Genomic DNA, 45,687 nt, shown 5'->3' with positions numbered 1-45,687 from the left:
GCGCTCGGCTTCACCGTCACCCTGACCCAGGCTGCCTGACCCACACCGCCCCCAGGCCACCCCACCGACGATCACCAGCCGGGGTTCGCTGCCGCCTGCCCGGCTGAGGTCCTTATTTTCCGGTCAGGTGCCGATGGTAGCCGGGCCGATGGCCCACGCCCTGGTACGTGGAACCGCACACCTAGATCCTTGGGGTCGGAGATCTGTCGGCGACTTCCCGTATCCTCGCGCCATGGATGTCCCTCGAATGACAAGGGTCATGGCCGAGCCCAGCGGCGCCGACCCCGTGTGGCAGACCGATGAGCAGCGTCGGTTACATAGCTTGCTGATGAGTTGTGCGGAGGCCTTCGCCGCTGGTTGCCGTGCCGAGCCCGATCGCAAATATCTCCATAGCGACCTTGTGCGTCGGCCTGCGTTGCTTTACGGCGTGGGCCTGGGACAGGACGAATCCCGCGCCTTCCTGCGCGCCCTGGACGCCGATCTGGTCGAGGTCGGACCGGATGGATGGTTCTTCGTCCCCGCCGCGCGGGCCTGCTCGCCGAATTTACACCTGATCGGCCGCAACGGCGATCATGTCAAGTTACACACTGAGGTCCTGATCCACGTCGGTGCCTATGCTGAACTCGTCCTGGACCACGGCTGGGCTCCCGAGAGACTCATCTTCGACCCATTCTTCAGCGGCGCTGCCCTGGACCTTTGGGGGTACGATGGGCCACCGGGCGCCGGTGATCCGCAGGCCGGGGACATCGTATTCGCCGCCGAGGCCAAGACCCGCCAGGACGGCGTCGACGGGCTGACCGCCTTGCTGCGTTCTCTGCAACTGCTCGCCGCTGATCCAACCCACCAGCCCTCGCATAAGGGTCATCTCCCCAAGTGGCGCGAACTGGTCCGGCTGACCGCACGCCACCCGATTGAGCTACTGCTCGTCGCTAACGAAGCCCGCTGGTGGTTCACCGCGCAGGCGGCCGGCGGCGCCGTCGAGCTGATTCCGCGGTAGATGCTGCGCGAGCTTGATATCGATGCCTCGATCTCCTGATCCGTAGCCAGTTCGAGATCGCCCACCGGTGCTTACTGAATACCGGATCTTGTCCTCGAACCGTCTCACGTGGTGGCCGCTCGGCACTGCCGAGGTTCTCGCCGCGGGGAACGTGCACGAGTCGCAGGGAGCGGCATCGTACACGATTCCGACCATCATCGGTATCCACCTGGGGGTGGGATGGCTCCGCCGGCGGTGGGGCATCGACGTGAAACGCAACGCGGACGCGACCGGACGAGTTAGCTGCGCGGCCCTGACGGTCTCCTTGAAGCCGACAAAGCAGAGAGCCACCCGCCTGCCGTGATGGTGGACGCGGGCGCTGTCGAAGGCATCTCGTCAGTCCCCGGCGTCATGCTCGACCACATGCAGGCAACCTGACGCAGCCCCGGCTCGATGGAGATCGAGAGCGAGCAGCCGCCGGAGGCGGCCATCACGGCTGCGCGTGACATCTTTACCGTACGCGAGATATCGAACGACTGATCTGCTTATGCTCCTCACCACGTTTGCACTGAGACCGGAGGAGCTCGCAGATGACATTTCCCACCACAGCGTTCGAAGAGGCTACCGAGTACGAGCGGTACATCCTCGACAGCCTCGCTACCGCATTACCCGAACCAAGCGGCGGGCACGTGCTCGATCTGCGCACCGGGAAGCTACGCCAGCACGCCCATGTCATGCTGGAGACGGTGGAAGTCAAGGCGTACGTGGGCGGGAAGCCCGCACCGGTGGACCTGACCCCGCTCGTGTTCGGCGCCGCGTGGAAGGTCATCGACGTGGTGATCGACCTTCAGCTCCTGGTGTACGAAGGCAAGAGCTTGAACAACATCAGCAAGAAGATCAAGGTGGCCAAGACGGGCAATGGTGTACGACTTGAGCCCCCGTTTCCGGAGGATATCTGGCGGCGCCTTCTCGGAACGTACGCGAACACCTACGACCTGCGGCATTCGCTGACGCACCGCGGTGTCATCTCGCACAAGAACGGCTCGCTCGAAGCGACCCCGGAGCCCGGCCAGACGACAACGACCATCATGACGCGGGACGAACTCCTGTACTTCTTCCGTGCCGTCCAGGCCATGCACACCGGCCTCATCACGCAAACGCTCAGCCGGCGGGACGCCGACAACCTGCGCTTCATCCTCAATCAGCTTCAGGCGCATCACCGTCTCGGGCCGATTTCCGGGCGGGAAGTCAAGGGGCACGTCGTAATTCAAGTGCAAGGCGAGGAAGGCCCGGACGGGCGGGTGACATTCGACCTGGCCCGCGTGGTGTCCGAGACAACCATCCGGCACCCGCAGGCGGGGCGGGACCTGGAGATACACCTCGACGACGGGCGTGTCATCTCCGGCCGCTTCGAGGACTGGCCCGACGGGCAGGACTTCGTCAACCTCGGCAAGCCGCCCGCCGGGTTCGTCGTCGAGTGAACGGCAGATCGAGCATGGGTTTTGCCTGCTTTGTGTATGGGGTTGAGGTTCGCCGACGGCACCCGCATTCGGGTCTTTCAGAACTGGCCGAAAATGCCATGCGAGTAACGATACGACGGCATAGTGTTAACGCCCATGGCGAAGGGCGGCATGCAGTTCCTTTGGGAACTTTTCGAAATTGCGGAATCCCTCACGGACCGCACCGGGCAGCAGATCGGCTTCGGGCTCGACGAAGTCGGACCGACCAGTTCGCTGGCGCAGGATGACGTCGGCATGGAGGGCTACAAGGTCTCCACCGTGGTGGCGAGCTCTATAGTGGCAGCAGTGGACCATGTGCTCACCCTGTGCTCCCTCGTGACAGGTGCCAGGGAGATCACCAACGCCGCTCCGTGGACGCTGCTGCGCGGGGTTATAGAGCCCAGCTCGCTGGCCGTGTGGATCCTCGACGAACCCAATCGGGCCCAGCGAAGGGAGCGGACGCTCAGGGTTTGGCGTAACGACATGAAAGAGCGCTCCAAATGGGAGAAGGACGCTGGCGTGGTTCCGCCCTCGCCCGGCAAGAAGGCAACCGAGCGGATGAAGGACATCGAGGAGATCGCCAAGAGGCTTGGTCTTCGTCCTCAGCAGGTGATCCAGGACCTCTACTACTCCACGACCGTCCGGGAAGCCGGCCAGGCAGCGGGCCTGTCGGGCACGGAGGCGCTAGTGCGCTGGCGGGAATGCTCTGGGTTCGCTCACGGGCGCACCTGGGCGTCCGTGAAGCTCAGCCAGCCTGTGAGCGCCACCCGCCTGCGTGGCCGCGATGGCGTGATGGTCGCGTTGACGCTGAGCGAGACAGACCTGGAGCGCGTGGCCAGCCTGGCGACCATCCTGCTCAACAAGGCGCTGAGCGACTACGCCGAGGCGGCCGACGGGTAGTGCACGCGCTCGCGACGGAAGCGCCACCGCCGTTGGCCGCCGAGGCGCACTGCCTGCTGTAGCGGCCCTTTTCTCTCAGCACCGCTCAAGATCCTAACTCGCAAAAAGTAGCGTCTGGGCGGGGAATATCCGAGTTGGGACGTCCCGTCGTGGATGGAGTCACAGCCGTGACATACGTCTATCGAAAGGTGTCCTAGTGACTCCGCAGCAGATCCTCTTCACTCTCACTATCGCCCTCAGGAACGCCGATTTCGTCGTGCACGAGAACGACGACCGTCTCACCCCGTCACCGTTCCCTGGTGACGCCATCGCGTACATCTACCGTGACCAGGTGGAGTTGTACCTCGTTGAGGGCACCCTCCGCGATGGGCTCCAGCCGGACATGGCCGCCGACCGCGCCGCTGCGGCGATCGACGCCGCTGGCCTGCACGCAGGGCCTGACGCGGCCGGCGCGCTGCTCACCGGCAGGATCATCGTGACGGCCTCCTGATCCAAGGCGGCAGAACGCCCCGTCCGGTTCCCTCGAGAGGGGGAGACGGGCGGGGCTGCGGTTCGACTGTCGAGGTGAGCGACGATGTCTGCCGTACCAATGTCACGCCAACTTGTCCGTGATCATCGCTACAGTACGGCTCGCATTCACATTCGCCCCCACCCACGCCTGGCTGGTCCAAGTTGATCAGGCGTGCCCGCGAACCGCGTGGCCTTACTCAGCTGCAGCTCGCTCAACAGCTCCAGATTTCAGCGCACCACGGTCGATGACATAGTTGAAGCACATGCGCCAGGCATCGTAGTCGTCTGAATAGGCGTTGGTACACACCTTGCGCGCCGTCTCGACCCAAACACTCATGCCTCCCAGATCGAGTCTGGTCGGGTCAGGCCGGTCGTGTGGGGAGACGCCGTCCTGGAGAGATGAGCGGGCTAGTCGAGGACGAGCGATGCCGCAATCACTTGCCCTCGCGGGTGCGGTAGCGCCCGAGCGCACCCAGTCTGGTGCGCATGATCAACAGCCAGCCGCCATCCCGTCGAGCACGGCTTGGCGCACATCGCACACACGCCGTGCTGAGCGGTTGCAAGGACTTCGTAGATCTCAGTGTGTCAGCGCATAATTTGCTCTTGGCCTGGGCTTCCCGGTGTGCTGAGGGCGTCCAACATCGTTGGCGCCATGATCGTTCGTCGCACGGCCCGAGAACTTCACAGATTCACCATATCCACGTCAGATTCGAACAGGCGGTCTTGCTTTAGGCCTACGCCTGCTGGTTAGCGTCGTAGAAGGAGCGACGGCGGACCATCTGACGCTGTTATCCGAGGCCTATGGCCTGGAGTTCCAATGGGTGATATCGATATAGTGAGTCAGCTCAGACGGTTGGCGCAGCTGCACTCCGACGGTTGCCTCACAGACGAAGAATTTGCTCTCGCCAAGGAGCGGCTTCTGTCGCAAGCCGCCGACTTTGCCGATTCGGCCAAGGCCGCCGAGAGTTTCGATACCCAGACCACCAGACCCCTATCGCATGGTGGCCACCCCCAAGAACCGAAGGCCAACACACTAAATTCGAGTACAGGCAAAGGCCTGGCTGCCGTCTCATTTCTCGTCGCAGGAATCCTGACGCTGCTCTTCTTCTTTACGCTACCCATGGGTACCCTGCCCATTCTAGGTTCGTTTACTGCCTCGGATTTGGCTAACATGCCCTCTGAGGAGGCCACACAGAAAGTTCTTTGGCTGGTTCCAGCAGCTGGCGTTGCTATAGCCGGTGCAGGGTTGCGGCTTTGTGGATCGAATGTAACCTCCCACACCCGCAATAATGCATCTACCGTCGTGCTAGCCCTCACGATTCTGGTCGTGCTTATCTATGTCATCGCCCTCGGCTACGCCCTGTACCTCCTCGACCAATCCGGAATATCGGCGCTGGGATACAGCGCTACGGATCTCATCGGAACCGGATTCTGGCTCGTTCTCGGTGCCATGGTCATTGCCGGAGGAGTCGCGGTGGCAGAGCTGATTCAGTCCGCTCTTGGGGCTCGGAAGGATGCCCTAGACTCTAAGGGGACGACCGACGCGAATACCGGACCAATAACAGCTCGCCAGGCGGGAGCGGAATTGCTTGCGCTGGTCCGCCGTCGCTTCCCGCCCATCAGGCCGCAAAACTTCATCCCGGCTGTACCGCACGACGACACCGACTCGGACGAGCGGTCCCCCGCAAAAAGGCAAACGCATGGATCACAGAGGCGGTTGTCGAATATCTTCGTCTTGAGCGCGACGCTCCTTATTCTATTCACGCTGACAGGCATCGTCGTCCTCGTAAATATTAATAGTGATGAACCCACGGACGAAGGTGGGACAGAAACGACTCAAGCTCCGATTGGCAGTCCCGACGCAACATCACAGGCGAATCTCTCATTCGAAGAAACGCGTCTAGTCCCGGCCAATCAGTACTGGATTGATTCGGGCATCAATGTTGAGAGCGGGCGGCTTGAGTTTGTCTCTGACGGAATGGTAAAAACGTCAGAGGCGCTCGATCCAAATATCGATATCTACTCTCCGCAAGGTCAATCTTCTACGATGGCGCCATACGGTCGGAACTTTCCTGGGCCAGGACTTCATCCTTACTCGCTCATTGGCAAGGTCGGCGATGGCGAGGTGTTCGAGGTAGGCCGCGAAGCTTCCGTTCAGATAGCCGAGCCCGGGCGCCTCTATCTAGGCATAAATGACGATTTCGTTGAGGATAATTCCGGGGAGTGGAGCGTGACGATCAAGTTCAACGGAACCACGGAGACTAAGGCCGCCGAGAGCCTGCTCTCCCTTGCCCGTCCCGCCACGTCGTCGTCGATCGAGAAGGCGGCGCTGGGGCCGGAAAAGGCGTTCGACGGCGACTTCACCACCCGATGGGGATCCCTGGAGTTCACGGACCCCCAGTGGCTCCAGATCGATCTCGGATCGCCCAAGAACATCTCCCGCGTGAGACTTTTCTGGGAGACGGCGTACGGGAAGACCTACCAGATCCAGGTATCGAACGACGCCGCCGTCTGGACGACCGTCTATGAAACCGCGGCCGGCGATGGCAACGAGGACGATCTGACTGGTCTTTCCGGCACGGGCAGATACGTTCGCATGTACGGGACGGAACGGGGCACCAGGTTCGGGTATTCGCTCTATGAGATGCAGGTCTACGGCACATGACCGGCCGTCGCCCTCGACGTGCGCCGTTCGGCTGGTTGATCATAATCCTGGCGCTGATCGTCGGCTTCGGTGTCGCAGGCACCGGCGGTGTTGTCACCGTCAGCTCCTCCGAATTGACCCGAGGCTGGTCACTCCGATCAGCGGAGGACGTCACCGACACCGGAGCCGCCATCTCCCAGGTGGGCTACGACACCGCTGGATGGCACCCGATCACGCTTCCCTCCACTGTCCTGGCAGGCCTGGTAGCAAACGGCGTCCACCAGAACATCTTCGTCGGGACGAACCTCCGGAAAGTCCCCGACCTAACCCAGCAAGAGTGGTGGTTCCGAGGCGAGTTCCCCGCTGTCCGCACCTCAGCGGGACAGGTGTACTGGCTCCGGTTCAAAGGGATCAGCTACCGCGCGCAGATCTGGCTGAATGGACGGCGACTCGATCCCGACGCCGTCGGCACCATGGTGAGCCGCGAGTACAACGTCACCCGGCTCATCCGTCCTGGCACAGCAAATGTGCTGGCCATCCGCGTCACCCCACCGGCGCGTGACTGCCAGGACCTCTCCTTCTGTACCGTCGACTGGAACCCTGAGGCCCCCGACATGAACGCCGGCATCTGGGGCAAGACGCTTCTCGACACCACCGGCCCTGTCGCGCTGAGGGATCCGTATGTCAAGACGACCCTCCCCCTGCCCGCGACGGACGCGGCCGACCTGACCGTGTACGTCGATGCGATCAACGCGACAGACACCCCGGTGACCGCGACCATCAGCGGATCCATCACCAAGACCGGCCGGCCCGCGATCTCCTTCAGCAAGGAGGTGACGCTCGACCCCGGCCAACGCAGGAATATCACCTTCGATACGAAGGCTCATCCACAGCTCCACGTCGCCAATCCCGCTCTGTGGTGGCCTCACCAGTTCGGCCAGCCGGAGCTCTACAGACTTTCCATGACCGCCGCGGTCTCGGGATCGACGTCCGACCGTAAGTCGATCGACTTCGGCGTCCGGCAGTTCACCGGCTACCGCACCACGGTCAACGGGACGTCCTTTGCGGGTTACAAGGTCAACGGCCGTCCCGTCCTGTTCCGGGGTGGGGGATACGTCTGGGACCTGCTCCAGCGCTGGGACACCAGAACCAACCAGGCCCACATCGACTACACCAAGAACATGGGCCTCAACACCATCCGTCTGGAGGGCACTCTCGGCAACGAGGAGCTCTACGACCTGGCCGACAGGACCGGGATCATGCTCATGTCCGGCTTCGTCTGCTGCAGCGCCTGGGAGAACGACAGGAGCTGGTCTCCCGAGCAAGAACGAGTGGCCTACGCCTCATTGGACAGCCAGATGAGAGGGCTGCGTCATCACGCCAGCAGCTTCCTGTGGACGTACGGGAGCGACCGGCCCCCCAGCGCGGCACGACTGGACGGTTACAAGCGCATCGCCCGCATGCTGCACTGGCAGAATCCCACCCTGGACAGCGTCGCCACCTGGGCAGATCCCAACGCCGGCATGAAGATGGACGGGCCCTACGTATGGGAGCCCCCCGTGCTGTGGTGGGACCCCAGCCGATCGGGCAGTGCATTCGGCACCACCGCCGAGCAAGGCACGCAAGCCCCTCCACCACTGGAAAGCCTGGAACGGTTCATCCCCCCGGACGACCGGTGGCCGATCGGCACAGTCTGGAACTACCACGCGGGCAAGCCGGGCACCCCCTTCGACCACATCACCCCGTTCACCGACGGGGTCAACAAGAGATACGGCAAAGCCGACGGCGCCGACGACTTTTCCCGCAAATCCGAGCTGCAGAACTACGAGACCACTCGATCGTTCTTCGAAGCCTGGAGCGCACGTCAGCACACCCAGACGTTCGGCACCATCTTCTGGATGCTGAACAACGCGTGGCCGTCGCTCCACTGGAACCTCTATGACTACTACTTCAAGCCAGGCGGCGGATATTTCGGCGCCAAGAAGGCCGCCGAGCCGATCCACATAAGCTATGACTACTTCACACGGAACGTGCACGTGGTCAACTCGACCCTCGCAGCTCGCACGGCACTGACCGCGACGGCAAGTGTCTATGACATCCCGTCTCTGACCCGGAAGTACACGGCCACCGCTCAGGTCTCCTCCCCGGCCAATGCCTCGGTGCGGGTGCTGAAAATTCCTCCCTTGACCGGCCTGTCGAGGACGTTCTTCCTGCGGCTTCAGCTCCGAGACGCCAACGGCTCGAGTGTCAGTGACAACCTCTACTGGTACTCCACGCGTCCTGACGCGCTCGGCAACGCAGATAACCACTACCAGACAAAGATCGACGGTTTCGCGGACCTGAGCAGCCTCAACAGGCTGGCTCCCAACCGGCACCTTGAGGCCGCGGCAACGCGTTCCCTGTCCGGCGGTCGAGAGACCGTCACCATCACGCTCACCAATGCCAGCCCAACCGATCTCGCCTTCTTCGTACGGCCCGAAATCACGGCGGGCGACAACGGCAGGGAAGTCCTGCCGGTCATTTACAGCGACAACTACCTCTCGCTCTGGCCCGGCGAATCCACCAGGATCACCGCGACCTACGAGACGGCCGCGCTGCACGGGCAGCTGCCTTACCTCAGGGTACGGGGCTACAACGTATCTAGCACGTCGACTCCGGTGCACCGCTAGGTGCTCACTACAGTGCCTTTCGCCTCGTGTTCCTTAGATGACGTCTCATTTGGTGAGTCGACGGTAGCAAATCACACCGCATAGAGGGCTACCGGCACGCACATCGAGTATTTGTACCAAAATTTACCGGACTAGGATTGACTCTTCAAAACACAAATGTTGCGCTGAAGAGAAAGGGTAATAGGCAAGAAAACAATGGTGGTTTTCTTATATTCCGTCGATTCTCTACTGCTTCTTATCTGGTCAGGCGTCACCTTCTTCAAGAAAGTTGCCACGAAGCGTGGAGATGGAAAGATTTTCAGAATCAATAGAGAGCGCTCAATGGACACTCAAGGAGAATGCACTCTGCGTGATTGAAGGTTTTCTTGTTTGGCTTGCTCTACTTCTTATGCTCATTAAGCTCCAGGTTCTCCTGTCGCCCTACGATATTTGATGGCCATAGAGTGGCTGGAGACAGAAACTGAGAGCTACGTTGGCTGTCGGGCGATACCGTTTACTCGGCTGCTTGGGGGGACGTCGTCCTCAAGAAATGAGTGGTGCTGAGACACGCGGCTGAGCAGACCGTTCGGCCGCTTGTCATTCGATCCCGTCGAGCTCGGGAGTTCCGAATGGATGACATGGACATTTCGCGCCAGCTCCGAGAGCTGGCCCAGTTGCGCTCCGACGGTTCTCTCACAGATGAGGAGTATGCCCTCGCCAAGCGGCGACTTCTTCCGCAACCCGAAGACCCCTCCTCCTCGGATAAGGCTGCCGAAAGTTCCGATGTACAGGCCACGGTCCCTCAATCGCACGGTGGCAACGTCCAAGAGTCGAGGGCCACCACAGCACGTTCGGATATAAGAACAGGCTTGACCGCCACCATATTCGTCGTCGGAGGAGCCACCGTTCTACTCATCTTCGTTATCCAGTCCATGACCTCCGCGCCTCTTGTGCTGTCCTCGGCTGGCTGGTGGATGCTTGGCATGGCTGCGAAAGAGGAACCCGCCCTCGGAGTAATGATCTTGCTGATTCCCATCGGGGCCGCTGAGATAGTTGCTCTGGGCGTGTGGCTACTCACACCGAACGTCGCACTGCGTTCCCGCCGCAATGCGTCCGTCATGGTCCTCATCTGCGCAGCCATGGTCGTGGTGATCTGTCTCGTCGTCCTGCTCATGATCCAGTCGGCCATAAACCAATCCGGGTCCTCGATCCTCGGGTTGAGCGCTCTGGATCTCACCGGAGGTGGCTTCTGGGTAATCCTCAGCGCTATGGGCATGGTCGGAGGGGCCGCGATAGCAGCGGCTGCCGCGGCCGGCGAGGGCGCTCAGAGGCTAGAGCCAGCCTCACCTCACGAGCCGAAACCTGCACATCCCCTGTCCATCGACCACCCCATGACGCAAGACACACCTGCGCACTTCCCTAGTCGCACAGAGGCCGAGGCTGCTATCACCGATCAGCCAAGCGCGGACCGCGATGCAGTTAAGGACTCCGGACGAAACAACGATGTGAGTAACAAAACCCGCGATGAGCCGCCAAGCCACGCCTGAGCTGGGCCATCGTCGCGCCAGATCGCCAACGGGCTCCAGCGGCGCGGTCACTCGGAGACGACGCGGGCCGACTCGTTGAAGGGAGATGAAGCCCCGCGCCTCGTCCCTACTCCGGGCTGGAATACGCCACAGTCGAATACGTCACAGCACACATGACCGCCTCCTTGCAAACGGGAGCCGGTCATGATGCAGAAGCTCGCCTCCCTGCCCAGGTGGTAGATACGGGCTGGTGGGATGTGGGGGCGCGAGGTGGCGTTGCTGTATCCGCTGCTGTACTCAGTCCTTTGGCCGGCAGCCCGCCTCGCCATCCGGTGGCAAGTGGACCCGTACCACAGGGCCGCCAGCCCCGAGGAACGGAAGCCACGCGGCGGCCAACAGCACCGCTCTTTAGGAGAGGGGAGTCCAAACTGCCTGTTGGAGCCGGTTGAGCTGGGCCAATAACCTATGAGACGCGTGCGCCGTCCAAGATCATCCCGAGCATGTCCCGACCTCAGTCGTGAGAGTAACACCGTCATCCGGCGGCCCACCCGGAGCGCAGACCTGACAGGTCCGAGCACCCGCCAGATCTGACGGAATGCTGTTGGATTGATCCAGTCGGAGTAGCTGGATCGAATACTCGGCCCAGTGGGTCAAGGCCGTGGATCTACGATGCGGACCATTTCGATGAAGCCCTCCACTCTCGTGAGGGTCTCCTCGTCCAACGGGTCGGGAGCGAAGTGCATCAGCTCGTTGCGTACCGCACGGATGAGTTCCAGTAGCTCGACGAAGAGCGCATGATCGAGCGGCCATTCCAGCCGGCTCCAGCGCGCGGGGGAGGCAAGTAGATGCTTGTAAGCCCCAAGCATCAGGTCGTTCGCCGAGCTTACCCGGGGGGCCAGATGCCTGGGCGCGGCCTCCCGAAGTTCGTCGACGGTGAAGACCTCGTCTGCTCGCCTTCTCAGTCGCCGCTCGGCCTCCTCCACCAGGACGAAGGGCCGCGCCAGATGACCGAACTGCTGTGTCAGATCGGCCGCAGTGATGATGCCAGTCACTTTCCTGTCGGAGTCGCAGACGAAGACGTAGCCCTTGTTGTAGATCTCGTTCACTTGGCTCAGCAGGTCTTCGTGATGATCGACCAAGCCGGCGGTTCGGTCCACTGCATCGGAGACGGTGCGGAGTTTCTGGCCTCGCATGGACGCCTTGCCGATGGACTCCCAACTCAGAGCACCGCGCAGGGTCCCGTTCTCGTCGATTACGGCCAGCTGTGAATACTTGCCGCTCAGCATCTTGGTATGGGCAATCTTGAGCTCGTCCTCTAGCCGCACGGAGGCCACACCCTTGTTCGCGGACTCCAAGACGCCGACCCGCAGGGTGATTGTCGGCAGGTCCGGGGCGTCCTCGACGTCGGGCTGCAACGACTGGCTGGGGATTTCCTTGGTGCTCTCCGGTTCTTCGCCGACGGGAAGGAGCTCGATGACGCTGTCGAACCAGCCCTCGGTGAAGGACGGCCGCGTCGTTATCCCCTTGGCGACGAGATCCGCCTCGATCCGGGCTACCGATGCCGAGGTTCGGCGAGTGACTCCCCAACGCTTGAGGAAATCACGGATGGTTAGCCGGATTGGCTCACCCATACTGTTGGCGATCACTCCGTTGAGAAGCTCGTGAGGGGTGGCGAAGCCCTCCAGCATGACCATTTCGTCCGGCGTGGGACCGGGGTCGACACCCTGCTCGGCGAGATTGGTGATGCGCCGGGGAGCTCCGAAGCGGCTGAGGGCGCAGACCGTTAGCAGGGAGCTCATGCTGTTGCGCAGGTCTTGCTCGATGTCGCTCTTGGTGATGTCGGTACGCAGCCATTCCACCGGCCGTACTTGGCGGAAACCAGGGTCGGCATCGCTCTCGTAGCGGTAGGGCCCGGTGACCCGGCCCACGGCAACGGTCGGCCGCGTCTTCAACGGGCACACGATGAGATCGCCGTCCCGGATCTCCCGGAGGAACCGCCATAACTGCCCTGTCCAGTTGGACAGCGTTGCCTTTCCCTCATGAGGGTAGTTCTCCGTGACCATTGCTGCGATGTCCGTACGGCTCTCGCAGGCGCTGAGGTCCCTCAGCTCGGACCAGCCCAGGATCACCAGCCCTTCCTTTAGGGCGGTGCTTTCCCGCTGCCCGGTCTCACCGAGTCGAACCAGCCATGCCCGCGACGTCATCGGCAACGCCTCCCTTGATCAACTTAATGTAATCAATGTAACATCAAAGAGAAGTTGAGCTTGAAACCTGCATAGATGAGTTATCTGCATCCGCAGATGCTTACCGCAGCCGATTGCCGTTTCCGAGCCGCTGATCTCCCTCCGCAAGGCCGAAGACCAGGCCCCGATCACGGCTTAGACTGGATCGAATCTGATCACGCACCAGATCGGTGCTAGCGCCGCGAGTGCCAATCCACCCTTGCCCTAGGAGTTCGGCGAACAGCGTGTTGGTCAAGTGGCGGGGTACTGTCGCGTAGCCGATTCGTCGTCCACCTTGGCCTCCCCGGTTCTTCTCTAGCAGGAGCTCAAAGTGTTCCCTACTCAGATACATACCTGGAACCAGATCTGTGTTGCCCGGCTCGAACTGCATCGGCTCGTGGAGCTTGAAGAAGGTGGCCGTGTCTAGCAGCCTAATATCAGTGGTATCAGCGCCGACCTTGCACTTTTCGTCAATGGCTTTCATGCGCTGAAGCTCGCTGTCCAGAATTTGACTCGGCCTGTAGACCCAGCCGGCTTGAGCTTCATGCTGGAACTTCTTGTACTGCACACATACGAAGCAGCCGTGAAACTCGTTGTAGTACACAAGGTCGACCCCGGTGAGGTGTTCGAGTGGACGTGTGTTCGCATAGAACACAGACAATCGACGCTTCCCTCTATAGAATCGTTGCTCCGTCCACGATGCTTGGACTTGCATCCAGCCCGGAAGATGCCGCCAGTCGTGGCGAATTACGTCGTCCTCGTACGGGCGTTCCGGAGGCTCCTCTTCGAGGAAATCGGCACGTAGGCCGAAGCCGGCCCAGTCACGCAGAGGCTCACGATCCATGTCGGCGGCGGTGAGGAGGAGCCCTGTCATATCGCGTTGGGTAGCGATGATCTGCGCGATGTCGCCACGCGGGGTATTTTGGCTGACCCGACTTTCCAGATCATCCAAAAGGTCGCTGAGATGTGGAGCCTCTTCCCGAATTGCGTCGATAAGCCTTCGTCCAAGGGCGGTCGAAAGTGGACCTTGAACACGAAGCGCATTGGCGTATCTACCGAGAAGATCAGACAGACGATCTGTCGGAATCTGGGGATCGATAGGCGAGAATTCTTCGATCCGGAAGCGACGCTCGTAGGTCCCTGCCAGGTTGCCAGGAACAGAGATGCCGAGCCCTACCACGTGCTCAACGACCTGACCTTCAACACGGTCCAGGAAGGCGACCAGGTAGCGACGCCGGAGCTTCCAGTCGCCGGTGGGGCCCGAGAATACCGGGTGCTCGACAAGGGAACGCCTCTCCGGCAGGAGACGGTCCCGCATCGCGGAGGTGATCCTAAGCAAGGCGACTCGGAGCTCGGATTTAGGCGCGGGATCGATTTGTGGGGGGCTGTCCGTCACATCTGAAATCATTCCGGATCTGGTTGTCCTTCGCCAGTGGCAGTGGACACGAGTATAGACTCGACACCTATGTCACCCAGGACAACGATTCAGGATGGCATAGATGCCACGGCTCGAGAAACGGAAGACCTGGCAAGCCGGACAAGCCTCCGCTGTAGGAGAGCGCGGGCTGCGACTTCCCCATAGGGGAGTTGACCTGCAGAAACGCGGTCTCAAAGTCGCTCGCCACCCCTGATCATCCCATGCATATCCCGCTGGTGCCTGACTGCGCCCGCCATCTGACGACATGTGACTCGAATCGCTGGGCCGTCAAGCCCCGAAGGAAAAACGGATGACCCGCGTTGGCGGTGTCTTTCAGGCCAGACCGAAGAAGCGCTCGAAGTATTCGTTCAGCTTCGTGATGACGCGCTGCTTCTTGGCGCCGAGATTGTTGTCCTTCGCGAAGCGGGAGACCGGTGGCAGGATTTGGGTGATTGCCGTTCCGTTGGTTGCGATCGCCCCGTCGCGGAAAGCCGCTTTGATGAACGACTTCGTCTGCTCGGGCCGGAGGCGCTCGGCGTCGATGATTTCGGCGAGTTCGGCTTCTTGTCGATGGATGACGAAGATGCGCCAGTTGTCGCTGACCTCGCCGGTGACCGATATGGAGTCGACGAAGTCCATGATCAGGTCCTTCTTGTTCCGCAGCGACGGGCTGGCGTCGACGGCGTCCTCGATGGCACGTAGTGGCGTCCTGCCTTCCTTGCCCATCTTGGCTTGGCCCTCGTCACGCCACCTCTGCACCAGCATCAGGATGTAGTCGATGTTGACCTCAACCTGCTTTATGAGCTCAATCTCGAATACGACGTCGTCGAGGATCGATTCCTTCTCACCGGCGTCGCGCTTGCGGTGCTTCTCCCATAGGGCGTTGTAGACGCTGGTGTAGTTCTGCAGCTGTCTCGGGGTCAACGACTCGTCCTCGGCGAACTCGTCGAAAGAGGTCAGGATGTTGCGCAACCTCAGGATCTGGCCGAAGAGCACGACAAATGCCTTCTCGGCCGCCTCGCCGTACGGTTCGATGCTGGGCGGATACTGCTCCAGGAGCTGCTCGACCAGACTGACGTACGCAGCATGGTAGTCGGCGTACGGCTTGAGTAGAACGATACCTCGAGCCTCGGAGCTACCGAAGAGCGCCAACGCGTCGTCGACGGCTTTCTCCAAGTTACGGAAACAGACAATATTGCCGTAGGTCTTGACCGAATTGAGGATCCGGTTGGTGCGGGAGAACGCCTGAATCAGCCCGTGGGACTTGAGGTTCTTGTCCACCCACAGCGTGTTCAGCGTGGTTGCGTCGAACCCGGTCAAGAACATGTTGACGACGATGATCAGGTCGACCTCACGCTCCTTCACCCGACGCGAAAGGTCCTTGTAGTAGTTCTCGAATTTCGCCACCGAAGTGTCGTACATCGTGCCGAAAGCTGCGTTGTAGTCACTGATCGCACGTTCGAGGAAATCGCGGGAGGAGGCGTCGAGTTGGTCAGTGTCCATCGCCTCGTCATCGAGGACACCGCCGACCTGCTCGTCCTCGTTGGCAGCGTAGCTGAAGATCGTGGCGATCTTGAGCGGCTGGTAGGACAGGTCCGCGGCTGCGCGTTCGGCCTGTTGCCGAGCGAACTCGTCATAGTAGATCTTCAGCGCGGGGATCGACGCAGACGCCAGCATCGAGTTGAAACCACGCACCCGTTTCTCACCCAAGCTGGACCCCTGAGTGCGCATGGTCTTGGTATCGAAGTGGTCGAGAATGTAGCCCACGTTCAGTCCGATTCGCTCGGGATTGCGCAGCACCTCTTCGGTGTCGATGGCCTCGACCTGTTTGTCCTCGACATCGTCCTTGGCTCGCACCGTATTCAGGTAGGAGACTCGAAAGGGCAGCACGTTTCCGTCGTTGATCGCGTCCACGATCGTGTAGGTGTGCAGTCGGTCGCCGAAGATCTTCTCGGTAGTGTCCTTAGCCGCGCCCCCCGCGTTCTCCGGGAAGATCGGGGTGCCAGTGAACCCGAACAGGTGGGAGCGACGGAACGCCTTGCGCACTGCATTGCCCATGTCGCCGAACTGGCTGCGGTGGCATTCGTCGAAGATCAGCACCACACGACCCGTGGTGATCTCGTGGCCCTTGTTCTGCTCGATGAACCGCGACAGCTTCTGGATCGTGGTCACGATGATCGTGGCGTTCGGGTCTTGCAGCCGCCGTTTGAGCTCCGCGGTCGAGCGTGACCCGTTGACCGAGTCCTTCTCGAACCGGTTGTACTCTAGTAGCGTCTGGTAGTCGAGGTCCTTGCGGTCCACAATGAAGAGGACCTTGTCGATGCCCTCCATTTTCGAGGCCAGTTGCGCGGTCTTGAACGACGTCAGCGTCTTGCCCGACCCAGTGGTGTGCCAGATGTAGCCACCAGCCTCCGACCTGGTCGACTTTATGTTCCCCGAGGAGACGATCCGCTGCAGGATCCGCTCGGCCGCCACGATTTGGTAGGGCCGCATCACTAGCAGCGTGCGGGAGACGTCGAAGACGCTGTACTTCGTCAGCACATTCAGCAGCGTGTGCTTGGCGAAGAAGGTCCGGGTGAACGCGGTCAGGTCACCGATACGCCGGTTCTTCGCATCGGTCCACCAAGAGGTGAACTCGAACGAGTTCGAGGACTGTTTCCGTGCACGCTTACCGCCCTCGGCCTCGGCCACCTTCCGTGCTCGCGTCGTGTTCGCGTAGTACTTGGTGTGCGTGCCATTGGAGATCACGAAGATCTGGACGTACTCAAACAGGCCGGCATCGGTCCAGAACGACTCCCGCTGGTAGCGGTTGATCTGGTTGAACGCCTCCTTCAACGGCACGCCGCGCCGCTTCAACTCCACATGCACGAGCGGCAGCCCATTGACTAGGATCGTCACGTCGTACCGGTGCTTGCGAGAAGTCCCAGCCCCCCCATCGACCGTCTCGTACTGGTTGATCACCTGAAGCCGGTTGGCATGGATGTTCGACTTGTCGATCAGTTTGATGTTCTTGCTGGTGCCATCGTCACGCGCGAGGACCTGGATCGGGTCCTCCTGGATGCGCGCCGTCTTCTCGACGACGCCCTCGTTCCTCGAAGAGATCTTCTTGGTGAAGAACCATCTCCACTCGGCGTCGCTGAAGACGACGTCGTTCAGAAGTTCCAATTGACGGCGTAAGTTCGCCTCCAAGCCGGCCGCCGACGTGATGTGGAGCCACTCGTACGCCTGCTGCTCCAGCAGCTCGATGAACGCGGCCTCAAGCTGAGCCTCGGACTGGTAGCCCTGATCGCCGCCGTCATCCAGCTCGTATGTCGCGACCACCGTCGCCTCGTCGGTCACCGCGATTGGCTCGTACCGCAGCGCCGAGTCCGGTGCCTCCACGCCGCCGCCCTGGCTCACGCAACCCACTCCTCGAACGTCAGCAACTTGTCCCGGTAGTACTCACACTGCTTCCGCCGAGCCTCAATCTCTGCTGATAGCTCAGTGGAGATGTCGGCCACGAGGTCATCGAACTTGTCCAGAATCGAAACGATCCGCTTCTGCTCATCGATGGGCGGGATCGAGATCGGCCAACTGGCCATGTCCGCGATTGGGATCCGTTCGACGGTTGCTCCGCGCACCGTCTTCTTCCTGATCAGGGCTTGAAACTCGGGGCCGAGATACGCAAGCGTGAGAAATCTCGGGAACACCTCGGACTCCTTTGGCCGCAGAAGACCCATGCGACGGCCAAGGGCGGCGGGCTCATCTCTATCCCAATAGGCGGCCTGACCAAGGCGGGTCTCGTACGAAAACAGAGTATCCCCTGGCTGTGGAGCCACCCGACGAGTCCACGCGCCGAGCTGCTCAACACTTAGATGGGCGGATTCCTCAAGCCTAATTCTCCCGTTTCTCAAGGAGGAGATACTGAGATACCAGGGTCCATCATCAGTCTTGCGTGGAGTCGCATGTGGCCCATCAAAGACATCAGCGATATCGCCAATGACGGTTCGTCGCCAATCGTCGCCCGGCGTTAGGAGGTAGTTCCAGTAGAAAGCATTCTGGGCAGTGCGGGCTTGCAGCTCAGTTTGCAGTTCAGCTTGCAGTTCAGCGTGCAGCTCAGTCATCTTATCGAGGATCCGTACGATCTCACGCTGCACCTCAGGTGGAGGAACCGGGATCGTGACCCTACTCAGGCCACTACTGGAGAGCCTCTTCATTTTGGCGCGGGAGACATGCTGTTCCTTTTCAGCCCGGAAGGTACTGGTCTGGAAATAGTAGGAGACGTAGGTCGGATCGAGTTCACTCCGGAACACGAACGAGTCATCGTGGAACGCGACCTCTCCTTCGCCGAGCCAAGCCACGGCCTTGCCCACGTCCTCGACCGTCTCCCCGACGCCAGCAACGATCACGTCCCCCGGCTGCGCGTAGCGCAGTTGGTTGCGCAGGTCCTCTCTTACGTGGGAGATCGTAGATTCCGTGGACACGCCGTATTCAGTGTAGATTTCCCCGTAGTGGATACAGGGGATACCTTCCTCGACCATGTGAGCTTTGGTAAAGCGGCGTCCCCGGATGAAGGTTCCGATCTCGCCGAGCATCTTGACCTCAACACCATCCGGGCAGTGCTCGGCAAGCAGCCTGTCGATCTCACTCATGGCGCCATCGCCCCACTCGAAGGCACGTTCAACTGGTTTATACTCCATCCAAGCGCATCGATCGCCCGCTTCATCTCCTGATCGCTGGCGACATTCTGAATGATTCCGATGACTAAGCTTCGGCAGGGGTGGTATTTCTGCAGGGCAATTTCCTCGGTTGAATCTCCGTGGACGATCTCACTCAGCTCATTGAACAACTTGTATCCGTCACCGGAGAATGCCGTCGGAATGATATGATGTTGTTCATCAACCTCTTGCAGGAGGTTGCGGAACGGCTTGCGACCATCCTTTTTTCCGGTGGTGGGTATGCCTGCAATATCTGCAACCTGCTTGGTGATCGCTTCGAAGATCTTTCGAAGGTAAACCATAGCCCCCGTACCAAGCTGGACCTCGTAGGCGAGCTGCGCACGCTCCAGCAGATCATCGAAATCACCGGTGCCGGTGCCCGCGCCGACTTCGACCCTACTCGCCATGCCGCGCCGGTTGTCTACATAGCGCTCCAACCGCACGATCGGCGCCTGTCCGTCCAGTTCATCCCTGGACACCACGAGGAACCAAGCTTCTACGGTCGCTTTACAGACTGGGCATTTGAGGCACGCGTCGATGCTCACCACCCGATCACCAACGCCGAGGCAGGACAGCTTGTCACCCGACATGAACGTCCGAACGTCGTCGCAGGTCTTGCACTTGAAATTGATAGCGACCTTGCCGACCTCGATCGTCTTGTGTTTACCCCAAGGCAGGCGAGCATTGAGGAAGCGCTCTACCTGTGCCTCCGCGTTGGCAGGGGCTTTGGATAACAATTCAGACAGTCGCATCGTCGGATTCCAGGTCACCGACAATGGCGTCGATTTGGGTGCGCAGCTCAGTTTGGCGGGCGACTATCCGAGCAATTTCGGCGTTCAACGCCTTGATATCGACCGCTTCGCGGGTGTCCTCGGCCGCGACGTACGAACTGACCGCGATGTTGTACTTGTTGTCACGGATGGTCTCGTAGTCGACCATGGCCGCGAAGTGGTCGATGGCCTCCCGGCGCGTGAACGCTTCCAAGATCTTGGCTTGGTGGCCAGCGGCGAGCTTGTTCTTATTGCCCTGACGCATGAACTCGGCCGAGGCGTCGATGAAGAGCACCTGGTTGTCGATCTTCGACTTCCTCAGCACGATGATGCAGGTCGCGATCGTCACCCCGAAGAAGAGGTCCGGTGGGAGCTGGATGACGGTGTCGACGTAGTTGTTGTCGATCAGGTACTTGCGGATCTTCTGCTCCGCACCGCCGCGGTAGAGCACACCGGGGAACTCGACGATCGCGGCCGTGCCGTTGACCGCCAGCCATGACAGCATGTGCATCGTGAATGCCAGGTCTGCCTTCGATTTCGGCGCCAGCACACCGGCGGGGGCGTACCGCTCGTCGTTGATCAGCAGCGGGTTCGAGTCACCTTCCCAGCGCGTGGAGTACGGCGGGTTGGAGACGATCGCCTCGAACGGCTCGTCGTCCCAGTGGTACGGGTCAATCAGCGTGTCGCCGTGGGCGATGTCGAACTTCTCGTACGGGACGTCGTGCAGGAACATGTTAATCCGGCACAGGTTGTAGGTGGTCAGGTTGATCTCCTGACCGAAGTAACCCTGCCGGACCCCATTGGGCAGCACCTTCTTGAACTTCAGTAGCAGCGAACCCGAGCCACAGGCGGGGTCGTAGACCTTGTTCACCTCGGTCTTGCCGACAACGGTGATCCTAGCGAGCAGCTCGGAGACCTCCTGCGGTGTGTAGTACTCCCCGCCGGACTTGCCGGCCGAGGACGCGTACATCTGCATCAGGTACTCATAGGCGTCACCGAACAGGTCGATGGTGTTCTCGTTGAACTCGCCGTTGCCGAAGTCCAGCGACCCGATTGCATCGAGGAGCTTGACCAGCTTCTCGTTGCGCTTCGCGACGGTCGGGCCGAGCTTGCCACTGTTGACGTCGAGGTCGGCGAAGAGTCCCTTGATGTCATCCTCGGAGGCGGCACCAACCGCGCTGGCCTCAATGTTGGTAAACACCCGTGCCAGAGTCTCGTTGAGGTTCTCGTCCCTGCTAGCCCGCTCGCGCACGTTCGCGAAGAGGTCCTGGGGCAGGATGAAGAAGCCCCTCTCCTTGACCGTCTCCTCACGCCCGAGCTCGGCAGCCGCGTTGGACAGGTAGCGGTAATCGAAGTCCTCGTTGCCTGCACTGCGTTCGGCCTCGTTGAGGTAGGCCGTCAGGTTCTCGGAGATGAACCGATAGAACAGCATCCCCAGCACATACGCCTTGAAGTCCCAGCCGTCCACGCTTCCACGCAGATCGTTGGCGATCTTCCAGATCACCCGGTGAAGCTCGGCTCGCTCCTGCTCCTTCTTACGGTCCTCAACATTGATATTCCAGGCTGGCGCGGTCATCACAAGATGAAGTCTTACCAGAGCCCGCCGACATCTCGCGTCACCAATGGAGGAAGATGCCCAAAACCGCACCAACGTGAATGCTCGTCGTTACAGCCCTGCTGACATCGAGGCCGCGGCCGACACCGGTAGCGGGGAAGCCCTCCGCCGCTTTGTGCAGGATGCATACTTGATCTTGCACCGGTGAACCGTACGCCTCCAGCCGGGAAACCCCCGTTATCCGGTGGCAAGCGGACCCGGAGCGCAGGGCCGCCAGGCCCGAGCACCGGAAGCCGCGCGGCAGCCGATCGCCCCCACCGGTTCGAAGATCGCCGAAGTGAGCGATCGTCACGGCGTTAACAGGTGACGTCTGGCATCCAAGGGCGCGCTGGGCGGTGCGTGCCCGGACCGGCCGAAGAGCCGCAGCCGGGCACGCAGATCGGCCAGCGCGCCCGGCGGACCGCGCAGCGGTCCGCCCTTGAAGTCGTAGAGAAAGTTCTCATCCGCGGACACGTGGACAGGACACGTGGCCCAGTGTCGGGTCTCATGACCTGCATGAGACATCGTGCTCAGGACGTGGACGGCCACCGCTCTGCTGTCCTGTGTGAGGTGGGCTGAACGTGGCGGCCTGTTATGTTACGGGATCTTGATCTTGGCTGTGTAGCGTTCCAAACGCTTGTCTCCGAGCACGGGAAGGGAAGGCCGCCGTTCCCATGTCACGCCGTTACAACCCCCCGCCCAACTGGCCGGCTCCGCCTCCGGGCTGGTCCCCTCCGGCCGGATGGCGACCTGACCCGTCTTGGCCGCCCCCACCTCCTGGCTGGCAGCTGTGGATCGACGACCCGATGCCCAGCTGGCTAAGAATTGTGACGCGCGTTTACCTGGGACCTGCACATACCCCGCCCGCACGGAAGGTCTTACGTGCGGGGCTTCTCGGCCTGTTGACGCTGGGCATCCTGACAGCGCCCTTCCAGACCCCGAACGCCTCCCCGGTCGCGAATGAGCGGGTGCCCGCTCAGAGTTCGCCCGCTCCGGAAGTAAGTGAGAGCGCCTCATCGGTACTGGCCTCGCCCACCCAGCCGCCCACTCCCGCAGCGGACGGTGCCACGATTGCAATGCCTGATCTGCGGGGGCAGGATGCCGCAAGCGCACGGCGACATCTGCTGAAGTTGGGCGTGCGAAGCATCGGCATCGAGTCCGTCAACGGGAAACAAGTGATCATGGAGTCCCTCTGGACCGTTGTCGGCCAATCCCATAGGCCTGGGACGGCAGTCACACCAGACACCCCGATCACCTTGAAACTAGACAAAGTCCAGGAGCCGGAACCGACCAAGGCCGTCGAGCCGCAGGAGTCCCCCGCAGAGGAGCCACGAGAAACCGAGCCTGCAACCACCCGGCCTTCACCGAAGAAGACGACGCAACCTCCGGCACCGGCGACAGACCCTCGCTTCGACACGTGCGGGGAGGCGAACGCTCATGGCTACGGCGACTACCAGAAGGGCGTGGATCCCGAGTACGACTGGTATGAAGATCGCGATGGCGACGGCATGGTGTGCGAACAGTGAGCCAATCGGGTTGGCCTCGGGTGGTGCATCGAGCTGGACGGTTCGGCGGCTGGACACAGGCTCGTGCGGGCCGTCGTGGTAGCCGATCCGGCGAAACATGGTCGACGCCCTATTCCGTGGCAGCCAGGATGTCGGGAGTCGCTGAGTTGGGTCCCGGTGCTTCTCGGCGTGCTTGACCGGCAAGTAAGGCACGCCGGGTCCGCTGCCCCCGTGCGCAGGCCGCGCAGTTTCCGGTCACCGCCGGAGCGGAGGGCCGTGAGTACGCCGACAGCGGCTGCTGTCACGGTCGATGCTTCACACTGTTGCTGCCCCTGGTTCAGCCGATGTGCGGGCCATCGCCTTGGAGGTAGTGGCTGATCCTGAGCCGCATGGAGCGGTGCATGCCGTAGTTGCCGACCTCGTGCCGCGGTACCCAGCGCACTTCCCGCGACTCCGTACTCGGCGTTGGCTGGCCGCTTACGGCCCGCGCCGTGAGCACCAGGGAGAACTCCTGGCGGACCTCGTCGTTGCTTGTGTAGTGGATGACGTGGCCGGGGTCGCTGTAGGTGCCGACCAGGCCCGTGATCTCGCAGGTGATCCCGGTCTCTTCGAGGGTCTCCCTGATGGCTGCCTGAGGGATGGATTCGCCCAGGTCGATGGCGCCGCCGGGTAGGGCCCAGTTGTCGTTGTCGGAGCGGCGGATGAGCAGCAGCTCGCCGGCCTCGTTGGTGACCACGACGTTCACGGACGGGACGAGGCTGTTCGCGGCAGGCGCGCTCGGGTCGTTGTAGTAGTCGATCCGCTTGCTCACGCCCGGATCTTACGCCGCCGAGGGCCTGTCGTTGAGGGCGTCGGCGTCCTCGCTCTATTCGGTTTCGGCGTCGGCCTTCACGAAGCTGCCCAGGTTGGGGACGGTGTAGACCTTGCCGGCGCCTCTGAGGCGTTCCATGGCCTTGCGTATGGTGGGGCGGGCGACTCCGAATTCTTCCATGAGCTTGACTTCGGAGATCTTGAACTTGGGTCCCCACTCGCCCGAGTCGATGCGCGTGACGAGGACCTCGAGGATCTGCTCCCAGCGGGAACGGTCCTCATCGAACTCCCAGGTGCGCGTGTGCTCGACATATCTGGCCACAGTATGAGAGTAGGAGGGCGTTTCACGGCCCTTCATGTCGGATCGTGGAGTTCCATGGAACTGCATGGGATAGACAGGCACTTACAGGCTTGCTAGCTTGGAGGTATGGCGTTGGTGAGCGAAGGTCCAGGGCCCCTCCGGGTGGGGCTCCGCACGTGGGCTCCGGCTGGCCGCCCTGTGAGAGCGCGCGGTGCGGTTGGAGTCGGCTACTCGCTCACCAGCGCCTGTTCATCGGTTGCGGTCCGCGGATCCTGCCGGCGCCGCGTTGGCGATCGCGCGACAGAAGGACGGTGAGCCTGGTGGCGGACTTCGGTGAATTCCACGGCATGCACCCTGCCTCACCTCGCCCGGATGCGGTACCAGTGAGGTGGTCGCCGGTCCAGCGGCGTGCGGAGCGAACGCGTGTCCGGGCCTACACCTGCGAATGCCTGTCTCTGGTTTTCGAGCAGTGTCTGGCTGGCGGGCAAGGGTTCATACGGCGGTACGACCGGTCAGTCTTTCCGTGGGTCGTCGTCGAAAGCCCGTGGGTGAGGGTCGCCCATGCTGAGGAGCTGTGGCGGCAGCTTATGAATGGGGAAGCGAGGTGACGACGCGCCGACCGCGCAGCCCTCGCACACGTAGCGTCACAATGTGCAACTGATCTGTGACAAGCGTTTCCGCAGGTCGAAGGCCGATCTGCGGTTCCGCGTGCTCTCCCACTGGCAGTTTTTCTGCCAGTGCCGCAGGTCATCCGTCTTATCGTCGAAGCAAGCGACGGCGAGAGGGAGGGGCGGGGACGTGGCGACAGAGTACGTGACGCAGGGCCAGCGGATCGCGCGGGCTCGTCACCGCAAGGGGTGGGATCAAGCCACTCTCGCTGAGAAGATCGGCCGTTCTGTCTCCTGGTTGTCGAAGGTGGAGAACGGACGGTTGCCTCTGGACCGTATGAGCGTGGTCGGGCAGCTCGCCGAGGTGCTCGGGGTGGAGGTCGCTGAGCTCACAGGTCAGCCGTACCGGCACGAGACGACGGAGCTCGACTCCGGGCACGCGACGGTACCGGAGCTACGGCTCGCGCTTCAGCAGGCTTCGTTGCCCAGCGGAGTGATGCTGCGAGCGACCAGAGAGCCGCGGTCGCTGCAGGAGCTTGAGGCGAACGTCCGCCTTGCCGAGCAGCTTCGCCAGGACGCCAAGTTCACCGCGCTGGGAGAGGTGCTGCCCAGCATCCTTACCGATCTCATCGCCATCACCAACGACTCGTCGGCCGATCGCGATCGAGCCGAAGCGTTGATGCTGCGGGCCTGTCACATGGCACGGGTGTCGTCCAACCTTCTGGGGCATCACGACCTGGGGTGGACTGCCGTGCAACGTGAGCTTGTCGCCGCTCACCGCGTCGGCGCCCCTGACCTGGTCGCCGCGGCGAGCTGGGATCTGTGCGGCGTGTGGCTGCACGAAGCGCAGCTCGATCCTGCCAAGGACGCGGCTCTGTCGGCGCTCGATCAGATCGAACCGCATGTGAGTACGGACGACACGATCAAGGCGATGTGGGGTGCGCTGCACCTGCGGGCCGCTGTGGCGTACTCGCGACTGTGGGATCAGCGAGAGGCCGAGAGCCATCTTGAGGAGGCTCGCCGGGTCGCCGAAGTACTGCCGCGGGACGGCAACGTCTTTCAGACGCAGTTCAACCAAGTGAACACGACGATCCACGCGGTTGAGGTCAGCATGGAGCTGGGCCGGCCGCGCGATGTCATCTCCCGGGCCGAACACGTCGAGATCGCCCAGATCGCCTCGTCGGAACGTCAGGCTCACTACTGGACCTGCACCGCGGCGGGCTACCACATGAACAGAAAGGACAACGAAGCTGCTGACGCTCTGCTTCGTGCCGACCGGATCGCGCCTCAGCACGTCCGGAACCGTCCACTGGTCCGCAACATCGTGCGCGACCTGAGGGACAGCGGCAAGCTGCATCGTCAGCGCGAGATTCTCAACCTCGCCAAGGTGATGCGGCTGCTCTGAGCACGACAACGGAGGGCTATCCGCGCAATGGCTCCCCACCCGTCAGGTAACCCGGGGGCGCTTCGGCGTCCTGCCTACACAATGGGGTGGTACGTGGGTCTCAGTGAGATGGAACGACAGATCCTGCTTCGCGAGCTGGCGGAGATCGCGGCCGACTTGGCCGAACTTCAGCGGCGCGCGGTCAGGATCACTTCTCGGCTTGATCAGGACGAGTCCGAGCGTCTAGCTCGTCCAGCCTGACCGTCAGCTTCTGCACGTGCTGACGGATCTCGCTTAGCTGCTCGGAGATGATGCGGAACTCTTCGCTGTGCTCGCCAGGGGTAGGGCCGGCGGTCTCGTCGTCGGGGGTCCGGCTGACGAAGCTGCCGGCTCCCTGGCGGGTCTCGATGAGTCCCTCGTCGCGGAGGACGGCCAGGGCGTTGCCGATGGTCATCATGGCAACGCCGTACCGTTCCGCCAGCTCGCGGGCCACGGGGAGGCGCTCCCCGACCGGATACCGGCCCGATGCGATGTCGCGCCGGATGTCTTCGGCAATCCTCAGGTACGGCCGGCGCCGGTCAGTGGTTGCCATGCCTCCACAGTAGCGGTTCTAGATGCCTAGGTCTCTGGGCAACCTGTAAGCAATCTCGGAGCTCCAACCAGCTCTATGAGTTTGCAGCGCTAGATACCTAGGTATCTTTATATCTAGAACAACACCTCAGAAGGAGACCAGCTCTCATGCGCACAATCCCTATCCCCGTCGACACGTCCAAGCTCGTGATCACCTGCGTCAAGTCGCCCAAGCCGCGGCTGCTCAACAAGGACACAGGCGAGATCAAGACCGACAAGAACGGCAACACCGTCTACGAGGTCACCGTCTCCGTGGAAGACGAGTTCGGCCGGATCGAGCTCGTCAAGATCGGCACGTCGGGGGAGCCCCCGATCAGTGCTGGTCAGCAGGTCAACCCCACGGGCCTGGTCGGCTACGTGTGGGAGATCGCCGGCCGGTGGGGCATCTCCTACCGCGCCGCGGCGCTCCTACCGGCAGATGCGGGGGAGCCGCTCCGTGTCTGACACGCACCTCCTGCTGCTCGGAGTCCTGGCCGCTTCGGCGGCCGGGCTCTGGGCCTGGCGCCGCTGGCACTACCGCTCGTTCTGGCTCGTGGTCGCCTTCCCGCTGACCGCGATCAGCGTGTGGGCCACCTGGCGCAAGGTCGCCCTCGGCTGCGGGCTCACCAAGAAGCGGCAGCGCTTCTGGTTCACCACCGTCCCCGGTCTGGTCGCCTCGACCGGCGTCGTCCGCGTCCGGCGCAAGTGGCAGCGCATCGCCGTGGACACCAAGCCGTTCATGTGGCTGCCCAGGCCCACCCGATACGGCTGGCGGGTCACCCTGCACACCCTTGAGGGCCAGATCCCCGCCGACTACGCCGACGCCGCCGAACGGCTCGCCCACTCCTGGGGCGTGCACGCCGTCCGCGTCTCGTCCCCTCGTCCCGGACGGGTCGTCCTGTCCGCCACCGTCCGCGATCCACTCGTTCGGGTCGAAACCCTGCCCTCGTCACCCGAACTGCTCAAGGTCATCGTGGGCCGTCTGGAGACCGGCGGCCCCTGGACCATCGACTTCAAGACCGTCCCACACTGGCTCAACGCCGGAGCCACACAGTCCGGCAAATCCAACCTCGCCAACGCCCTGGTCCAAGGGCTCGCACCGCAACCGGTCGCCCTGGTCGGCTTCGACCTCAAGGGCGGCGTGGAGTTCACCCCGTACAACCCGCGCCTGTCGGCGCTGGGCACCACGCGGGCAGAATGCGTCGCTCTCCTGGATGACCTCGTTGGCCTGATGACCAGCCGCATGGCCCAGTGCCGCGAAGCCGGCGCCCGCAACATCTGGCAACTACCGGACGACCAACGCCCCGTGCCCATCGTCGTGCTCGTCGACGAGCTGGCCGAGCTGTACCTGATGGCAGACAAGAGCGAGAAGGACGAGATCGCCAAGACCTCGACCGCGCTGCTGCGGGTGGCCCAGCTCGGGCGGGCGTTCGGCATCTATCTGTTCTGCTGTGGCCAGCGCATCGGCTCCGATCTCGGCCCAGGCGTCACCGCCCTACGCGCCCAGTGCTCGGGACGGATCTGCCACCGCGTCAACGATCCCGAAACCGCGACCATGACCCTCGGCGACCTCGACCCCGCCGCCCTCGCCTCGGCCCGCGCCATCCCCGCCGAGACACCGGGCGTCGCGATCGTCGCCTCACAGGACGGCCAGTGGTACCGCGCCCGCTCCTTCTACGTCAGCGAGCAAGCCGCCGAGCACGCCGCCACCGCCTACGCCGACCAGACACCGGCCTGGACGGACGTCATCTCCGGCCACGCCGCGCAGATGAGCGACGCCGACCTCGCCGACTTCCTCGACTCCATCCCGGACCCGCGAAAGGCCTGAAACCGATGCGACGCCTCGCCCGCTGGCTGCTCGACACCGGCCCCGTCCTCGTCCTGGCCATCATCGCTGGAGCCGGGTCTTTCACCCACATCCGCGACACCGCCAGCGAACATGGACAGTCCGGCTGGATGGCCTGGGCGATCGCCGTCTGCATCGACCTGACCTGTGTCATGGCCGCCCGCGAACGCCAACGCGACAAGGAGACCGGCCGCAGGCGACGCGGCCTGATCTCCTGGCCCGTCCTGGTGCTGAGCGGCGGTGTCGTCCTGTCCCTGGCCGCCAATCTGCAACAAGCTGACCCAACCGTGTGGGGCCGGATCACCGCCGCCACCCCAGCGGCAGCCTTCCTCGTCGCCATCTCGATGCTCGAACGCCGGACGTCCGGCCCTCGTCCCGAACCGTCCCAGGACGTCTCCGAGACGTCCCCGGCAGACGTCTCAACGTCCCGTCCTCGTCCCAGCGAGCCCGAGGCCGTCCCCGGCACCGATCGTCCTGCCCTCGTCCCCGCCCAGGACGGCCAGAACGAACAACCAGGACCGTCCCCGGCACTCGTCGACTACGCCCGCCGCGTCGCCGACGAACACCACGCCAGGCACGGCAAACCCATCACCCGCGACGTTCTCCGCGCCCGCCTGGGCGTGTCCAACCAACTCGCCTCCGACCTGCTCCGCACCCTGCGGACCACCCCGGAAACCAGCTGAAAGGCCATCACCATGCAGAACGAACGAGACGCCCTCATCGCCGGACTCATCGCCCTGGCCGGCTTCCTCAAGGCCAACCCCGAGGTACCGGTCTCGCTGGCACCCGTCATCCTGCGGGCCTTCTCCGCCAACGGGCCCGACCACCAGATGTGCGCCGAGGTCGACAAGGTCGCCGCCCTGCTCGGCACCGAGATCGACCCCGACCACTTGCCCTACGGCCACTACATGACCGCCATCGACTTCGGGCCGGTCCGCTACGAGTTCATCGCCATCCTCGCCGCCGCCCGTGCCCGACACGCCGCCGAGGACAGCTACCGCGGCTGCATCAAGATCGACAATCTCTAGGAGATATCACCATGCGAATCCGCCTCGAAGGCAACCGCGCCGAACTCACGCTCGGCATGATCCACCTCCGCCAGCTCTTCACCGTCACGTCCATGTCGCGAGCCTTCCCCAACCGGAACCGGCCGCAGCACTACCGGCTCTACGTCACGATCACCCCGCGCAAGGACCGCTGACCATGGAGCCCGAAGAGCTCGAAGCCGACTGGACCGACATCCTCGCCGCCGTCCTGCTCGCTCACGGCCACTGCTGCACCTGCAACGGCACAGGCCTCGACGGAGATGGCGACACCTGCCGCGACTGCGACGGCACCGGCATCGACAACCACGGCGCATAGCCGAGATCCCCTCACCTGGCCACACAACCGCCAAGTTCCGCGCCAGGTGAGGGGCCATCCCACCAGATCGCATCCGGATAGGACGGTTCCATCTTGCACCACCCACACGCCATAGCCGGGATGATCTCCCGACTCCATCACCCGACCTACGACCGCTGGGCCTGCCAGATCAAGCGATCCGGAGGCTGCCGCCAGCCCATCCACCTGCGCGGCAAGGTCGAGCACTACGACCGGGCCACCGGTCAGCTTCTCCACCGCTACAGCACCATCCACGAGCCGGACGGCGTCCTGCGCGTGGCGTGCAAGACACGGCGTGCCTCCCGCTGCCCGGCCTGCGCCGAGGTCTACCGCGCCGACACGTACCAACTCGTCCGCGCCGGCCTGGTCGGTGGCAAGGGCGTCCCCGAGACGGTCAGCGCGCACCCGTGCCTGTTCGTCACCCTCACCGCACCGTCCTTCGGGGCCGTCCACGTGCGGCGGGAGAAGAACGGCAAGGTGCTGCCCTGCCACGCTCGCCGCGACGCTGAGACGTGCCCGCACGGACAGGTGATGTCCTGCACCGAGCGGCACAGCGCCGACGATCCCCGGCTCGGCGAGCCGATGTGCCCGGACTGCTACGACTACGACGGCTCGGTGTTGTTCAACGCCATCAGCCCCGAGCTGTGGCGGCGCTTCACGCTGGCCCTGCGCCGCCGCTTCGCCAAGCTCAACGGCCTGACTGTCAAGGCGCTGCGTGAGCACGTGAGCATCGCCTTCGCCAAGGTCGCCGAATACCAGCGGCGCGGCGTCGTCCACTTCCACGCCGTCATCCGCCTCGACGGACCGGACGGTCCCAACTCACCGCCCCCAGCCTGGGCGACGGCCGACGCCCTGGCCCAAGCCGTCCAACACGCGACTGCCGCAGTGACGGCGGAGATCAAGCCACTGGGCCGGACCTTCCGCTGGGGTACGCAACTCGACGTTCGTCGCATCACCCTGGACGGCGAACTGACCGAACAGGCCGTCGCCGCGTACATAGCCAAATACGCCACGAAGGCCGCTGAATGCGTCGGCACCCTGGACCGGCGCATCCAACCCCTCGACGACCTGAACCAGCTACCGGTGCGCGAGCACGCCCGCCGGCTGATCGCCGCCTGCATGCGCCTGGGCAGCCAGCCAGGGTTGGCCGACCTCCGGCTGATCCACTGGGCCCACATGCTCGGCTTCCGTGGCCACTTCTCCACCAAGAGCCGCCGCTACTCCACCACCCTCGGCGCCCTGCGCGCCGCCCGCGAAGAACACATGCGCACCGAAGAGATCACCACCGGACGGCTTCCCCTCTTCGAGGAGGACACCGTCCTAGTCGTCGCCCACTGGCAGTACGCCGGACAGGGGCTCTCCCTCGGAGAACAACTTCTCGCAGCGGCGATCACCGGCGTCCCCCTATCGAACGTCGGCAGTGATCCTCGATGAGCAGAAGCGACGAGTTGCTGACAGTTCCGCAGGTCCTCGCCGAGTTGGGCGGGGTCTCCCGTCGCACCTTCTACCGCTGGCGCGAGCTCGGCCGTGCGCCGGTCTGCGTTCAGCTGCCCAACCTCGAACTCCGCGTCTGGAGGAGCGACCTCACGGCCTGGCTCGACGCGCGGCGGGAGGCGAAGTGAAGACGACCTACGACGTGAGGTTCAGCCAGGTCCAGCAGCGCTCCAACCGAGGTATATCGGTCTACGTCGCCCGCTGGCGGGTCGCCGGCAAGGAGAGATCGAAGAGCTTCCGGACCAAAGGGTTGGCCAATGCCTTCATGTCGGACCCGCGGCAGGCGGCCAAGGCGGGGGAGGAGTTCGACATCGCCACCGGCTTGCCGGTATCGATGCTCGCACCGGAAGCCGCCGGGCCGTCGTTTCTGGAGTTCGGTCAGGCGTATGTGCTTCGGCGCTGGAACACCTCGGCGGCACGGACGCGCGAGACCGACGCGTACGCGCTCCTGACGCTGATCCCGGCACTGGTGGCGGACGCTCCGCGCCCGGCACTGGTGGCGGACGCTCCGCGCCGTCCCTCCGCGGAGGAACTGCGTGAGGTCCTCAGAATTCACGTTCTCCTGCCAGAGAACAGGCGGGCCGAGCTGACTACGGCTCAAGCTGCGGCGTTGAGCTGGCTGGAGAGGGCGTCCCTTCCGTTGGCGGCACTGGAGGAGGCGCACGTTCTTCGTACCGCGCTGAACGCCATATCGGTCACCTTCGCCGGTGCTCCGGCAGCGGCGAACATGGTGCGACGGAAGCGCTCCGTTCTGCATCACCTCCTGGAGCACGCGGTGGAGGAGAAGGTGTTCAGCAGCAACCCGCTGGACGGGATCAAATGGACGGCGCCGAAGGCCCTGACGATCGTTGACCCCCGCACGGTGGTCAACCCGGCCCAAGCGCGACAGCTCCTCGACGCCATCCCGCAGGTGGGCCGCAAGCGCGGTGTCCGGCTCCAGGCCCTGTTCGCCTGCATCTACTACGCCGCCCTCCGGCCGGAGGAGGCCGCCGACCTGCGGTTGAGGAACTGCACGCTGCCCGAGACAGGCTGGGGCCTGATCGTCCTGGAGAAGGCGCGTCCCCAGGGGACGAAGCGCTGGACCAACTCCGGCGAGACCCACGAGTCACGCTGCCTGAAGCACCGGGCGGACAAGGAGACACGAGAGATCCCGATCCCGCCCGTCCTGGTCGCCATGCTCCGCGAGCACATCGCCACGTACGGCACCGCCAAGGACGGCAGGATCTTCCGCACCGGCACCGGCGGCTCCTACTCCAGCTCGGCCTACTCCTACGTCTGGCAGGAAGCCCGCAAACTCGCCCTCACGCCGGAACAGATCGCGTCGTCACTGGCCGCCAGGCCGTACGACCTCCGCCACGCGGCGGTCTCGCTTTGGCTGAACGTGGGCGTACCGGCCGTAGAGGTCGCCAAACGCGCCGGTCACAGCGTTGATGTCCTGCTGCGCGTCTACGCCAAGTGCATCGACGGCCAGCAAGAGCAGATCAACGGCAAGATCAACGATGCCTTGAGCGAATAGGGCAGGTCTAGCCGCCTTCGGCCCCGGGCGACCGGGGCCACCATTCAACGCCGCTCGTCATGCCGCGTCGCTCCCACCGTGGGCCGTTACGTTGCGTCACTCTTGCATACACGGGCAGCGAGAGGAGGACCATGAACAGAGATCAGAACCGCTCCGCCGTCCCTCCCGAGGAATCGCGGCCGGTGGGGCGCCCGCCGTGCGGCCTGCCGCTTCGAGAGCGGCCCCGGCTCCTCGCCGCATCCGACGCGCTCTGCTGGAGAAGGTACTCGACCCCGGTACCGCCAGAACGATCCCCTCTTCGAAGCTGGGATCGCCCAACGCGACTGGCGCTCATTGCTGGCTTCCTGGTGTGCGCAGGCGTCGGCATCTGGTCGAGTTCATGGGGCACCAAGGGCGCCCCACCTCAAACGACGGTCGCCTCGATGCGGACGCCTCGCCCAATCATGTCCCAGCGGACCGTGGTGCTCGCCATGCCATCGACATCCCCGTCCGTGCCTCGAACGCCGCCACCCTCGGCGAGGACCAGACCAAGTCCCATGGTGTCGAAGAACAAGGCGATATCGTCGGCGAACCGTCATCGACCAGCGACTTCCAACGTGCCGCGTCCGCCTCAGCGTCGTGAGACCGTCCAGGTCCTGCGCAGGAATTCAACGACTCGCGCTGATCGTGTGAAAGAGCCCAGGCGTATTGATCGGCAAGATGAGGGCAAGAAGCGACAGAGATCGTTGATCGGCGCGAAGTGCGACGAGCTCTTTCCGCCTTCTCGTCCTGAATTCCGTATCCGTAACCGCGCATGCCATCTGGCCTTTGGATAGTGGCACTTCTGATTTCACTGATGAGAACTAACGGAGTTGAAGACGGTGGCCGCCACCCAGGATGAGCAGGGACGGGGAGGCGGTGCTGGAGGATGCAGCATCGCCGTCGACCTCAGACGCGATCAACTGCGCCCCGTCGGCTCCTGAAATCCCGAAAGCTTCGACTTTCCGCAGGTCAACGTAACTAGGGGGGCACTAACGGGAATTCTGAGGAGGATGCGCCGCTGATCGCGAGGACATCCCGTCCCGCACCTTGGCCACCTCAGCCTCTGAGCGGCCGCTTGCTGCGCGCCATAGATGAGCAAGTCCAGAGGGAGGTCGGCGTCGAGGCTCAGCCAATGCTGAACAAGCGCAGGGTCCAAGACTGTGACTGCCCACACCCGCTGCTGGCCTGGCTATGAGACGCCATGACCTGGCCGGCATTCGTTCCTCATGCAAACCTTGATCCTTGGACGCTTCGATGGGTCGCGAGTACGGTCCGAGGGAGATATTCATGCTGCGGTTTCACCTGACGTCCGATGACCTGACCCAAGTACGCATGGCCAGCCAGCCACTTGCCCTCTGGGACATCATCTTCAGTCTGAACCTGCTGCAGAACCGGCAGGCTGCCCTGTTGTTCGACCCCTGGCGCCACGCGGTACGCCGGCAACTAGAAAAAGCGCAGTTGACCAGCGCAGTGGCCATGCTCTCCCAGCTGTACTTCGAGGGGGGTCATGCACCGGACTTCTTGGTCGCTACGCCGGACCTGGCCGACCTGGACAGCGGTCTCGATGCGGTGATGTCGACTCCGCGGCCGATCCTGTGCGCCCAATTCGCCGAACTGGTCCGGCTCCGCCGCCGCCCGCTTCCCTCCTGGGCCCGCAACCTGGCCGAGGGGGATGCGGAGGCACTGAAGTCACTAGGGGCACTCCTGCGCCGCTACTACGACATCGCCGTCGCGCCCTACACCGCCCATCTGCAGGAGGCGTTCACCGCCGAGCGTTCCCGCCGCGCCGAGCTCGCGATTTCCGCCGGCGTGGACGGATGGCTGGCCAGCTATCCCGCGCAGGTCATGCAGTGGGAGCAAGGGGTCTTGATCACCCACCATCCCTTCGAGGCGGATTACCAGCTCGACGGCCGGCCCTTGACGTTCATTCCCTCATTCTTCGCCACGGATCTGCCGGTGGCGACCGGCGAGCGGTGGGTTCCTCCTGTGATCGCCTATCCCATCGCGCACCAACTGGGGTGGCTGACCAGCAGCGCGCATAGGCCTGCCGTACAGCAGAGCGGTTCCTCCTCGCTCAACCGTCTCATCGGACCAGCACGGGCGGCCGCACTGGACGCGCTGGGAACGCGATGACCACCACTCAACTCGCCGAGGTCCTGAGCCTGTCTCTGCCCATGGCCAGCAGGCACGCCGCGATCTTGCGCGAAGCCGGCCTCATCGTCTCCCAACGCCTCGGCCAGGCCGTCGTCCACACCCGTACTCCGTTGGGGGAGGCGCTGCTGAACGGCGCACCGGCCATCGCCATCCCGCCCTCCGGTCCTTGTGACCCTCCACGCGAAACGATGCCATAGACCCCCGAAGCGGAGGCGTATCCCCAGGCACCCTGGCCTACCCCGGCGAGCCGCGTCCTGCCGACGGCCGAGGCTTCCCTTCACGCAATTTGTGCCAGACCCGGTATTCACCCGTCGTCGGCAGGTCGCCGCAGTACATCAAGACCTTTGCGCCAGAACGCAAGGGCTTCAGTCGCCGATAGCCGCTCGGCCAGAATCAGCGGCATACCGCCGCGTGGCACGCAAGGGCAGGCCACAAGCGCGCCGGCTACCTCGGCCGGCCAAGGCTAATCTCCGCAGCCGTGAGCCGGACACGTTCAGCGGCATACCGCGATGTCGAGTAGCCAGTCCCATCGGTACATCAGGAAGGATTCACATGACCTTGACTAAGCCTCTCCGCAGCGTGTTCATCACCCTCGCGGTGGGAGCACTCGCGCTCTTGGCCGCACCGGCCCCCGCATCGGCCGGAGAGTATGACCTGGATCGATGCAAAGCCGGGATGGTCTGCCTCTATAAGGGCAGTCTGGCGGACGCCGACTTGATCGACTGGTCCTACGGCACATTCGGTCCCCGCAGCATGGGACCGAACACGCATTACTACCTCGTCAACAACGGACGCCAGCAGACCGGGCAAGACCACTTCTATTTCGAATATGCCGGGGTCACCCAGTGTCTGCACTACAACCAAGGGAAGACGCTTCAGTCGGGAGCATGGAAACACTACTACGCGCCCAACACGCAAATCATGGTCGATCAGCGATGGGGCGGCGAATGCCCTTAGCCTCTACCTTTCGGCTGAGGCCGAACGTCGCCGGTGCCCGGCTACCTTCAAAGCACATCGATCCGCCAGTGAATGGAGAACCTCGTTGACCATCCGGACCTCGCTTCGCCGCGCAACCGGTGTCTCCGCCGCCGTCGCAGCGAGTGCGCTTATGCTGCTGGCGGCCACCGCGCCCGCGCACGCCACAGACGTGAACATCAGTCCTCTGGTGGACTGCAAGACCACGTCGGTCGGCGCGGTCGGGGGCGGGATCACCAAGTTCTCGGCCAACTGCTATGGCGATCCCTACAAAAAGACCGTCTATTGGATCAACGGCAAGTGCAATGGCGTGACCTATAGCAGCGGCTCTGCTACCACCTACTTCGGCTACGGCGGCTCGGTCTATCTCAACTGCTCAAGCGGCTTCACGTGGCTCGAAGTGACCGCCACTCACTGATCAATCCTCTTGCGACCCGCTTCCGCAAGGGTGTGGGTCACAAGAAGTTGCCCGCTAGCCGTTCACGGGGTTGAGACTGACTGCGGATAGCCGTTGACGGCACCCGCGAGTAACTTAGCTGGATGCTTCGGCAGGGTCGTCTCGCGCTGCGGGTCCGCCCTCGGTCGGGATGACCGAGGGCGGACCCGGCTGGCCGGGCAGCAGCCCGGTCAGTGCGGTTCGGATGGCGGCCCGGCTCACTCCATGCGAACGGGCGAGGGCCGCGATCGAGGTACCACGGTCGGCGACCGCCGATCGCACTTCCTCAAGTCGGGCGCCAGCCAGTTAGTCGTCGTCTCGGACGCGTCGATGACTTTCGACGCCCGTCCGAGGGGAGGCTGGCTGACTCACTGTTCACCTGCGGCGGAGCAACTCCGCGCAAGCATCAAAGCGGCTGCTCCAGCACGTGTTTCAACTCAGCGAATCCGGCCGCCGCATAGAAGGCCTTGGCGTCCTCGTTGAAGTCCAGCACGTCGGTTAGCAGCCTCTGGCAGCCCTCCCGCCTGCCCGCATCCCGCACGGCCTCGATCAGCTGACTCGCAATCCCGCGTCTGGCGGCTTGTGGATCCACCGCCAGCTGATTGAGGAGGATGAAGGATTCGGCGCGGACGAACGGGTTTTCCTCGCGACGCACGATGGCAGCCACGGCATACCCGAGTGGACGATCAATCTCGGCGATGAAAGCACGCGTGACGTCTTTGACCAGGAGAGCCGCGAAGTAGTCGGTCAGTTCGTCTGCGGGTGGGTCGACGCGGTAGACGTCGGGGCGGTGAGCGGCGTGGACCGCATGAACGTGAGGGTTCAGCAGGGCCAGGATTCCGGCGTCCTCTGCCGCGGCGGCGCGGATCTTCATGGAGGCACCCTAGATCCTGACCGCTCTCAAGAGAGAATTATCTGTCCAGCGCTCCCGCCCTTCAGCGACCCGTAGGTCAGATCGCGCGTCATCGTGTCAGTGACCACCCTGGTGAGACGGAACAGGTCACCGCCGGTGGCGTACTCCAGGGTGACGTCCGACGCGGGCAGGGCGTCGGCCGAGGCCGCGTACGAGATGCGCTGAAGTCGGCCTAGCGGGTCCGACCCGTAGTCCTAGGTGGTCCGCGCGCCCCGCGCGTCGACGTGCAAGGCGAGTCGATCACCGTCGGTGTAGGCGTAGACGTCGCTCCACCGGATGCTTCCCAGGTGGTATACGCCATCGTCGTTGAGACTCACCGCGCGTGAGAGGCAGGTACGTCACGGGGACGTCGGGTGATTCCTTCGCCGGCATGTCGTACCGGTCGGACACGGGCTGCTTCTTCTGCTTGCGTCGCGACGTCATCGTTCCTCGATCCAGCCGTTGTCGATGCCGGGGTTGTCGTCGTGCACCACGAACTCCTGCTCGGCCTCGAGCAGCGCGAAGCCGGCCGCGCTCAACTCCGCCAGAAGTGCGTCGAACCGCCGTCTTGCCTCGGGCAGGCCGACGTTCCTGCAGCGCTGCGTCACGAACCGCTCATGGGAGCCGTCGCCACGCAGCCGCCTGACGTTCCGTGACACGTGCGCCGAATGGCGTGCGGCGATCGTGGCCAGGGCCGCCGGGTCGTCGCGGACCGCCACCTTGGCGTGGTGCTCGAAATAGCACGCGGCCAGCGCGGCCGCCGCCTCCGCGCTCGCCGGCACGTCCTCGTTCCACGGCGCGGCCTCGATCTTGACCCGGACGACGTCGAAGCCCTCGTCACGCAGCCGCGCCACGCTGATCGCGGCGGCGGCCCGCTGGCCGGTCAGGGTGCCGCGGCGCCATCCTTGCGAAAACCATTGGTGCCCGGCTTGCTCCGCTGATGGACTGACGTCCTACCGTGAGTCTGCCGCGTGACGGAGGTAGTGGTTGTGACAGGCTATGACGTGCTTGCCGAGGTGTACGAATGGCTCATCTCGGATGCAAAGTTGCCTCCAGCCGAGTTCGCTGCGTCGTTCGACGACGTCCTCAATCTCCTGCCGTCGAACGCTCACGTCCTCGACTGTTCGTGCGGAACCGGACAGTTGGCGGTTGGCCTCGCCGGTCGTGGCATGCAGGTTGTCGCAACTGACGCCAGCGAGGCGATGGTTCGTCGGACTGCAGAGTTGTCTGAGGAGTTCGGGGCATCCGTCCGGGCCGTACGGGCGAACTGGGAAGAGTTGCCCGACCATTTCCAGGACAACACGTTCGACATGGTGTTCTGCGTTGGCAACTCGCTTCACCATGCCGCGGGCGCGACAGGCAGGGGTGCTGCTCTGGAGTCGATGTCACGGCTTCTGCGCCCCGGCGGGCGCTTGGTACTCACATCCCGCACTTGGGAACTCGTGAGGGCCAGAGGTTCCCGGCTGGAGATCAGTGACCGACTCGTCCGCCGGAACGGTCGCGATGCCGTCGTGGTCTACCGCTGGGAGATTGCGCCGCATTGGGAGGAGGAGCACCACATCGAGATTGCGATCGCGCAAGTTGATGCGACCGGGTTGGTTCTTGTCCGCTCGGAACTGCTGTCCTGCTGGCCCTACCGGTACGAGGAACTCGAAGTCGAGCTGCACCGGGTCGGACTCCAAACGGAACTGAGCACGTTCGATCTTGAGGCCGAGAACTACATGGTGGTCGCGAGCAAGGTATAAACACCGGACTCTCAGTCCCTGGCCGGACCGCGCGGTTGCTCGCAGGACGCTTGCGCCCTCTCATCGGTGCGGGTTCAAGTGGTCAACGCAACGCCTCGGACGAGGAGTGCTCGTCGATCAGACGGCGGTAGATCCGGGGTGACGGTGTGGCGCTGTTTCCTGGTCGCGTCCAGATCAATGAGCAGGATCTCGTCGATCAGCAGCGTGAACGGATCCAGCTTCGACGGCCGCGCCGAAGCGGTTGTCGTGCGTGGCTGCGGCCAAGCCGAGGTCAGGGCCTTGTTGACCGTGCTCCAGGTGACGCCGTACTTGCACTGCAACGCCCGGTTCGACATGCCATCGCGGGAGTCGCGCCGCAGCGCGGCGTACAACTCGACCTTCGACTGGCCAGGCGGCATCGGGGGTGCTCCTTTACTGAGCACATCCAGCTTGACACCGCAACCCCGATGGTGACGTCAGAATTCGCGAACATCTTTCTGGGCCATCACCTGGTGCCGTCAGCTTTCACGAACAACTGACGTCACCAACTACCGACAGAACCACATATCGTTCCATCGGACGGTGCCCGGTTCGACCGGGTTTCTCCTCGGTTAATGCAGGACCCGACGTGTACGTAGCATCATCAGGAGCGAAAGCGATCAGCGCTTGGCGATTCCCTAGGTCGTGGGCCTGACGTCCCGGCCAGATGCACCGAAGTTGTGTTTGGCATGGATGACTTCGCCCGAACAGTAGTAGCGGCCCAGGCGAGACCGAGATGCACGCCTTCGGCCAGAGGTCTTCCGTTGCCGATCTCCCAGAGAAGGCCGGCGGCGAAGGCGTCGCCTGCTCCGGTGGTGTCTACTGCGTCTGTTGGGATGGCCGGGTAGTGGTCGCTCTTGCCCGGTGAGTAGACGGTGACGCCTTTGGCGCCTTCGGTCACGATGGCGGTGGCTTCCTCGGGGATCGCGGAGAAGTCGTTACGGGATCCGATCAGGTAGCGCATGGCGGGGGTGGTGCCCGGCGGGACGCTGGTGACCAGCGCTCCTGCGGCTGCCATGGCTTGGGCTGCGGCAGTGAAGGAGTCGTGCCAAGCGGCGAAATAGACGATGTCTCCTGGCGCCACGGCGTCGACCGGGATCGTGATGGTGTGCAGCAGGTCAGCGCGGATGCCGATGATGGTCCGTTCGCCGTTGGGCTCGATGAGCAGAACTACGGAGGACGTGTGCCCCGGCAGGACCTGCACATGTTCGACGTCGACCCCGGCAGCAGCGAGCGTCTTCGTCATGTTCTGGCCGGCGGCATCGGCCCCCACGTAGCCGACCATGTGGACACGGGCCCCGGCCTGGCTCAGCGCGACGGCGACATTGGCGCCGGTTCCGCCTGGGCGCTCGATGCTTTCGCCGGCTTGGATGAAGTGACCGCTGGCGGGGATGCGGTCAACGTACAGGGCGAGGTCCCAGGCGATGGGGCCGATGATCCAGAAGTCACGCATACGCCGCCCGTCGCATGGCCCACAGCCCTTCGGCAAGCGCGTCCAGCCCTGCCGGGAGAGCGACTTGAGGGGCCCAGGGGATGTCCGCCGAGTCTTGGCGGCAGCTCAGGATGCCTCCGATGATTGCAGCCACGGTGTCAGTGTCCCCACCAAGGCTGACCGCATACCGCATGGCCTCAACCGGTTCGTCGTGAAGGTGGAGTACATGCAGGATCGCGCCCAATGTGTCCATGACATCCAGCGATACTCCGCTCGAATCGGGCTCCCATCCTGCGGTGAAGGGGACGTTGAAGTGATCGAGTTCTTCTCGGGCAACGGAGATCAGGTCCTCGGCGGTGCAGGCCTCGAATGCCCAAGATCCCATGGCGGCCACTGCACAGGCGGTGGCGATCGCCTTCGGATCGGCATGAGTGGTCTTCGTGATTCGTATGGCCAGCTCCCGGCGGCGTTCGGCATCGGTAGCGGGAACAGCCCAGCCAATGGGCAGCACGCGCATCATGGCGCCGTTGGTCGCTCCGCCATCGGCTACCAGTTCTCCGGTTGCTTCGAAACGCGCTACAGCTCTCTGGGTGGTGGGGCCGGCTCCCCGCATGGTCGGCATTGCCGCAGCCAGGGCGGTGAGAAACGCCGCCTCTGAGCCGCCGGTGCCGATCAGATTCCGGGCGAGCAGGATGAGCTGTTCGGTGTCGTCTGACGTGCTGCCGAGCGGCCATCCCTCTCGTGCGGTGAGTATGTCGGAGAGAAGGATGTCCTGGGGAGGCTTGCCCTCCCAGGGGACGCCGAGCGCGTCGCCGCAGCAGAAGCCGGTAAGCCCGTTGAGGATGCGTACCGCAGATGGGATCGACTGGTCGGGGAACAATTGGGCGAGGACGCCGAACCCACCCTGCTCGATGGCGTGTCGTCCGCGATCGGCGTAGCGGACGCGTTCGCGACCCTGCGCCAGGCGGGCCAGTGAAAGGCAGGCGGAGGCCACATCGTAGGGAGTGCCGTGGTGCTCGAACTCTTTCAGGGCCTGGACGGTCAGTTGCCACGCGCCTGCATGGTCGCCGTTAGCTTGGCGTACGTCGGCTTCGCTGTGGGTGACCTTCGCGGCGAGTAGGCCGTCGCCGAGATCTCGGGCTGCGCGACCGGCCTCAGCCAGCGTCTGAGCGGCCTCTCGTACCAGGCCGAGACCGCATTGGGCCTTGCCCAACCCGTGGAGGGATTGAGCGACTCCGCGGGCGTCTTCTGACGCTTTACGAATGTCGAGAGCCTTGTTCTGGTTGACCAACGCGGTTTGCCAGGCGCCGGCGGCCTCGGCGACCAGTGCTGCATCCTGCAGCAGGCCGGCGTACAGGGCCTGGTCGCGCAGGTGGGCGGGACGGGCAGCCACGTCCTGAAGTGCCTGGTTGATGAGTGTGTCGGCACGATCGACGTTGCCGGAGAAGTATTCGATCTCGCCGAGAAGTTTGAGCCAGGGTGCCTGATCGGTCGTGGCGTTCATGCCCTCGGTGGCGTGCTCGCGTCCTTCTGCGAAACGCCCTCGATACAGCTCGATCTCGGCCAACCGGAACAGGAAGCCTTCCCGGGCGTCGCCTTCCGTGAGCGCCAACGCCGCCTGGGCGAGATTGCCTGCCCTTTCGAAGTCGCCTCTGCAGAAGGCCACCTCGGCGCGGAGCAACTCGGCGTGTGCTGACCGGTGAGGTAGTCCGTCCAGCAGGGCTTCGGCTTGGCTCCAGCGGCCGAGCCCGAGATAGGCGCGGGCCACGCGGTACAGGCAGCGGCCTTTGTCCTCGTCGCGGTCGATGCGCAGGTCGCTGAGCAGGCTTGCGAGGGCGCGGCATTGGTCGAAGCGTCCGGTGGCCAGGCTGCGATCCATGAGCGTGGCCCAGGCCGTGACGCCTTGGGCGGCGTGGAGATGGCTCAGGTGATAGGCCGCTTCCAACTCGGCGGTGAACTCCTGGCGCCCGCTGTAGTGCCGAGCCAGCACCTCATGGGATCTGCGCACCTCCGCCGGGCGGACGTGTTGGAGGGAGCGGCGCAGGATGTTGTGCATGGTGTATGCGCCGGATCCGCTGGCCGTACCGCCTCGTAGCGGCGAGATGAAGGAGAAGGCCGTCAGTTTGCTGAAGGCGCTGCGATCGCAGGGGAAGTCGAGCGCCTGGCCGAGGTGGTGGAAGGTCTCGGCGGTGAAGGCGCGGCAGGCACTTACGGCCAGGATGCCGTACTCAGCTTCGGCAGGCGTCCACTGCAGCAACCGGCGAGCCAGGTCGCGTTCCTTGTCGACCAACGTGGCGAAGTCGGCAGGATCCAGACGGGAGCCGGCGGCCAGCGTCACATCGGCGCACAAGCCCAGGAAGTAGGGGTGTACCTCGTCCGGGGCGGTGGAGGCGTAGGTCACCAGCGCTGTTTGCATGGCTGGATGGGTGATGCCGGCGAGGGTGAGGTACTGCGTCGCATCAGCCGTGGTCAGGTGGCCGACCAGCCGATGCTCGATATAGCGCTCCGGGATGGGGAAGACGGGAGCGGACGGCCACGGCGGACGGGTGCGGCCTGCCACGATGGCGACGATCCCGGCTCCCAGATCGAGGTGGCCGAGCAGGCAGCGCAGCCACTCATCGCGCATCAGCTTGTCAGCGTGAATCAGGCTGTCGGCATCGCCGATGGCCTCGCCGAAGAACGCCTCGTGGGTGTCGAAGAGCAACACGATCCGCGCGTGGTCGCCGGCTGCGTCGTTGAGGTCCTTGGCGAACAGGCGCGGCAGCTCATGCAGTAGGTCCGGCTCGGGCACGAGAGCCAGGATGTCTTCCGCGTCCTGCTGTGAGAGACGGCGTTGCATCCGCCGGCGGGTGAAGGCCTTGTCCATGCGCGAGTTGAGCATGTGGAAGAGTTGCTGCCCCACGCGCAGAACTGGCAGCGTCAACACGGCATCGGCGATGTCCAACGCGATGTTGACCTCGCCGCGGGGGAACAGCTCGGGCACCCGGTGGGCGATGTCGAAGCCGAGTTTGTGGAGGTAGGTGATGGCGGCGAAGTCGAAGCGGGGCATGGCGATCCCGTGCTGGGCGAGTTGGCGTTTGAGCATGAACAACGCCGAGAACGCCTCTTGCGGGCGATTCTCGCCCGCTGGCCGGGCTCCGAAATCGATCCTGGCCACTGGCACCTGCTGACCACGCTCGGCCAGTTGCTCCAGCAGCTGGGGGTCAGGGGCCTCGCGAACGCCCTCCCATGTGTCGGTACGCAGGCAGCAACGCTTCTCCAGATGGCGCAGCAGCAGCGACTTGCCGTTACCACCCAGCCCGTGCAGGTACAGGATCCGTTCTGGGGGCGGGTCCTCGTTGATGAGCGTGACGACATGCCGGGTTAGCTCGAAGCGGTTCGCGAATAGATCGAGCGAGCGGTCATGCGCTACTACGGATCGGGTTCTTCCCTCCTGAAAGATCGGCACAGTCAGCTCGGTATGTGTGTGAGTCGCATGTGGTATCCCGTCCCGGGTAGACGAGCGTCTCAACGGCGTTGTACGGCCCATGCATGTGCGGCAGGACCGACGTACAGAGAATGAAAGTTCGGGGTGTCATGTCGATCTCGGGTTCGTGATCAGGCCGGTGTGTGCCAGGAAGGCGTCTAACAGGTCGGGGCGGTACTGCATTTGCTTGAGTCGGCTGCGGATGATCGTGGCGAGGTCGTCGAGGGTGCAGGGGGCCAGGTTGCCCAGGCCGCGTTTGAGGTGCGACCACACGGTTTCCACGGGATTGAGTTCGGGCGCGTAGGTCGGCAGGTGGAACACCGTCAGCCACGGGCGCGTGTCGATCAGGTTGCGCATCCGGGCGTCGACGTGGGTGTTGACGTTGTCCCAGATCAGCACGATCGGCCCGCCGAGCTGCTGGTGGGCGGCGTCCAGCAGGCGGGCGTAGTCGGTCTCGGTGAACCCTTTGCGTTCGTTCTTACGGCGCCGGTAGATCCTCATGCGGTAGATCAGCCGGGTCCGCTGCCCCGGCTTGAGGCAGATCAGCCCGGCCAGGTTGACGCGCCCGGAGCCCTTGCCGGAGACGGTGACGGTGGGGGTGCGTCCACGGCGGGACCAGGTGCGGGCCTTGGGCGGCCTCAGCGATTGTCCTGCTTCGTCGGCGAAGCAGATCCACGCGTCCTGGTCCCGCGCCGTTGTTCCGCCAGCGGCCAGGTTTCCTTCACCCAGGTGGCGATCGCTTCTTCGTCGCGTTCGGTGGCGCGGCGCTGGGGGACCTGCGGGCTCCAGCCCAGCCGATGCAGGAGGTAGGAGATCCCGCGCGGGGTGTAGGTGACGTGGAACAACCTGCCGACCAGGACGCTGACACGGGCCAGAGTCCACCGCTGATCCTCGGTCCACCCCCACACGGCCGGACCGGCGTCCAAGGCGGCTTCCAACCGCTCCACCTGCGCATCGCTGAGCCGGCACTGCTGCCCGCCCGGCCCTTTCGACTCCAGCGCCTCGATCCCTGCCGTGCGCCAGGCCTTGTGCCAGACATAGGCCGACTTGCGTGAGACCCGCAGCTTCTTGGCCACCTGAGGCGGCGACATGCCTGCGGCGAATAACCCGGCAGCCTCCAAGCGGACCTGTTCACGCTTGGCTCGCGCCGCCGGGGTCAGACCACCACCATCCGGATAACGCATCCCACCGGCATACTCCCGAACCCCGCCGCGAGCACGCAACCACGCCGTGTTACCTCAGACTTTCAACCGCTGTAGTGTGAAGTCACCTCGATTGGTTGTACACCGAGCGTCGGGCAAGAGTGGCTGAAACTGCAGTCTGGATGGCTACAGCGGATGCAGTCTGTGTTGTCATCCGGCCGACGGGAGTGACGGTTTCGCCGATATTTAGTATAGACGGGTTGTAATGACCATTTTTGACCCGTCCGCAACCATGCGAGTGTAATTCCGGTTGTTTATAGAGATACGTGGGGCGTTTACCCGGATTGGCCGGTGTGCTTGACTTCTGCCTTGTAACCCACACCCTCGGGGAGGGTCCATGGGGGAGTTCGTCGGTATCGACCCCAGGGCTCCGGCGTAGTGGGGTTTTGTCCCGTTTCTCGATCATGCGAGGTTGAGGACGGTGAGAGCGCGGGTGGCGTCGCGGGAGATGTAGCGGATGGCTTGGGCGATGTTGTCGGCGCCGTTCAGG

At 63.6% G+C, this 45,687-nt stretch carries 42 protein-coding genes; 23 read left to right on the top strand and 19 right to left on the bottom strand.

Annotated features, from left to right (window positions below; genetic code table 11):
* The first annotated feature begins 259 nt into the window (after positions 1 to 259).
* The 4 genes from ACTWPT_RS55190 to ACTWPT_RS55175 all read left to right on the top strand — a co-directional run bounded on the left by ACTWPT_RS55190 (position 260) and on the right by ACTWPT_RS55175 (position 3,865).
* Positions 260 to 997 (top strand): hypothetical protein, encoded by a 738-nt coding sequence (locus ACTWPT_RS55190; RefSeq protein WP_443185576.1) that lies wholly within the window; start codon positions 260 to 262, stop codon positions 995 to 997.
* A gap of 569 nt (positions 998 to 1,566) precedes the next feature.
* The gene (locus tag ACTWPT_RS55185; protein WP_443185575.1) at positions 1,567 to 2,457 is read left to right on the top strand and encodes a hypothetical protein; all 891 of its coding nucleotides are present in this window, start codon (positions 1,567 to 1,569) and stop codon (positions 2,455 to 2,457) included.
* Positions 2,458 to 2,592: 135 nt separating this feature from the next.
* A complete protein-coding gene (locus ACTWPT_RS55180) occupies positions 2,593 to 3,375 on the top strand; it encodes a hypothetical protein (protein ID WP_443185574.1) in 783 nt (260 codons plus the stop codon).
* Between the two features lie 196 nt (positions 3,376 to 3,571).
* Positions 3,572 to 3,865 (top strand): hypothetical protein, encoded by a 294-nt coding sequence (locus tag ACTWPT_RS55175; protein WP_443185573.1) that lies wholly within the window; start codon positions 3,572 to 3,574, stop codon positions 3,863 to 3,865.
* A 428-nt stretch (positions 3,866 to 4,293) separates the two neighbouring features.
* On the opposite strand, the gene ACTWPT_RS55170 is transcribed toward ACTWPT_RS55175, so the two are convergent.
* Positions 4,294 to 4,461 (bottom strand): endonuclease domain-containing protein, encoded by a 168-nt coding sequence (locus tag ACTWPT_RS55170; protein WP_443185578.1) that lies wholly within the window; start codon positions 4,459 to 4,461, stop codon positions 4,294 to 4,296.
* A 241-nt stretch (positions 4,462 to 4,702) separates the two neighbouring features.
* Here ACTWPT_RS55170 and ACTWPT_RS55165 point away from each other — a divergent pair, with 241 nt between their 5' ends.
* The 3 genes from ACTWPT_RS55165 to ACTWPT_RS55155 all read left to right on the top strand — a co-directional run bounded on the left by ACTWPT_RS55165 (position 4,703) and on the right by ACTWPT_RS55155 (position 10,724).
* A complete protein-coding gene (locus tag ACTWPT_RS55165; protein ID WP_443185572.1) occupies positions 4,703 to 6,550 on the top strand; it encodes a discoidin domain-containing protein in 1,848 nt (615 codons plus the stop codon).
* 35 nt (positions 6,551 to 6,585) lie between these two features.
* Positions 6,586 to 9,198, top strand: a complete 2,613-nt coding sequence (locus ACTWPT_RS55160; RefSeq protein WP_443185571.1) for a glycosyl hydrolase 2 galactose-binding domain-containing protein — start codon at positions 6,586 to 6,588, stop codon at positions 9,196 to 9,198.
* A 608-nt stretch (positions 9,199 to 9,806) separates the two neighbouring features.
* Positions 9,807 to 10,724 carry an SHOCT domain-containing protein gene (locus tag ACTWPT_RS55155; RefSeq protein ID WP_443185570.1) on the top strand — a complete coding sequence of 306 codons (918 nt, stop codon included), beginning with the start codon at positions 9,807 to 9,809 and terminating at the stop codon, positions 10,722 to 10,724.
* Positions 10,725 to 11,353: 629 nt separating this feature from the next.
* Here ACTWPT_RS55155 and ACTWPT_RS55150 read toward each other — a convergent pair.
* From ACTWPT_RS55150 to ACTWPT_RS55120, 7 genes are all read right to left on the bottom strand, one after another.
* Complete coding sequence (locus tag ACTWPT_RS55150; protein WP_443185569.1) at positions 11,354 to 12,907, bottom strand: hypothetical protein; 1,554 nt, start codon at positions 12,905 to 12,907, stop codon at positions 11,354 to 11,356.
* A gap of 100 nt (positions 12,908 to 13,007) precedes the next feature.
* Complete coding sequence (locus tag ACTWPT_RS55145; protein WP_443185568.1) at positions 13,008 to 14,243, bottom strand: hypothetical protein; 1,236 nt, start codon at positions 14,241 to 14,243, stop codon at positions 13,008 to 13,010.
* Between the two features lie 432 nt (positions 14,244 to 14,675).
* Positions 14,676 to 17,741, bottom strand: coding sequence for a type I restriction endonuclease subunit R (locus tag ACTWPT_RS55140; RefSeq protein ID WP_443185567.1), 3,066 nt, complete (start codon positions 17,739 to 17,741; stop codon positions 14,676 to 14,678).
* Entirely contained in the window at positions 17,738 to 18,973 is a 1,236-nt protein-coding gene (locus ACTWPT_RS55135) for a restriction endonuclease subunit S (RefSeq protein WP_443185566.1), read from the bottom strand. Before ACTWPT_RS55135 ends, ACTWPT_RS55140 begins: the two co-directional genes overlap by 4 nt.
* Positions 18,970 to 19,791, bottom strand: coding sequence for a hypothetical protein (locus tag ACTWPT_RS55130; protein WP_443185565.1), 822 nt, complete (start codon positions 19,789 to 19,791; stop codon positions 18,970 to 18,972). The genes ACTWPT_RS55135 and ACTWPT_RS55130 overlap by 4 nt, the downstream gene beginning before the upstream one ends.
* A complete protein-coding gene (locus ACTWPT_RS55125; protein WP_443185564.1) occupies positions 19,778 to 21,457 on the bottom strand; it encodes a type I restriction-modification system subunit M in 1,680 nt (559 codons plus the stop codon). Before ACTWPT_RS55125 ends, ACTWPT_RS55130 begins: the two co-directional genes overlap by 14 nt.
* Before the next feature lie 255 nt (positions 21,458 to 21,712).
* The gene (locus ACTWPT_RS55120) at positions 21,713 to 21,877 is read right to left on the bottom strand and encodes a hypothetical protein (protein ID WP_443185563.1); all 165 of its coding nucleotides are present in this window, start codon (positions 21,875 to 21,877) and stop codon (positions 21,713 to 21,715) included.
* Between the two features lie 428 nt (positions 21,878 to 22,305).
* Between ACTWPT_RS55120 and ACTWPT_RS55115 the strand changes: the two genes are divergently transcribed.
* A complete protein-coding gene (locus ACTWPT_RS55115; RefSeq protein WP_443185562.1) occupies positions 22,306 to 22,929 on the top strand; it encodes an excalibur calcium-binding domain-containing protein in 624 nt (207 codons plus the stop codon).
* Between the two features lie 316 nt (positions 22,930 to 23,245).
* Here ACTWPT_RS55115 and ACTWPT_RS55110 read toward each other — a convergent pair whose 3' ends face one another.
* Both ACTWPT_RS55110 and ACTWPT_RS55105 read right to left on the bottom strand, forming a co-directional pair.
* Entirely contained in the window at positions 23,246 to 23,719 is a 474-nt protein-coding gene (locus ACTWPT_RS55110; protein WP_443185561.1) for an NUDIX domain-containing protein, read from the bottom strand.
* A gap of 54 nt (positions 23,720 to 23,773) precedes the next feature.
* Positions 23,774 to 24,040 (bottom strand): winged helix-turn-helix domain-containing protein, encoded by a 267-nt coding sequence (locus tag ACTWPT_RS55105; protein ID WP_443185560.1) that lies wholly within the window; start codon positions 24,038 to 24,040, stop codon positions 23,774 to 23,776.
* 630 nt (positions 24,041 to 24,670) lie between these two features.
* Between ACTWPT_RS55105 and ACTWPT_RS55100 the strand changes: the two genes are divergently transcribed.
* Complete coding sequence (locus tag ACTWPT_RS55100) at positions 24,671 to 26,032, top strand: helix-turn-helix domain-containing protein (protein WP_443185559.1); 1,362 nt, start codon at positions 24,671 to 24,673, stop codon at positions 26,030 to 26,032.
* Positions 26,033 to 26,219: 187 nt separating this feature from the next.
* On the opposite strand, the gene ACTWPT_RS55095 is transcribed toward ACTWPT_RS55100, so the two are convergent.
* Positions 26,220 to 26,603: a GntR family transcriptional regulator gene (locus tag ACTWPT_RS55095; RefSeq protein WP_443185558.1), complete on the bottom strand. Its 384-nt coding sequence runs from the start codon at positions 26,601 to 26,603 to the stop codon at positions 26,220 to 26,222.
* 146 nt (positions 26,604 to 26,749) lie between these two features.
* On the opposite strand from ACTWPT_RS55095, the gene ACTWPT_RS55090 reads away from it, so the two are divergent.
* The 9 genes from ACTWPT_RS55090 (at position 26,750) to ACTWPT_RS55050 (ending at position 32,856) form a co-directional block, all read left to right on the top strand.
* Positions 26,750 to 27,085, top strand: coding sequence for an SCO3933 family regulatory protein (locus ACTWPT_RS55090; RefSeq protein ID WP_138666014.1), 336 nt, complete (start codon positions 26,750 to 26,752; stop codon positions 27,083 to 27,085).
* Positions 27,078 to 28,448 (top strand): FtsK/SpoIIIE domain-containing protein, encoded by a 1,371-nt coding sequence (locus ACTWPT_RS55085; protein ID WP_443185557.1) that lies wholly within the window; start codon positions 27,078 to 27,080, stop codon positions 28,446 to 28,448. Before ACTWPT_RS55090 ends, ACTWPT_RS55085 begins: the two co-directional genes overlap by 8 nt.
* A gap of 5 nt (positions 28,449 to 28,453) precedes the next feature.
* Positions 28,454 to 29,149, top strand: coding sequence for a DUF2637 domain-containing protein (locus ACTWPT_RS55080; RefSeq protein WP_443185556.1), 696 nt, complete (start codon positions 28,454 to 28,456; stop codon positions 29,147 to 29,149).
* 12 nt (positions 29,150 to 29,161) lie between these two features.
* Entirely contained in the window at positions 29,162 to 29,494 is a 333-nt protein-coding gene (locus tag ACTWPT_RS55075) for a hypothetical protein (protein WP_443185555.1), read from the top strand.
* Between the two features lie 11 nt (positions 29,495 to 29,505).
* A complete protein-coding gene (locus ACTWPT_RS55070) occupies positions 29,506 to 29,667 on the top strand; it encodes a hypothetical protein (protein WP_443185554.1) in 162 nt (53 codons plus the stop codon).
* Between the two features lie 2 nt (positions 29,668 to 29,669).
* Positions 29,670 to 29,828 carry a hypothetical protein gene (locus tag ACTWPT_RS55065; protein ID WP_441129104.1) on the top strand — a complete coding sequence of 53 codons (159 nt, stop codon included), beginning with the start codon at positions 29,670 to 29,672 and terminating at the stop codon, positions 29,826 to 29,828.
* Between the two features lie 120 nt (positions 29,829 to 29,948).
* Positions 29,949 to 31,280 carry a replication initiator gene (locus ACTWPT_RS55060; RefSeq protein WP_443185553.1) on the top strand — a complete coding sequence of 444 codons (1,332 nt, stop codon included), beginning with the start codon at positions 29,949 to 29,951 and terminating at the stop codon, positions 31,278 to 31,280.
* Positions 31,277 to 31,468, top strand: a complete 192-nt coding sequence (locus ACTWPT_RS55055) for a helix-turn-helix transcriptional regulator (RefSeq protein ID WP_443185552.1) — start codon at positions 31,277 to 31,279, stop codon at positions 31,466 to 31,468. Before ACTWPT_RS55060 ends, ACTWPT_RS55055 begins: the two co-directional genes overlap by 4 nt.
* Entirely contained in the window at positions 31,465 to 32,856 is a 1,392-nt protein-coding gene (locus ACTWPT_RS55050) for a tyrosine-type recombinase/integrase (protein ID WP_443185551.1), read from the top strand. Before ACTWPT_RS55055 ends, ACTWPT_RS55050 begins: the two co-directional genes overlap by 4 nt.
* A 403-nt stretch (positions 32,857 to 33,259) precedes the next feature.
* Here the strand turns inward: ACTWPT_RS55050 and ACTWPT_RS55045 are convergent, their stop codons facing one another.
* Positions 33,260 to 33,409 (bottom strand): hypothetical protein, encoded by a 150-nt coding sequence (locus ACTWPT_RS55045; protein ID WP_443185550.1) that lies wholly within the window; start codon positions 33,407 to 33,409, stop codon positions 33,260 to 33,262.
* 755 nt (positions 33,410 to 34,164) lie between these two features.
* Between ACTWPT_RS55045 and ACTWPT_RS55040 the strand changes: the two genes are divergently transcribed.
* The 4 genes from ACTWPT_RS55040 (at position 34,165) to ACTWPT_RS55025 (ending at position 36,424) form a co-directional block, all read left to right on the top strand.
* Positions 34,165 to 35,010 carry a hypothetical protein gene (locus ACTWPT_RS55040; protein ID WP_443185549.1) on the top strand — a complete coding sequence of 282 codons (846 nt, stop codon included), beginning with the start codon at positions 34,165 to 34,167 and terminating at the stop codon, positions 35,008 to 35,010.
* The gene (locus tag ACTWPT_RS55035; protein WP_443185548.1) at positions 35,007 to 35,228 is read left to right on the top strand and encodes an ArsR/SmtB family transcription factor; all 222 of its coding nucleotides are present in this window, start codon (positions 35,007 to 35,009) and stop codon (positions 35,226 to 35,228) included. The genes ACTWPT_RS55040 and ACTWPT_RS55035 overlap by 4 nt, the downstream gene beginning before the upstream one ends.
* Positions 35,229 to 35,583: 355 nt before the next feature.
* On the top strand, positions 35,584 to 35,988 hold the full coding sequence (locus tag ACTWPT_RS55030; RefSeq protein ID WP_443185547.1) for a hypothetical protein: 405 nt from the start codon (positions 35,584 to 35,586) through the stop codon (positions 35,986 to 35,988).
* An 85-nt stretch (positions 35,989 to 36,073) separates the two neighbouring features.
* Positions 36,074 to 36,424, top strand: coding sequence for a hypothetical protein (locus ACTWPT_RS55025; protein ID WP_443185546.1), 351 nt, complete (start codon positions 36,074 to 36,076; stop codon positions 36,422 to 36,424).
* A 424-nt stretch (positions 36,425 to 36,848) separates the two neighbouring features.
* Here ACTWPT_RS55025 and ACTWPT_RS55020 read toward each other — a convergent pair whose 3' ends face one another.
* Entirely contained in the window at positions 36,849 to 37,316 is a 468-nt protein-coding gene (locus tag ACTWPT_RS55020; RefSeq protein WP_443185545.1) for a GNAT family N-acetyltransferase, read from the bottom strand.
* A 458-nt stretch (positions 37,317 to 37,774) separates the two neighbouring features.
* Positions 37,775 to 38,188 carry a hypothetical protein gene (locus tag ACTWPT_RS55015; protein ID WP_443185544.1) on the bottom strand — a complete coding sequence of 138 codons (414 nt, stop codon included), beginning with the start codon at positions 38,186 to 38,188 and terminating at the stop codon, positions 37,775 to 37,777.
* A 117-nt stretch (positions 38,189 to 38,305) separates the two neighbouring features.
* On the opposite strand from ACTWPT_RS55015, the gene ACTWPT_RS55010 reads away from it, so the two are divergent.
* The gene (locus ACTWPT_RS55010; protein ID WP_206062001.1) at positions 38,306 to 39,079 is read left to right on the top strand and encodes a class I SAM-dependent methyltransferase; all 774 of its coding nucleotides are present in this window, start codon (positions 38,306 to 38,308) and stop codon (positions 39,077 to 39,079) included.
* Positions 39,080 to 39,153: 74 nt separating this feature from the next.
* Here ACTWPT_RS55010 and ACTWPT_RS55005 read toward each other — a convergent pair whose 3' ends face one another.
* The 5 genes from ACTWPT_RS55005 to ACTWPT_RS54985 form a co-directional block, all read right to left on the bottom strand.
* On the bottom strand, positions 39,154 to 39,477 hold the full coding sequence (locus ACTWPT_RS55005) for a hypothetical protein (protein ID WP_095749789.1): 324 nt from the start codon (positions 39,475 to 39,477) through the stop codon (positions 39,154 to 39,156).
* Positions 39,478 to 39,701: 224 nt separating this feature from the next.
* Positions 39,702 to 40,550, bottom strand: coding sequence for a carbohydrate kinase family protein (locus ACTWPT_RS55000; RefSeq protein WP_443185543.1), 849 nt, complete (start codon positions 40,548 to 40,550; stop codon positions 39,702 to 39,704).
* Positions 40,543 to 43,977 carry an ADP-ribosylglycohydrolase family protein gene (locus ACTWPT_RS54995; protein WP_443185542.1) on the bottom strand — a complete coding sequence of 1,145 codons (3,435 nt, stop codon included), beginning with the start codon at positions 43,975 to 43,977 and terminating at the stop codon, positions 40,543 to 40,545. The genes ACTWPT_RS55000 and ACTWPT_RS54995 overlap by 8 nt, the downstream gene beginning before the upstream one ends.
* Before the next feature lie 126 nt (positions 43,978 to 44,103).
* A complete protein-coding gene (locus tag ACTWPT_RS54990) occupies positions 44,104 to 44,637 on the bottom strand; it encodes a transposase (RefSeq protein ID WP_443185577.1) in 534 nt (177 codons plus the stop codon).
* Positions 44,634 to 45,179, bottom strand: a complete 546-nt coding sequence (locus tag ACTWPT_RS54985) for a helix-turn-helix domain-containing protein (RefSeq protein WP_443185541.1) — start codon at positions 45,177 to 45,179, stop codon at positions 44,634 to 44,636. The genes ACTWPT_RS54990 and ACTWPT_RS54985 overlap by 4 nt, the downstream gene beginning before the upstream one ends.
* Positions 45,180 to 45,687: the final 508 nt, after the last annotated feature.

The sequence above is a fragment of the Nonomuraea sp. 3N208 genome (assembly GCF_052245935.1).
Taxonomy (GTDB): Bacteria; Actinomycetota; Actinomycetes; order Streptosporangiales; family Streptosporangiaceae; genus Nonomuraea.
The sequence above is the reverse complement of the archived record's forward strand: the minus strand, read 5'-3'. Positions and strand labels throughout refer to the sequence as shown.

Coding starts and splice junctions, on each gene's coding strand:
- ACTWPT_RS55190 (WP_443185576.1), top strand. CDS start 260: ATGGCCGAGCCCAGCGGCGCCGACCCCGTGTGGCAGACCGATGAGCAG.
- ACTWPT_RS55185 (WP_443185575.1), top strand. CDS start 1,567: ATGACATTTCCCACCACAGCGTTCGAAGAGGCTACCGAGTACGAGCGG.
- ACTWPT_RS55180 (WP_443185574.1), top strand. CDS start 2,593: ATGGCGAAGGGCGGCATGCAGTTCCTTTGGGAACTTTTCGAAATTGCG.
- ACTWPT_RS55165 (WP_443185572.1), top strand. CDS start 4,703: ATGGGTGATATCGATATAGTGAGTCAGCTCAGACGGTTGGCGCAGCTG.
- ACTWPT_RS55155 (WP_443185570.1), top strand. CDS start 9,807: ATGGATGACATGGACATTTCGCGCCAGCTCCGAGAGCTGGCCCAGTTG.
- ACTWPT_RS55150 (WP_443185569.1), bottom strand. CDS start 12,907: ATGACGTCGCGGGCATGGCTGGTTCGACTCGGTGAGACCGGGCAGCGG.
- ACTWPT_RS55145 (WP_443185568.1), bottom strand. CDS start 14,243: ATGCGGGACCGTCTCCTGCCGGAGAGGCGTTCCCTTGTCGAGCACCCG.
- ACTWPT_RS55135 (WP_443185566.1), bottom strand. CDS start 18,973: ATGAGTGAGATCGACAGGCTGCTTGCCGAGCACTGCCCGGATGGTGTT.
- ACTWPT_RS55130 (WP_443185565.1), bottom strand. CDS start 19,791: ATGCGACTGTCTGAATTGTTATCCAAAGCCCCTGCCAACGCGGAGGCA.
- ACTWPT_RS55095 (WP_443185558.1), bottom strand. CDS start 26,603: ATGGCAACCACTGACCGGCGCCGGCCGTACCTGAGGATTGCCGAAGAC.
- ACTWPT_RS55090 (WP_138666014.1), top strand. CDS start 26,750: ATGCGCACAATCCCTATCCCCGTCGACACGTCCAAGCTCGTGATCACC.
- ACTWPT_RS55080 (WP_443185556.1), top strand. CDS start 28,454: ATGCGACGCCTCGCCCGCTGGCTGCTCGACACCGGCCCCGTCCTCGTC.
- ACTWPT_RS55075 (WP_443185555.1), top strand. CDS start 29,162: ATGCAGAACGAACGAGACGCCCTCATCGCCGGACTCATCGCCCTGGCC.
- ACTWPT_RS55070 (WP_443185554.1), top strand. CDS start 29,506: ATGCGAATCCGCCTCGAAGGCAACCGCGCCGAACTCACGCTCGGCATG.
- ACTWPT_RS55065 (WP_441129104.1), top strand. CDS start 29,670: ATGGAGCCCGAAGAGCTCGAAGCCGACTGGACCGACATCCTCGCCGCC.
- ACTWPT_RS55060 (WP_443185553.1), top strand. CDS start 29,949: ATGATCTCCCGACTCCATCACCCGACCTACGACCGCTGGGCCTGCCAG.
- ACTWPT_RS55055 (WP_443185552.1), top strand. CDS start 31,277: ATGAGCAGAAGCGACGAGTTGCTGACAGTTCCGCAGGTCCTCGCCGAG.
- ACTWPT_RS55040 (WP_443185549.1), top strand. CDS start 34,165: ATGCTGCGGTTTCACCTGACGTCCGATGACCTGACCCAAGTACGCATG.
- ACTWPT_RS55035 (WP_443185548.1), top strand. CDS start 35,007: ATGACCACCACTCAACTCGCCGAGGTCCTGAGCCTGTCTCTGCCCATG.
- ACTWPT_RS55030 (WP_443185547.1), top strand. CDS start 35,584: ATGACCTTGACTAAGCCTCTCCGCAGCGTGTTCATCACCCTCGCGGTG.
- ACTWPT_RS55020 (WP_443185545.1), bottom strand. CDS start 37,316: ATGAAGATCCGCGCCGCCGCGGCAGAGGACGCCGGAATCCTGGCCCTG.
- ACTWPT_RS55005 (WP_095749789.1), bottom strand. CDS start 39,477: ATGCCGCCTGGCCAGTCGAAGGTCGAGTTGTACGCCGCGCTGCGGCGC.
- ACTWPT_RS55000 (WP_443185543.1), bottom strand. CDS start 40,550: ATGCGTGACTTCTGGATCATCGGCCCCATCGCCTGGGACCTCGCCCTG.
- ACTWPT_RS54985 (WP_443185541.1), bottom strand. CDS start 45,179: ATGCGTTATCCGGATGGTGGTGGTCTGACCCCGGCGGCGCGAGCCAAG.